Here is a 54,189-nt window from a genome sequence, read left to right as displayed (position 1 = left end):
GTCGGCCGCAGAGAAGCATGTCATCGCCACGACCAGCGCGATCAGGCTGGGCGACGCAAGCAGGACACCGAAAGCCACGATCAGGATTGCCGCACTGGCAAGAACCAGTACGCGTGCGCTGATCGTCTTGGTGAGACGAGTGACGGGTATCAGCAGCACGGACGTCAGCAGTGCGCCGAAGGTGAAGAGCAGGCCCACACCCGACGGGCTCAGCGTGCCCGATGCATGCACGCTCAAGGGCAAGACGGTTTCCACCCAGCTCCCCGACAACTCGAGCAACATGAAGCACAGCAGCAAGCCGCCGAGTCGGCGATCGCGAAGGGCGGGAAGCAAGGCCGAGAAGCCTTCCTCGTCCTCGTCTTCCTCATCGCTGGTACCGATGCCTCGCGTCTCCGGAAGCAGGAAAGCTACGAGTGACGCGGCGACCAGCAGTGCGACAGCCGAGCCGACGAAGACCGTGCTCAACGACCGCAAGACAAGCCATGCGCCAAGCGCGGGCCCTATCGCGCGCCCGATGCCGGAAAGCACGCGGGCCACGGCGAAGTAGTGTCGTGTCTCGTCCTGAGGGACCACGTCACCGATCACGGTGAAGGCCGTCGGATGCAACACGCTCTCGAAGACGCCGATCAGCAGGAGCACCGCCGCCGTTGCAATCACACCGTGGCAGAACGACAGCAGCAGGAAGCCGCCGCCGACACCCAGGGTCGAGGCCAGCAGGACGGGCTTGCGACCGAGGCGATCGGCGATACCGCCGAGTAAGGGTGTGGCAAGCAATTCACCGCCGGCGTAGCAGCCGAACAGGACGCCGATCCAGGCCGTAGGCACGCCGGCGTCTTTCTGCGCCCAAAGGGCAAAGAAAGGCAGCATCACGCCGTCGCCGATACTGATGAAAAGGAAGAGGAGGGCGGCGAGGGACGCCGGTTTTCTGAGAAGGGTAAGCAGGTTCACGTTTTCAACTCCACGCAGCGACCAGCCACCACGAGGGCAACTGGACAGGATGCGCGTTGGTTGACGTAAACGCTTACGGCCGCCGGAGGTGGCGACGGCGCGAGGTTAGCAGCGCCGCCGGCCTGTGCCAAGGGGTATCACGCGTGGAAAGGCACCCAGAACGTCTTCACGGTCACGTTGAGCATGCCCGACTTCACCGACGGATCGTCCGTGGCGATCCTGACCGCTTCGTCGAAATCCGCAGCCTTGAAGATGGTCATGCCACCGTCCTCCAGGACGCCGTTGAGGCCGCCAGTCTTCTCCATGAAGGGGCCGCTGAGGACCGTCTGGCCTTTCTCCTGCATCTGATCCATGTAACCCACATGGACCATGAACTCGGGTTGTTCGTTGTACTTCACGCCAGGCACCCAGGTCGGGCCGGGGGTCTGGAAGGCTACGTAATAGTGTGGGCCGTTTTCGTCGATCATTTTCAGGTGCTCCGGGATAAGAAAATTAAGGGAATGGATGACTGCATGCGGGGCTATGAGCGTTTGCGTAGTCGCTGTTTCCGTACGCAACTTCTAGTGCTCGGCTGATCGTGGAAACGTCAGGGCACTTGCATAGTGTCTCCAGTTGGAGACACTATGCACATCTACACACTGGTTGAAACGAGCGATTTTTCAGGCTGGGTCCGAAGTCTTAAAGATCATGTTGCGAGGGCGAAGATTCTCGTGCGCACGAAACGACTTGCCGAAGGAAACATGGGTGATGCGAAGCACTTCGACGGTATCTCGGAGATGCGAATCAACCATGGTCCGGGCTACCGCGTTTACTTCGCTAGAGATGGGAGCACGATATTTCTTCTCCTAACTGGCGGTAGTAAATCAACGCAGCCAAAGGACATCGCGAAGGCAAGGAAGCTGTTGGCGGCCAGGACGCGCTCGTAGTGCAATCAAGGAACACCATGTCAACCAAATTTTCGTCATTCGACGTCGCCAACTATCTCGACAGCGACGAAATCATTGCCGCCTATCTGAACGAGGTCCTGGCCGAAGACGATCACGACTTGCTTCTGTCGGCCCTCGACGACATCGCGCGGGCCCGTGGCATGACCGAGGTGGCCGATGCTGCTGGCGTCACGCGACCCGGCCTCTACAAGGCACTCAAGCCGGGTGCCAAGACTGGATTTGTCACTGTCAGGAAACTCGTGAATGCGTTGGGTCTGCGAATCATGTTCGTGCCTAATGCACCGGAGATTTCGCCAAGAGCCGCCGAGACAAAGCCTCGCAAGCCGGATCGCGTTCGTGCTGCGGCGGCGGTTGCTAAGCCGAGACGTGTGGTGCGGCGAGCAAAAGAAATCTGACGAGGGCTCAGTGCGTCAGATCTGTTTTACACCGCCATCGACGACGAGTTCAGCGCCGTTGACGTAGCTGCTGTCATCGCTGGCGAGGTACAGCGCGGCCTTGGCCATGTCTTCCGGCGTACCGAGGCGGCCAGACGGCACGGTGCTGGTCAGCGCGGCTTCCTGGAACTCGACCGGAACGAGACGATCGAGTGCTGGCGTGGAGGTATGACCCGGCGAAAGCACGTTGATGCGGATGCCGCGGTCCTTCAGGTCGACGATGGCCGAGCGGACGAACGCACGGAGTGCACCCTTCGTCGCGCCATAGACCGAGAAATTCGGGATGCCCGAGAAACCGGCGATGGAGCCCGTGATGATGACCGACGCGCCGCGAGACAATAGCGGAAGCGCCTTCTGCAGACCGAAAATGATCGCGCGGACATTGGTGTTGAACGTGGCCTCGTAATGCTCTTCGGTGATTTCGCCAACAGGCACGAACTCGGCGAACGCCGCATTGAGCATCAGTACGTCGATCTTGCCGGCCTCTGCTTCGACCTGCGCGTAAAGCGTGTCGAGGTCGGCGAGCTTAGTCACATCCGTCCGGACGGCAGTGGCGGCTGAACCGATGGCGGCGGCCGACTTATCCAGCTCCGCCTGGCGGCGGCCGGTGATGAACACCTTGGCACCTTCGTCGGCAAACTGCTTTGCCGCGGCAAAGCCGATGCCGCTGTTTGCCCCGGTGATGACGGCGACCTTTCCACTGAGTTTCGACATGTTCGGCTCCTGGCTGCTTCTTGGTAGGGATGGTGTGCGCAGCGTTGCTGCGACCCCCAAGAAACTGCGGACGATCCTTGCGTCCACCAGTGCAGCCGAACGCATATGATTTATTCCAGGCGTGCTTGCCTGGTGGCGGGTTCACCGCCGGGTGACGCTGTCTCAACATCCCGTGGTTGATCGTCGTGGTTCTTGATGGGATGGAGCGGCCTAATGAAATCACCCAAGCGCGGGGATACGGTGCAATGGGACACCTCCCAAGGCACGACGACGGGTAAGGTCGAGCGCAAGCTCACCACGCCGGCCAAGATCAAGGGGCATGCCGTGGCGGCCTCGAAAGACAACCCCGAGTATCTGGTATTAAGCGACAAGACGGGGGCGCACGCTGCCCACAAGGCCGAGGCTCTCACGAAGACGCGCGGAAAATAGCGTTACGCGAGTCGTCAGCCGGTCGTCCATTCCGCGCGCAGGCGACGGGCTTGCTCCTGGATGGTAGAGATCTGTTCCGCTGAAAGGCGCTCGAGCGAGCGCCACTGCAAGGCCGCACGTGGGTGATTCCAGAACCGGGCGCGATGACGCTCGAGGAAATCCCAGTACAGCGTCGTAAACGGGCAGGCGTCGTCGCCCACGGCTTCGCCAGGCTTGTACCGACATCCCGCGCAGTAGTTGCTCATGCGGTCGATGTAGCGTCCCGAGGCCGCATAGGGTTTCGACACCATGCGGCCGCCATCGGCGAACTGACTCATGCCGAGGGTGTTGGGTGCTTCGACCCATTCGACGGCATCGACATAGATCGCCAGGTACCACTCGTGGATCAGCGTCGGTTTCACCCCGAGCAGCAGGGCGAAGTTGCCGGTCACCATCAATCGCTGGATATGGTGCGCGTAGCCAGTCCGAAGGGTCTGGCCGATCACCTCCTTCATGCAGTTCATGTCGGTGTTGCCCGTCCAGTAGAAGTTGGGCAGCGGGCCATCGGCACGAAGCGCGTTCGAACCAAGAAGCCGCTCGGGCGAGAGCCAGTAAACACCGCGCACGAATTCACGCCAACCCAGAATCTGGCGGACGAAACCCTCGACAGACGACAAGCTGACCTTGGCTTCCCTGAAGCGCTCCAGCGCGCCTTCAATGACTTCCATTGGCGACAGAAGTCGCAGGTTAAGAGAGGTCGACAGGCGCGCATGGTAGAGCCACGTTTCCCCGATCCACATGGCATCCTGCCAGTGGCCAAATGCGGGTAGGCGGTTGTCGAGAAAATCGAGGAGGGCGTCTTTCGCTTGCTCGCGCGTGACCGGCCAGTCGAAAGCATCCAGCTCGCCGGGATGATCGGGAAACGTGGATGCGATATCAGCGATGGCCGATTGCGTGATGGTATCCGGCGTGAAAGAGAGAGGGCGCGGGACCCAGCCCGGACCTTGCCGGCCGAAGCTGCCCCGGTTGTCCGCATCGTAGTTCCACTTGCCGCCGACGGGTTTGCCGTCGTCATCGAGCAGGATGGCGTGCCTCTGCCGCATCCAGCGATAAAACAGCTCCATGCGAAGCTGCATTTTGCCTTTGGCCCACTGGCCGAAATCCTCGGTGGATACGAGGAAGTGCCGGTCCGGCCGTTCGACATACTCCACGCCACAGGCTTTCGCGGCGGCCTTGATGCCTTCGCGCAAGCGGTGCTCGCCGGGACGGACGATGATCAGGCGGCGCGGCTTGAGTTCACGGAGTTGCGTTGCGAGAAGGTCGACCAGGTCGTCGGGGCCCGCATCCGCGAGCCGGGTATACGTCAGCGGCACCTCGTCGGCATCGAGCCCAGCCGCGAAATGGCGCATCGCAGCCAGGAAGAGCGCACTGCGGGCCTTGTGCGACCACACATGCTCGGACTCACCTTTTCGCTCGGCCATCCACACCCGGTCCGTTGTGGCATCGAAGTCGTCGAAGGCGGACGAATCCCGGTTGAGCTGGTCGCCGAGGACGACAACGAGGTGGCGCATGGCAGGTGGTCCGTCGGGGGCAGGGCGCCACTGCAACAGTTGCTGCGTCAACCTGGAGCGAAGCGGATCGCCGTTGACGTACGATGCGATCCTGGCGCCAGGAATCTCAACCGAGGGGACACCATGACGTTTCATCCGAAAGCGCTTTCGCGGTTCTCGACGTACGTGCTGCTGTGTCTGACCATCGGTTCCGTGCAGGCTGCCCCGCTCGATACCGCGCTGCTTGCGAAGCCGGCGGCAACGGCGAAGGCATCGATGGAAACCATGCAGATCCCCAGCCACGGATCGTCGATGAATGCCCTGGTCTACGTGGCGGCGGGCGCTGGTCCGCATCCGGCCGTGATCCTGCTGCACGGCTTTCCAGGTAATGAGCGCAACCTGGATCTGGCGCAGGACATGCGTCGGGCAGGGTGGGACGTCCTGTTCTTCAACTACCGTGGTTCGTGGGGCACGCCGGGGGATTTCTCCTTCGCGCACAGCATCGAGGATGTCGCTTCGGCCATCGCCTATCTGCGCCAACCTGAAAACGCCAAGCGGCTGCGGTTGGACCCGTCGCGCATCGTGCTGGTAGGTCACAGCATGGGCGGCTTCATGGCCGTGCAGGCCGCTGCCGCCGATCCCGCCATCAAGGGCGTCGGCATGATCTCGGCCGCGGATCTGGCCGGCCGGTTCGTCGAGATGCAGGCACAAGGGACAAAGGACGACGCGGTAACGAAGATGGGCGCGGCACTGGGCGAGGAGGGCATGGCGCCGCTTGCCGGCTGCACGCCCGATGGCCTGGCCAGGGAACTCGCCGACCACGCGAGCGGCTGGGCATTCGGCTCCATGGTCGCTGCGCTCAAGGATCGGCCGGTCTTCGTGATCACCTCGAACGACGGACTGGCCCCTGCCGATAACGCCTTCGCCTCGGCGCTGCGCCAGGCAGGCGACAAGCAGGTGACGACCCTCCATCTGCCCACCGATCACGCCTATTCCGATCAGCGGCAGGCGCTTTCGCGCGCCGTGCTGAAGTGGCTCGCCACGTTCAAGTAGTCGGGAAGACTCAGTACCGGACGTCGAGGGTGTCGCACAGCCGCAGCATCGCCCTGCCGATGCCGCGCTTCGGCTGGCTCTCGTCGGAGGGCAACATGACGACGACCATGAGGGCCGCCTTTTCGACCTCTTCGAGTCCCATCTCGGAGGCCTGACTGCGCAGGAGGTAAGCCCGGAAACGGGCCTCCTCCATGTCGCCTTCGATCATCGCCCGACCGATCGCCGACGCATCCTTGGCAAGGCGGTCGCGGGTCAGGGTGATGTCTCGGTCGATGGTGGCCATGGATCGAGAGTAGGCCGCTCGCTGCATGGAGGGCATCCATCGTGCGGCGTATATCGAAGGCCTATCCGCATATACTTGCGTACTTGCAACTAATGCACATAAGCGTACTATTGCGCCCATGCATAAGCTACCTCCAGGCACTCATCCGCTAGCCGCCGAGCTCATGGGCGTGCTGATGCCCCTCATCAAAGACAGTCAGTCCGGCGTCGCCGCGGTCATGGCGGGCTTCGACCTCACGTTTTCCCAGCTGCGCATGCTGTGGATCCTCGATCACGCCGGCTCGGACCTTGCGGTCAACGAGCTGGCCGAGCAGGTCTCGCTGTCGCTCCCCGCGGCCGGCCGCGCCGTCGACGGCATGGTCCGCATCGGTCTGCTGACGCGGCGGGAAGACGAGGTCGATCGCCGGATCAAGCGCATCGGCCTTGCCGAGCCGGGCCGCGAGACCCTCGAGAAGATCGGTCGGGCCCGTGGGCAGTCGGCCGACCGCTTCGTCGAAGCGCTGACCAAGGACGAGCAGGCCGCGCTTGCTGGCGCCCTGGCCACTCTCGGTGCACTCACCCGCAAACATTTCGCCGCCCCCACCGGCGCCTCTTGCTCGCCTCCGGAAAAATCCGCATGAACGCCCCCACCCAAACCGATGCGCCACCGGCGCTCGATCGCCGGTTGCTGAGCATCGCTTCCGTCGTCGTGCTCGGCAGCTTCATGTCGATCCTCGACACCACCATCGTCAACGTCGCCATTCGCGAGTTGTCGCACTCGTTCGGCACATCGCTGTCGGTCACGCAGTGGATCTCCACCGGTTACATGCTCGCTCTCGCCACGGTGATTCCGTTGACGGGATGGGCGGCCGATCGCTTCGGCACCAAGCGCCTGTACATCGGTTCGATCGCGTTGTTCGTACTCGGCTCCGCGTTGTGCGGGCTGGCCTGGTCGGCGACGTCGCTGATCGTCTTTCGTGTGCTGCAGGGCTTTGGCGGCGGCATGATCATGCCTGCGGGCATGACGATCCTTTCCCACGCCGCAGGGCGAGAACGGATGGGTCGCGTCATGGGACTGGTCGGCATCCCGATGCTGGTCGCGCCGATCGTCGGTCCCATCCTGGGCGGCTGGTTCGTCGACGATCTTTCCTGGCGCTGGATCTTTTTCGTCAACCTGCCGATCGGCGTGATCGCCTTGTACGCGGCATCGCGTTTCCTCGATCGCGATGAGCCCAAGCCGCACCATTCGCTGGACTGGCGCGGCTTGCTGATGCTCTCGCCGGGTCTGGCGATCTTCGTCTACGGCCTGGCGGAGACGGCTGCGGGCGGTGGTTTCACCCGGCCGGATGCCGTCGGTGGCGTGCTGCTGGGCCTGGCCCTGGTCGTTGGCTTTATCTGGCATGCACGCCGTAAAGAAGGCGCCCTGATCGACGTGCGTCTGTTCGGTACGCGTATCGTCGGTGCCGCGGCGTCCACATCGTTCTTCTTCGGCACGGCGTTCTTCGGTACCGCGCTGTTGTTGCCGCTGTACTTCCAGCTGGTGCGTAGTGAGTCCGCGCTGCACGCCGGCTTGTTGATGGCCGCCCAGGGCATTGGCGCTATGATTTCCATGCCGATCGCCGCACGACTCACCGACAAGACCGGCCCGGGCCGCATCGTGCTCGTCGGTCTGAGCATGACGGGGCTGGGCCTGCTCGGCCTTACCCAGATCCAGAGCGACACACCGATGTGGATGGTCGAAGGCATGTTGTTCCTGCTGGGTATCGGCATGGGCTCGACCATGATGCCGTCGATGACGGCCGCGCTGAGCAGCCTGCAGCGTCACGAGATCGCTCGCGTCACCAGCGGCATGAACGTGGTGCAGCGCGTCGGTGGTTCGGTGGGCACGGCGCTGCTGGCCGTGGTGCTGTCGCACCAGATCGCCAGCGTGATGCCGTCCACCGGCGTGCAGGAATCCGGCCTGGCCGGTGCCCGTGCGATGAGTCCCGCGGCGCACGCGGCGATCCTGCCCGCGCTGGGTCGGGCCTTCGGGCACACCTTCGTCTGGGCACTCGGCGTGGTCGTGCTGGGTTTGATCGCGGCGACCTTCCTGCCGCGCAAGCGGGCGGTGCACAACACCGAGCAGGCCGCCGCGGCGACCCTGGTGGACTAGATCGGTTCGGTCTTGGTGCATTGAAAGACCGCGTTTTTGGTTCTTTTCGATGCACCGGACCGGGCGCACCATGACGGCTCCTCCAAGGAGCCATCATGATGAGCAAGATCCTTTTTTCAGCCCTGCTGGCCGTCGCTGCCCTGTCTTCCGTGCCGGCGACCCACGCCCACACGGCAGGCGACTCGGTCAAGCCCAACTTCTCGCACGCCATTCCCAACATCCCGGGCAAGTCCCTGGTGGCGGTCGAGGTGTCGTATCCCCCGGGTGGCGCGTCGCAACCGCACACGCATGCGAAGTCCGCCTTCATCTACGCCTATGTCGTATCGGGCTCGATCGAGAGCCAGGTGAATGACCAGCCCGCCCACGTCTACACGGCGGGGCAGGCCTTCTACGAAGAGCCCGGCGCGCACCATCGGATCAGCCGCAACGCGAGCAAGACCGAACCGGCCAAGCTGCTCGCCGTGTTCGTCGTCGATACCGCCGATACCGCGTTGACTACGCCGCAGGACGCGGGTGAGGGCAGGTAATCATGGGCACGACCATACCGAAATGGACGTCCAAAAGAGTTGGGCGGATACCGCGGTGAACATCTGCAGCGTCATCCTGCATTCGCCGTTGGCGCACTGACGAGGAAGGACAAACGACACGCATATTCGGCAGGGTCCCCCCCTTTGTGGCCGGGTGCCCACTCAGGGGGAGTGATTTCAATCGTGTTCATGGCATCCTTCGCGGCATCCAGACCACCCGCCAGGGGAATCAGTGAACGGAAGCGCCGCGCGATGGAATGCATGGGGGCAGTATTTTGCGGTGGCCGCCGCTTACGCCGCCTGTTATGAGGTCACTCGTCATGTGTCCTTTTCCCACTGGACCCTGACGGCCGGGCTCCGGCTGGCCTGCCTTCTTTTCCTGCCCACCCGCTATTGGCCAGCGCTCGCCGTGGGCGAGACCCTTCCCCTGATCGAAAGCGCGCTGCTTTGCATGCCGAAGCTCGGCGGGGCATGGGCCGTCTCGGCGTCCATACCGATGATTGTTCTTTTCATGGGCTTCGTAAAACCCCTCCTGCAACGGTGGCCGTTGCGCGGCGACGACGGTCGCGTGCGGATGAGCGTCATCCTCGCGGCGACGCTCGCCTGCGCGGTCATCTCCGCCGTGTCGACATCGGTCACGCTCGCCACCGCGCTTCTGGCTTCGCCAGAGGCCTGGCCGGGCATCTCGGTAACGGCTTATTTCTGGGCGTATCTGCTCGGCGCCTACCTCGGTGCACTGACCTTCGCGCCCGCCGTCCTCGCGCTGTACGAGCGCTCGGAAGCTCTCGCGCAAGTGACCTGGGCGGCCGTATGGCGCAGTGGGCTCATCCGTGACACGGTGTCCTGGGCGGCTCCGACCCTGGTCGTGCTGTCCTGGCTGGCGCTTGTCACCACGAACGACACCGTCCGTCAGATGGCCCGCCTGACCATGATGCTGCCTGTCCTCGGCCTCGCCTTGAGGCACGGGTGGCATGGCAGTGCGTTCGGTGGAATGGGCGCGAGCGTGGCCCTTGCCGCCAGCGGTACGGTCTTGCTGGACCCTGCGATGATCCAGTGCCAGGTGGTCCTGGCACTGTTCCTTTCCTCGATGTTGCTCGTAGGGGCGCGTGCACCCGTTATCGCGGCGTGCGTTCCCACGGTGCAACGCAACTCGTAGAAGGGCTGTTACTCAAGGGCCCTTGACGCTGCATTCCGCCGGATTGTTGCAATCACCTATGGCCATGAGCCGCATGGTGCCATCCGGTTGGGGAGCGGCGGCGACCTTCACCGCGCCGTCCGAATAGACCTGCTCACTGTTCGCCTGGGTTGCGGCATTCCAGACGCCTTCGTTCGGCGTGGCCCAGCGACTGGCATCGACGCCGACGGGCAAGCCGATGATCTCGCTACCGCTATAGGCGATGGCACCGCGCACGGTTCCGGATGCATCGTTGACCTGCACGAAGCGCAGGCCCGGACGCTCGAAAACGTAGACGTGGTAATGCGGGCTCGCACTGACATCGGTAGCGTTCGGCCAGGACTGGCCGAGCCCGGTACCGGTGCCGGTCGATGCCTGGGCCATCGCGGTACCACCGCAGGACACGGCAAGCAGCGCGGCGATCGAAAGAGTGGTGCGAATGACTGGATACATGGACAGCTCCGTGAGTTTGGACGAAGACCCCGACACACCTGGTGGTCGTCGCCGATTATGTCATCGGGCAAAAGAAACCCCTTGAATAACCAAGGGGTTTTTTCGGCACGGAGCATGTCATTGCGTTGTCGTGGTGTGCTCTTGTTACCCCCTGCTGCCGCTGATGCCGTGATGCACATTGAAGAGGTTCATCGGGTCATAGCGTCGTTTTGCGGAGGACAGCCTGCCGACGTTGTCACCCCAGAAGGCATGCTCCCAATCGGCGAGGAAGTAATCACTTTCGGAGACATACGAGCCGAGCTTCGTGCCTAATCCGCGCAGCGCCGCGGTGGCACGCTCGACGGCGTCGGCTTCCCTGCGCGCCTTATCGGCATCGACGTTCGCTCCCGGCATGCCGGGAAACGCGGGGCCGCCTCCCGCAGCGATGATGACCAGTGCAAAGGCGTCGGCGGCCTGCGGGTTGGTCGCGGTATCGCGCGAGCGCACGCGTACGTCGTCGGCTGCGCCGAACAGGCCCTTGTTGAAATGCAGTCCGACTTCGTGATGCTGCGAGGCATCGAACAAGGCTTTCGCGAGGCGTTCCTGTTGACCGGCGGCGAGCAAACTACCGGGCAACCACAACGACTGATACGCGTGGATCGTCCAGCCAGCTTGTTCGCGATCCCCGGCCCAGACCATATGCGACGGCGGCGCGTCTTTGCGATCGTCGTTCGCAATGAACTGGGGCGCCTTCTCGCGAAAGAACGCCGCATCCCAGAAGTGTCGCGCCGGTAGTGCCACTGCGCTGATCGGTTGGACGATCACGTATTCCGGATGCTGCGCAAGCCAGTCCTTGAACGGCGCCCACGTCGCCTCGGCTTCGTCCCTGGACAGACCCTGGAACACCATCGAGATACCCAGCGCGTTCCCGTCCAGCAAGGTCATCTGTTCGCCCCAGTGCGGATTGCACAAGGCGTCGGCATAGAGGCGCATGGCCTGGGCGATCAGTGCCTGGAAGCTCGCATCATCGGGGGCCTTGATGCGACCGTGCATGCCGCCAAACACATCGGGCAGGTCGAAGGTGCGCAGCGTCACGCGCGTGATGACGCCGAAGCTGCCGCCGCCACCGCCCTTCAGTGACCAGAAGAGATCGGGATTCGTGCAGGCATTGGCGATCAGTAGCTTGCCATCGGCCGTGACGACTTCGGCTTCGAGCAGGTTGCTCGCGGCCGTGCCGAACGCTTTGGAGAAACTCCCGAAGCCACCGCTCTGGATCAGCCCGGCCACGCCGACGGTGGTGCAACCGCCGCCCTGTACGTAGCGACCTGCCTTGGTGGTGACAGCGTCGTACGCATCGATCCACATGCAGCCGGCGCCCATGCTGACGGCGTGCTGCGGGGTCTGCTTGCCGTTGCAGCCCTGGCCGATGAAGGCGTCGTGGAGCTGGATCTGCCGGAGCCGGCGCGTCCAGACGAGCAGGGAGCCCGCCGCGTTGGAGGTGCCCTGGTAACTGTGGCCGCCGCCTTTCACCACGAGGCGAAGGCGCTGGTCGCGTGCGAAATTAACGGCGGCAACGACATCCGCCGTGGACTCGGCCGCGACGGCGTAGACGCTGGGCTGCGACGTCCAGGCACCAAACCAGCCGCTGGTCTGGGTGAGCGACGGCTCGTCGCCCAGGTAGAACGGGTTGCCGAGGTGGGCGAGGGCTTCCTTGGTCGCTGCCGCAGGGGCATCGGGCGCGAAGGGCGAATGGACCTTGATGAGGCGACTACCGACTTGCTTGCGCAGGCGCTCCCAATGATCGGCGTCCGGCCAGGTGGCATCGATGGCGCGCGGGGTGGCGATCGCGCCACCCTGTGAGGGCGACGACCAGGCGAGGGCGGACCGGTTGAAAGCGAGGGCGTACGGTAGGAGTGGCAGGACCAGGCCAGCCTTGAGCAGGGTGCGTCGACGCATGAGCTTCTTCCTTCGTAGGCCAGTGGCGATACGTTAGGCGCTCGGGCGGCGGTGTGTCAGGTGGGAAGGGATGAGATGGGGCGGTTTAGGGACGAGTGGAGGGAGGGGAGGGACAAACCTGCTACCGGTGCGCGAGGTGAGCGCGTCGTCACTCTTCGCACACCGTGGGCGGCCGGTTTCATCACACACCAAGGCGAACGATGGTGTTCTCTACAGGAGAAACGTGATGAGCCAGCAAGATCGCACCACCCAGCACTCCGCCAACGGCGTTGGCGGCTCGAACAATCCGGCCGCGAATCCGGGTCAGGACAAGCCGGCGAAACGCGAAAGTGACCAGGTCGGTCAACAGCGTCCGGAAGACGTTACCCGCGGGGGTGCCGATCAGAAGGGCCAGCAAGATCCCGACAAGGGCGGTCAGCGGTAAGCGTCAGCCCCGGATGTGTGCTTCCACAGTCCGGGACGCCAGCGCGATGGCATCGAGAAGCTCTCTTGCTCCGAAAGGCTTGGCCAGTCGCACTGCGCGGCTAGGAATGCCTTCGACGTCCTCAAAGGGGCGGGAGGAGATAACCACGAGGGCGATATCTTCCCGGGACGCCAGCTCGGCGAGAATCGGGGCCTGCTGGTCGCCTCGGCCGGACGGCAGCGTGGCGTGGCAGACCGCGACCCGGATCGTGGGGACCGAATCCAGCGTGGTCAGCGCCGTTTCGAAATGGCCGGAAACCGCCACCGAGTACCCCCGTGCCGACAAGACCTCGGCGGCCATCTCGGCCAGTTCGCGGTGTGGGTCGAGAATGAGGACGGTCGGCTCAGGCATGGCGCAGTATGCACGCCTGCGATGGGGTGCGGCGGAATATTTTTTCCAGCGGGCCATGCCTACGGAATGGCGCTGGCATGGGCTGCGAGACACCTTTTACCCCTGTCGGCTGAAGGAAAAAGAGTGACTGCGGGGCATATTCCCAAGGCGATGCCCGAGGGGTAATTCGGGGCCCGGCGGTGCGGAATGCGTCGTATAGTGGGAATTCCTGCGCGACAGACCGAAACTGCAACGTCGCGATGGCAGGATGGACCCCTGCCTCAGTCGGATCGTCCCGATGACTACCGATGCAAGCACCGCCGTTGTGCCCTATGCACGCGTCGACGAACTGGGCAGCTGCCTTGTCCATGGGCTGGCGGTGGGGCTCAGCATCGCCGGGCTCGTCGTGCTTGTCATGAAAGCCACCTCGTATGGTGGGCCGGTCGCGGTATTCGCCAGCGTGCTCTACGGCGCAACGCTAATCTTCCTGTTCTCCGCCTCGACGCTCTATCACGCCTTTCAGTATCGCAGCGCGCACGCGCTCCTGCGGACGCTGGATCACCTGGGCATCTACTGGCTGATCGCCGGCACCTATACGCCCTTCGCGCTCATCGCTGTACCGGGAGTGTGGGGCGTCAGCCTGTTCGGCGTGATCTGGCTACTGGCCATTGCCGGCAGCGTGCTGGAGCTCGGCATCCTGCAGCGGTATCACCACGCGGCGGTGTTCATGTATGTCGCGATGGGGTGGGGCGCGATTGCCGCGTTCCAGCCCCTGGCAGCGCACGTGCCCAAGGCTGGGCTCATGTTGCTGGTAGCCGGCGGTGTGGCGTACACCGCCGGCGTGCCGTTCTACCTCGCGAAGCGTTTGCCGTTTCACCACTCGCTATGGCATCTGTTCGTGCTGGCGGGGAGCGTGCTGCACTACTTCGCCGTCTTTCTTTACGTGTTGCCCAGGCCTGCGTAGACCAGCCTGACGAAGTCCTGGATACGTGCCATGTGTCCCCGCAGTAGAATCATGCCGCGTGCCCCGGACGTCCAGGACCGACGTATGATCCGGATCATAAGCAATCGCTATCGTTGAGACGCCATGCTGCTGCGACACATTCGCTACTTCCTTGCGGTCGCGGAGCACCAGAACTTCACGCGTGCGGCCGAGGCGTTGCACGTGTCGCAACCTACCTTGTCGCAGCAGATGAAGCAGCTGGAAGACACCTTGGGTGCGCAGCTCCTCGACCGGACAGGGCGGACCATCCGGCTGACCGACGCTGGCGAAGCCTATGCGCAGTACGCGCGCCGCGCCCTGCAGGATCTCGATGCCGGCAAACGAGCCATTCACGACGCGCAGGACCTGACGCGTGGCGAACTTCGGCTGGCCATGACGCCGACGTTCACCGCCTATCTGATCGGTCCCTTGGTAGCCTGCTTCAACGCGACCTACCCGGGGATCAACCTCCGCGTGACGGAAATGAATCAGGACCAGATCGAGGCCTTGCTGGCGCAGGACGAGCTCGATATCGGCATCGGGTTCATGGACGCGCGCTCGACGGAGATCGAGAGCCAGGCGTGGTTCGTCGAGACGCTTGCGCTCGTTGTGGGCAAAGGGCATCCCTATGCCACGCGGCAGGAGCCGCTATCGCTTCGTGAGTTCGCGAGTGAGCCGCGCGTTCTGTTGAATGGGGACTTCGCTACGCGAATCCATATCGATCGCCATTGCCAGCAGCAGGGGATCAAGCCGCCTATCGCGATCGAAGCCAATTCGGTCAGCGGGATTATCGAGATCGTCCAGCATAGTGATCGTCTTGCGACGGTGCTGCCGGAAGCAGTCGCCCAGCATCACCCAGGGCTTTGCCCGGTGCAGTTGGTCGATGCGATGCCCGAGCGGACGGTGGCGCTCCTTCAACGCAAGGATGCATATCGGACGGCGGCGTGTCGTGCGTTTGTCGCGTTGGCCACGTCGTGGACGACAGGCAACTTCAAGTTGATTTGATACGGTCTTTCCGTTGCCTGCGCTGTTGCTGTCGAAGCCTCGCAGGCAACCATCGCTCTATGCGGTGAGAAGCGCAGAGCGAGGGTGCGGCACGAGTGGCTTCAGTATGCACGGGGGCTTACCCGGTTGTTGGCTGACTTGATTCATGAGGCTGAGGTGGTTGATTGCCAGCGGTTGGCGCAAGGGTTGGAAGCGATGGGTGCTAAGTAACTTCACTGATTACGTTTCCGGGGTTCTTCGGATGCGCCGGCCGGAATGCCAGTCCAGGCTGTTGTTCTCGTGGAACAGAGCGCATGACGATGGCCAGTCGCAAGCCCAACATCCTTTTCATCATGGCCGACGATATCGGCTGGTTCAACGTCAGCTGCAATAACAACGGCATCATGGGTTATCGCACCCCTAATATCGATCGCATCGCGAAAGAGGGTGCCAACTTCACCGATTTCTACGGTCAGCAAAGCTGCACCGCAGGCCGCGCGGCCTTCATTACCGGGCAGTCACCGATACGTACCGGGCTGACCAAGGTCGGCATGCCGGGTGCGACGCTGGGACTGAGCGCCGAGGATCCCAGTGTCGGTGAGTTCATGAAGCACTTCGGCTATGCCACCGGTCAATTCGGCAAGAACCATCTGGGTGATCGCAACGAACACCTGCCTACCGTGCATGGCTTCGACGAGTTCTTCGGCAACCTGTATCACCTCAATGCCGAGGAAGAGCCGGAGTATCCGAACTATCCCAAGGATCCGGCTTTCCGGAAGCAGTTCGGACCTCGCGGCGTCATGCGGTCGAAAGCGACGGACAAGGACGACAGTACGGAAGATCCGCAGTTCGGCAGGGTGGGCAAGCAGACCATCGAGAACACCGGTCCGCTGAACCGCAAACGCATGGAAACCGTCGACGAAGAGTTCCTCGACGCGGCGTTGGATTTCATCGACCGCAAGAGCAAGTCCGACGAGCCGTGGTTCTGCTATTTCAATCCGACACGCATGCACGTCTTTACCCATCTCAAGCCCGAGTCGGTCGGCAAGACAGGTCTCGGCGTATATCCCGATGGGATGGTCGAACTCGATGGCTACGTCGGCCAGTTGCTGGATCGACTCGACGAGCTCGGCATAGCGGACAACACGATCGTGGTGTTCACCACGGACAATGGCGCCGAGGTTTGCACGTGGCCCGATGGCGGGACCACGCCGTTCCGCGGCGAGAAGGACAGTAATTGGGAGGGCGGATGGCGCGTGCCCTGCGTGATGCGCTGGCCGGGTGTGATCGAGCCAGGTCGAGTGATTAACGATATCGCGTCACTTCAGGATTTCATTCCCACGTTCGCGGCCGCGAATGCGGAGACCGAACTGGTCGAGAAAGTGAAGAAGGGATTCGAGATGGGTGGCCGGTCGTACAAGGTGCACCTGGACGGCTTCAATTTACTGCCGTTTCTCTCGGGCAAGGAGAAAGCCTCGCCCCGCGAGGGCTTTATCTACTGGAGCGACGACGGAGAGTGCATGGCCGTGCGTATGGGGCGCTGGAAAGTGGTCTTCGCCGAGCAGCGTGCCGAGGGACTGCAGAGTTGGCGTGAGCCGCTGTCCGAAATGCGTATACCGAAATTCTTTGACCTGCGGGCCGATCCGTTCGAGCGGGGCGAGGAGAGCTTCAAGTACAACGACTGGTTTCTTGAGCAGAATTTCCTGCTTTACGCTGCGCCACCGCTTTTGGCCAAGTGGTTGCAGAGTTTCAGGGAGTTTCCGCCGCGTGCCAAGGCGGCGTCGTTTAGTATCGATAGGGTGATGGAGGCTATGGTGCCGAAGAGCTGAAGGGTCGGCTCGAAGCGGCGAGGCGGTCGTGGAAAGGAACGTCGTCAGGATGTGTTCGCAAGGACCTGCCGATGCGACAGGCCCGTCACCGGTGGGCTGCGAGGCTAGCGTCTCCCAGCCGCCGCCAGGAACGACCCATGGACGCCATCGCACTGCTCAAGCAAGACCACACTCTCGTCAAAGACCTTCTCGAACAGCTGGCCGATTCGACCAGCCGCGCCGTCAAGAAGCGCGGCGAGCTCCTGCAGCAGATCCACGTCAATCTCAAGGCCCATACGACGATTGAAGAAGAGATCTTCTATCCGGCGTTCAAGGAAGCGGGCAAGAAAGAAGAAGAGAAGATGTATTACGAGGCGCTTGAGGAGCACCGCGCCGCAGAGGATCTCGTGCTGCCCGACCTGATGAAGACGGACCCGGCAACGGAGCAGTTCTCAGGGCGCGCCAAGGTGTTGAAGGAGCTCATCGAGCATCACATCGAGGAAGAAGAGCAGGAGATGTTCAAGGACGCCAAGAAGCTTCTGAGTAAGGAGGAACTGAACGAACTCGGCGCCCGCATGGAAACCCGGAAGGCAGAGCTTCTGGCCGAGTTCAAAGCGGCCGCCTGACCTTTACCTCGCCGTGAGTGGGTTTACTTGATGACAGCGACGTCGGGATCGCGTTAGGCACTGTCTGATCTTCCCTCATATCACCGGCGCCCGTGCGGCGCCGGTGGTGTGTCATGCGAGCAACTCAGGGAGTGAGCACGACCTTGCGGCAGTCCTCTTCCTTCTTGTCGAAGATCTCGTAGCCGCGCGCCGCATCAGCGAGCTTCATGCGATGTGAAATGATGATGTCCGGCTGCAGTTTGCCGTCCTCAATGAAGTTGAGGAGCTCGGGCAGGTACTTCTGTACGTGCGTCTGTCCCATCGCCAGGGTGAGGCCCTTGTCGAACGCATCGCCGATCAGGAAGGCGTGGATGAAGCCGGCATAGACGCCGGGGATGCTGACCACGCCGCCGCGGCGCGTGGCGGTAATGCATTGACGAACGACTTCGCCTGAACTTGTCTCGAGTTTCAGGGCACTCAGGACGGTCTCGGTGGTGCTTCCCTTCGCCTCGAAGCCGACGGCGTCGATGCTGGCGTCAACGCCTCGGCCTGCCGTTTGTTCGAGGATGAACTCGGACGGGTCGGTGGCGCTGAAGTCGACAGGAATGACATCAAACGCGGCGACGGCAAAATCAAGACGATAACGTTCCTCATCGACCATGAAGATACGTTCTGCGCCGAGCATGCGTGCGCAAGCGGCCGCCATCAGGCCGACTGGTCCTGCGCCGAAGATGGCGACGGTGGAGCCGCGCTCGATCTTCGCGTTCAGCACCGCCTGATAACCCGTCGGCAGGATGTCCGAGAGGAACAGAACGCGTTCGTCGGCAAGGCTGCCAGGAATCTTGAACGGGCCGACATTGGCCTTGGGTACGCGGACGAACTCCGCCTGACCGCCGGGAACGCCACCGTAGAGATGCGAGTAGCCGAAGAGTGCCGCGGGTGGCGTCATCTTGGGGCGCTTCCGCAGGCTGGCACCCTGGTCCGGATTCGTGGTCTCGCACGCGGCGAACTGATCGTTCTCGCAGAAGAAGCACTTGCCGCACGCGATGACAAAGGGGATGACGACACGATCGCCAACGGCCACGTTGGTCACTTCGGAGCCGGCGTCTTCCACAATGCCCATGAATTCGTGGCCGAAGATATCCCCGTGCTGGGTCTCTGGAATCTTGCCGTGATACAGGTGCAGATCCGAGCCGCAGATGGCCGTGGCAGTGACGCGGAGGATGACGTCGTCACCCGCGAGGATCGTCGGATCGGGCATGGTCTCGACGCGGACGTCTTTGGAGCCGTGATAGGTCAGTGCCTTCATTCGTGCTGCCTCCGGGGTAAAGCAGCATCGTGGTCCCTACTTGTTGAAAGGCAGGTGGGCGATGAGTCCCCAAGGTTGACGATCGCCTTCACAGAGCTCGTCAGGTTTCTCGCTAGGCGCCGAGGAAAGCCATTGCGCCCAAGCCGCCGAACATCAACAGCGCCGTGAATCCGACGATGACTCGGTTAAGCAGAGGACTGGGTTGCCCCTGCATGATCTTGTTGTCGCCCGTGACCAGGAGCAGGGCGACCAGCAGGAAGGGCGCAAGCATGCCGTTGACGACGGCCGACCAGACAAGCACCTTGACCGGATCGAGGTGAAAAAGGTCCAGCAGCGCACCGCCGACCGTGGCGACGATGAATACGGCATAGAACGACACCGCTCGCTTGAACCGCTTGTCGAGGCCAGAAACCCAGTCGAAGGTCTCGGCAAAGGCGTATGCCGCCGAACCCGCCAGCGTCGGAATGGCCAACAGTCCCGCACCGACCAGCCCGCCGGTGAAAAGCAGGAAGGCGTAATCGCCAGCCAGCGGTTGCAGCGCGCTCGCGGCATCCTTTGTCGACTGCACGTCCTTGCCATGGGCGTGCAAGGTGAAGGCGGCCGTGAGGATGATGAAGAACATCACCAGATTCGAGAAGAACGTACCTGTCCAGACATCGAGCTTGCGGTCACCCAGCTCACGCCTGGTCGCGTTGCGTCGCCACGCCAGGAGGCGCCGGCCCTTGGCCTTGTCTTCTTCCACTTCCTGGCTCGCCTGCCAGAAGAACAGGAAGGGGCTGATCGTGGTGCCGAAGAGCGCCACCAGGGAACTCCATCCCTCCTTGCCGTGGGGAAGCGAGGGAAGGAAGGTATCGTGGGCAACCTGGCCCCAATGGGGTTTCGCCAGAAAGGCCGTCACGATGTAAGCCAGGAGGACCATGGCGAGCCATTTCAGGACGCTGGCCAGCTGTTGATAGCGCAGGCGGATGGCCAGCAGGCAGATGCCGATCCCATAGACCCACACCCACAGCAGGCGCGGACCGGCGTGCAGCATTTCCATGGCATCGCCCATCCCGGCGAGATCGGCCGCGATGTTCAGCAGGTTAGCGGCGAGGAGGGCGACGGCCCCGATGCCGACGAGCCAGCGCGGAAACTTCTCCCGCAACGCCCCGCCCAGGCCTTTGCCGGTGACCATGCCGACCCGGGCACACATCATCTGGACGACCGCCATCAGCGGCCAGGTGAGAAGGGCGGTCCACAAGAACTGAGTGCCGAACTTCGCGCCCACCACCGAAAACGTGGCGACGCCGGAGGGATCATCGTCCGCGGCCCCTGCGGTCAGGCCAGGGCCGAGTGCGCCGAGAAACCTTCTCAGGCCCTTGGGCTTGGGAGGCGTGTCTTCATTCGGCTTAGGCATCGGCGTTCCCGACCTGCTCATGGCGGCGCCTCAGGTAGATCACTTGGCCCGTTACGCCAGCGACCAGGAGGGCGGCGTTGCTGGCGATGAAAACAGGATTCTTCACCAGCACGCTGTACACGAGATACAGCAGGGACGCTGCCATCTGACCGATGAAAAGCCACTTGGAAACCCCTTCCACGGTGGGTGCATGCGCCTGCCTCCAGATTTGTCGGCCGATGGTCGACAGCAGGACAAGCGAGGCGAGCCAACCCAGAGGTTCGGGACTCAGGAGATGCGATGCGAGATCCATGGTTGCCCCCGGGTGAGGTTCTCTTTTATCAGCACGAATGTGCCCGCTGCATCACAGAAGCCCGAGGATCGCGTGAGGTACGGCGCAGGCGCATGCGAGGATGTGTCGGCAGCAGGGGTCTCGTTAGCGCGGGACGACACGGGTGAGGCCTCGCGAACGGTGTAGTGGCTCATGTGTCGTTCGCGTTGGGCCTTGCGGTTAGCGCGGCAGTCCAGGCGGAAGTTCCGCCTGTCAGCGACGCGCAACTGGCGACTGACGCAACGCTGATCGCAAGTGGCCGCGTAACGGCGGTCTCCGAACGCGATGACTCCACGTATCCACGCGGGAAGAAGGAAGGGGCTCTGGTGACCGCTCACTACACGGTGACGATGGACGTGAGTAGCGTCGAGAAAGGAAGTCTGTCGGCGGAGGATCGCTCGCTTCAGTTCACGGGCTACTCGAATACCCACGTCCCGGCACATTGGGTGGGTGGGACCAATACCATGCGCCTTGAGGTTCGGCCGGGTGACGAGATCAAGGTCTATCTCCAGCGAGAGGGCGACCATTGGGTGCTCTTTCATCACCTGGGTTTGTGGCTTAGGCGGTGATGAGTGAGATCTCACCTGAAGTCGGCGCTACTCGCCGGTGTTGTAGAACTTGTCGATGCGAATCGTGCTGGCGACGCCCTTGAACGTGGGCATCGGTTCTATCGTCGAGACTTCAGCTACGTAGTGCCCGTATCGTTTCGCGTAGAAGCCGCATACGGAGATGTGAGATTCATTGTCGACAGTGGCGTAGAGCTCGAGGCGGCACTGGGATGTGTCGCTATGTGGCAAGGGTTGATCGGTATTCCTGGCGACGATGCATGAGCCGGCGTTTCGTATCGACCTCGCCCTGGCGAACGTCGAAGGGGATGGTGATGCTCTTGCCTTCGGTATCGACCGCGAAGGGAAGCGATACGGGAAGCGCAGAAGGCGCGCTGCGGGACTCACTCATGCCGTAGGCTCCCGTTCCGATGGTGGTGGCGCAGACAAATAACAGGCAGAACACGGATCTGGCGCGCATATCTGGCGATCCCTCTCCTTAGAGCTCAGAGCTGATATTCGCACCCCAGAGGAGACGGAGACTCGATGCGGGTCGCAACTCCCGCAAAGAAAAAGCCCCGGCCGTCTCCGGTCGGGGCTCATCTTTATTGGTGGAGATGGCGGGAGTCGAACCCGCGTCCGAAGGCGTTTAATCTCCAGATCTACATGCTTAGCTCACCGTTAGATCTCGTCCGCCAGCAGCACGGTGTGCGAAGCGCACCGACGGACATACCTGATTGATCTAGCGTCAGACCCACAGATGGAGAGTCTTTCGGCGGTCTCATGATAGTGACCCTACACCGACGAGCATGAGCACAAGATCGGTTCGGGGGTAGGGCCTTTTTTAGGGGCCGAACGCTTTAGGCGGCGAGAGCCACCGAAGCGTCATTACCGTAGTAGTTGTCATTGGCAACTATAGTTTTTGCAGCTGGTTTAACGAGGAAAGCTACCCCCTCGGCATGCACCAGTAGATCGCACTACCCCCGTCGAAACCAGAACATCCCCGGGGAAAACGTGGTGAGACTACATCTCTCAGTATATGGCCGGGACAGGCCACTCACAATGGGCGCCGCCCGTCCGTTCAGGTCAGCCCATCTTGTTGTGGGAGCGCATGACCCGCTGTTTGTCGACCGCCCACTCGCGCTCTTTCTCCGCGGTGCGCTTGTCGTGGTCCTGCTTACCCTTGGCCAGGCCGATCTCGCACTTCACCTTGTTGTTTTTCCAGTACATCGCGGTGGGCACCAGGGTGTAGCCCTTGCGCTCGACGGCGCCGATCAGGCGGTCGATTTCCTCGCGATGGAGCAGCAGCTTGCGCGTGCGCCGGTCGTTGGCGATCACGTGGGTGGAGGCGCTGATGAGCGGCGGGATCTGGGCACCGACGAGAAAAACCTCACCGTGCTGGATGATCGCGTAGCAGCCCTCGCCGAAGTTGATCCGGCCCGCGCGCAGGGACTTCAGCTCCCAGCCTTCCAGGGCCATGCCGCACTCGAAGCGCTGGTCGATGTGATATTCGTGGCGCGCGCGCTTGTTCAGCGCAATCGTGCCGCCGCCGTCTTTTTCCGTGTCCTTCGGTTTCGCTTTTGCCATGTCCGCTAAAATCGGTCTATCGGATCCCTGATACAAGGCCGGCGGGTCCGTGAGCCGGCAAATGAGACGAGGTCAAAGCAGTGATTGAAATCCGCCGCAGTGCGATCGTGCCTTTCACGCCCGCGCAGATGTTCGACCTGGTCAACGATGTGGAAGCATACCCAAAGCGCTTCGGCTGGTGTGACGCCGCTGAAGTGCTCGAGCGGGAAGACAACGTGCTGGTGGCACGGCTGGATCTCAAGTTCGCCGGGATCAAGCAGAGCTTCACCACCCGGAACACCACCGACAAGCCCCACAGCCTGGCCATGAAATTCGTGGAAGGCCCGTTCCGCTCGCTGGATGGGGTGTTTACCTTCCAGGCGTTGGGCGATGTCGGCTGCAAGATCGCCCTGGCGCTGGACTTCGACTACGCCGGCCTGGGGGGTGCGGTGCTGAGGATGGGCTTCCAGCAACTGGCCAACCGGATGGTCGATGACTTCTGTGACGAGGCGCGCCGCCAGTATGGCTGAGCTCAGCGTCGAGGTGGCTTACGCAGGACCGGAGGGGCAGGTCGTCCTTGCCCTCGTCGTGCCGTCGGGTACGACGGCCTGGCAGGCGGTCGAGCTGGCTCGAGGCGGTCTGCCGGAAGGGGTGACGCCGGACCCGGTCCGACTGGGCATCTTCGCCAGGAAGGTGGCCGCGGACCGTGTGCTGGAGGAGGGCGACCGGGTGGAACTGTACCGGCCGCTCACGCTCGATCCGATGGAGGCCAGGCGGCGCCGCGCCAAGCGCGGCGCCTGAAGGGCCGTCTTACTTCTTGTCGTCCGACGAGCTGCCGCCGAAGATGCCGCCGTTGTCGTCATCCTTCTTGTCGTTGGCGCTGGTGTTCTTGTCACCCTTGGTGCCGTTGACCGGGTCGTTCTTGTACTTCTTCGAGTCCTTCAGCAGCTGCTGGGCGTCCTGGGCGAAGAAATCGCCTTCGGTACGGACCAGGGTGTCGTTATTGAAGGTCAGCGTGAGCGTACGGGTGGTCATCTTCCCGCCACGATGCGAGAAGGTGGACACATAGTCCCAACGGTCGTTATCGAAGGGCGAGGCCACCGAAGGGGTGCCCAGCAGCACCAGGACCTGGCGCTTGGTCAGACCCGGCTGCAGCTGTTCGACGTTTTTCTTGTCGAGCAGGTTGCCCTGCTGCACGTCGGGGGTATAGATAAGGCTGCAGCCCCCGATGGCGACCGCCATCATGGCTATACCCAGCGTGCGGCGAATGAGCTTTTGCATGCGTAGTAACGTCCGGATCGTGAAGCCTGCGATGATACACTAAGCGCCTGACGGCACCGCGAGGGGGTCTCTAATGGACCAGGAAACAAAAGAACTGCGTAAAGCGGGGCTTAAAGTCACACACCCGCGCATGCGGATCCTGCAGATCTTCGAGGAGGCGGACGAGCGCCACCTTACCGCCGAAGACATCTACAAGCGTCTGCTTGCGCACCAGGAAGACATCGGGCTTGCCACGGTGTATCGGGTACTGACCCAGTTCGAAGCTGCTGGCATCGTCATGAAGCACAACTTCGAGGGCGGGCAGGCCGTTTACGAGCTGGATCGCGGCAAGCATCATGACCACATGATCGATGTGGACAGCGGGAAGGTCATCGAGTTCATCAGCGAGGAGATCGAACGCCTCCAGCATGAAATCGCGGAACGCCACGGGTATGTGATCGAAGATCACAGCCTGGTGCTGTATGTGCGTCCGAAGAAGAAGCGCTGAGGCGGGTTTTCGCGGCTTGGCAGATGAGAAGGGCTCCCGAGAGGGGGCCTTTTTCTTTGGGGGGCTGGCTTCTTGTGGGGACTGAGCTTTTTGTGGGAGCCGGCTGTGCCGGCGATGGGGTTTGCGGTGATCTGGTTATCGCCGCTGAAGCGGCTCCCACAGGGGAGCGGGGTTTTGCGGGTTGGGGCGGCACACATAAAAACGCCGCTGGCGGACTCCTGTCCACCAGCGGCTTGATCCGATGTTTCCATGGTTCGTGAATCGCGAGTTGCTCGCTGGATCCACGTTTCACCACTTCGCATCGGCGAGGCTGACATCCTGTCGCCTCATCAGGTCGATCGTCCCCACGACCGACCTGGGCTCACCGTCTCTCGACGGCGGCTCCCCCACATCGATGACGGAATCGTAACGAACCGTTCACCGACCCGGTATCGGAAAATTTCCTATGTGAGTTCCGATACTTGTGCTGCGTAGCAGCACGCGCAGGTGTAGTCCGATGGGCTCGGGATGGATGCGAAAGATGCCGCCCAGCGCCGTGATGCGATCGCTCATGCCCTGTAGGCCGCGCCCGCCACCGTCTGTACGAATTGGCCTCGGGGTCGCAGGCAAGCCGGTGCCGTCGTCACGGATGTCGAGGATGGCCACCGGACCGCTGTCGCGCAGTCCGATGCGTAGCCGCAATTTCAGTTCTTTCGCACCTGAATGGCGAACCACATTGGTCGCACTTTCCTGCACGACACGATAAATAGCGGTAAGTGTCTCGTCGTCGAGCAGCCGCGGTTCGCCCCGCAGGTCGGTCACGTAGTGAATGCCGGCGGCGGTCAGCATGTCGCGCACGGGGCCTTCGTCCAGCGCCCGGAGCAGCCCGAACTCGTCGAGAACGGAAGGGCGCAGGCTGTCCAGCATCTTATGTAGCGCCCGGCGCATGTGGCCGAGGATGCCGTTGATCGACTGCCCGATGTCGTCCAGGCCCGCGTTGCCCAATCGTTGCTGGGCCAGCTTCAGGTGGGTCTGGATGGCGGTGAGGTTCTGGCCCAGCTCGTCGTGCAGCTCGGCGGCCATGTGCTTGCGCAGGTCTTCTTCGGCCTGAAGGTTGCCGCGCGCGGCATCGCGCAACTGGCGCGCGAGCTGGTCGAGGCGCTGGTTGGCGGCGGCCAGGTGGGTGTTCTGCTGGGCGACACGCTCGCTGCTTCGACGCAGGGCGTCGGTGGCGGCGCCGAGCATGAGAGTGCCGGTACCCGCCACGGCGAGGAACAGGTGGGCGGCGGCCGTCGGCGCGCCCCGGCCGATCATGTCTTCGGTCACATTGAGGCCGACGCTGGTAATGAGCATGGCCAGGCCGGCACCGCGCCAGCCATGCCGGAAGGCGAAGAACAGCACGGGTGCCAACGAGAGCACGCGGGCGAACTGCGGCTGGGGCGAGTACTCGGCGAGGGTCACCAGGATGGCCAGGGACGGCAGCATGACCAGCAGGCCGTCGAGGAGCAGCTCGGCGAGGGCGGACTGGGTCGGCCTTTCGCGGAACATGAGGATCATCACCGGCACGACCAGCAGGACACCCAGGTAGTTGCCGAGCAGGTCGCTACCGAAGGTGGTGCCGAGCATTTCCACCGGAGCGGCGGGATGCAGCGAGGCCATCATCGCGGCGTTGCCGGCCGTGGCGACCGTGGCCGTGACCATGGCCGACAGCAGAAGACGGGCGACGTCTTCCGGGGTGTTCAGGCTGGCGTGCAGATGGGCGCGGCGCAGCAGCCAGAGACAGGCGGCGACCATCAGCGGCTCGGGTGCGTCGCCCAGCACGAAGCCCGCACCGCCGATCGGCAGGCCGCTACGCCACTCGCAGAAGGCGCTGGCGAGGATCTCGGCACCGAGGATCCAGAACCAGTTGCGCGTCCTCATCAGAAGGAGGGCGCCGAAGCGCAGGCCGAAAGGCAGCACCCAATACGGTTGTTCCGTCGGCCAAAGGAGGATCCAGGCCGCCGCATAGAGGAGGGCGAACAGGGGGCCGGCGAACCGGGAGAGGGCGTTTACTCGCATCCCCCGAATGTTACACGCCGAACCTCATGTAACGTTGCACACTTCCACCCATACGCACGCGTCGGGCGAGCCTGTTACATTCTGTCCATGCCAAGAATCGTCCTTGTAGATGACCACGCCATCGTTCGTGAGGGTTTCAAACGCCTGATCGAGCTGGAACCTGACCTCGACGTCGTCGCCGAGGCCAAGAACGCCGATGAGGCGGTGGACGCCGTGACCCAGCATCGCCCCGACCTGGTGGCGGTGGACCTGTCCTTGCCCGACGGTAGCGGCCTGCCCCTGATCGAGCATCTGGCGAGCATCTCCCCGGACATGAAGATCGTGGTACTGAGCATGCACGACGGCGAACCCTACGTGTCCGAGGCGCTACGCCGCGGTGCGCGTGGCTACGTGACCAAGGGCGTGGCACCCGAGGAGCTCGTCGTTGCCGTGCGCGCTGTGTTGAGCGGCGAGCAGTACCTGAGCTCGGATCTGCGTGAGCGTCGCTCGGGCCGGTCCTCGGTGGACCTCGATCCCTTCAATCGGCTGACGGCGCGCGAGCGCGAGGTTTTCCTGTTGCTGGCGGCCGGACGGGCACCGAAGCAGGTGGCCGCCGAGTTGGGCATCGGGCAGAAGACGATCTATATCCACCGCGCTGCGGTCATGAACAAGCTCAATGCGGGGTCGGAACTCGACCTTTACCGGATGGCGCAGGAGCGGGGGCTCATTCGCGCCTAACCCTGCGCCCGGTCGAGCATCTTCTTGGCGTGGGCGCGGGTTTCCTTGGTGATTTCCACGCCGCCGAGCATGCGCGAGAGCTCGTCGCGGCGGCCAGCGGCGTCGAGGGTGTGGATACGCGTGCGGGTGGCTTCGCCGTCGCTTTCCTTGGCGACCTGAAGGTGTGCGTGGCCTTGCGCGGCGACCTGGGGCAGGTGGGTGACGCACATCACCTGGACGCGTTCGCCGAGGGCGCGCAGTTTCTGGCCGACCACTTCGGCGACCGCGCCGCCGATGCCGGTGTCCACTTCGTCGAAGATCATGCAGCCGATGTTGTCGTTGCCCAGCGTGGCCACTTCGATAGCCAGGCTGATGCGGGCGAGTTCGCCGCCTGAGGCCACCTTGCGTAGCGGGCGCGGCGGCTGGCCGGGATTGGCGCTGACCAGCAGTTCGCAGCGTTCGCGGCCCTGCGGATCGGGCTCGTTGCCTTCGACGCGCTCGAGCGAGACCTCCAGACGACCGCCGGCCATGCCGAGCTCGCCCATCAGGGCGGCGACCGACGTGCCCAGACGGCCAGCGGCCGCGGCACGTGCGGCGGATAGCGACGCGGCGGCTTCGTCATAGGTCTTGTGCAGACGATCGCGCTCGCGGCCGAGGCGATCCAGGGCATCGCCGGCGCCTTCGAGTTCGGCCAGGCGCTCGCGGATCTCCTCGGCCTTTACCGTCAGTTCCTCGATCGGCAGCCGGTAACGGCGCGAGAGGTCGTGCAGGTGGGTGAGCTGGGTGTCGACTTCGGCGAGGCGCTCGGGGTCGAGTTCCACGTCCTGCGCGTAGCGACCGAGGCCGTCCACGGCTTCGCCTACCTGGATCTGTGCGCTGTCGAGCAATTCGAGGGTCGGTACCAGCGAGGCGTCCAGTTCGGCCAGGCGCGACAGTTCGGCGTGCGCGCGGAGCAGGGCGCGACCCACGGCGAACTCGCTCTCGCCGTCGAGGATCTCGACCACGCCGTTGGCGCCTTCGGCCAGCCGTCCGGCGTTGGCCAGGCGGCGATGCTGGGCTTCGAGTTCTTCCAGCGCCGCGGGCGACAGGGCCCAGCGGTCCAGTTCTTCCAGTTCGTGGGCAAGCAGTTCGATCTGGCGCTCGCGATCGTCGCCGCCGGACAGGCTGCGGATGCGCGCGACGGCGTCACGCCAGGACTTCGCGGTGTCGCGGACGCTGGCCTGCAGCACCTCGTTGCCGGCGTAGGCGTCGAGCAGGGCCATCTGGTGCTGGCGCGAGAGCAGGGCCTGATGTTCGTGCTGGCCGTGGATCTCCACGATGAGCGCGGCCAGGGCGGACATCTGCGCGAGGCTGGCGGGGCGGCCGTTGATCCAGCCGCGCGAGCTGCCTTCGACGCGGATCACCCGGCGCAGCTGGCAGGTCTCGCCGTCGTCGAGTTCCTCCTGCCGGAGCCACGCGGTCGCTTCGGGCAGGCCGGTGAGGTCGAATTCCGCGGCCAGCTCGGCGCGGTCGCTGCCGGAGCGGACCATGCCGCTGTCGGCGCGGGCGCCGGCCAGGAGCATCAAGGCGTCCACGAGCAGGGATTTGCCCGCGCCGGTCTCGCCGCTGACCACGGTGAGCCCGGGCCCGAAGGCAATCTCGGCTTCTTCGACAACGGCAAATTGGCGGACGTAGAGCGAGGTGAGCATGGCGACCGATGGCGGCGGATGGAATCGCGCCGATTGTAGCGGGAGGCGCGTCGCAGAAGCCGAGACTTGCAACAAGGGCGTCGAGACCTTATTGATAGCCGGACGAACCAACCCCTCCGGCCCGCCCACGCGCATGAATCCGTTTTCCGGTCACGACATCGATGCACGCGCGCGCCGGCTGCTGCGTACCCTGATTTCTCAGTATCTGTCCGATGGGGAGCCGGTCGGCTCACGCACGCTGGCGAAGTCCTCGGGCCTGGAAGTCAGCCCGGCGACTATCCGGAACATCATGGCCGACCTCGAAGAGGCCGGACTGGTCTCCTCGCCGCATACCTCGGCGGGTCGTATCCCGACGCCGCGCGGCCTGCGCCTGTTCGTCGACAGCCTGCTCGAGCTCAAGCCCCTGCCGCGCGACGACATGGCCCGCCTGCAGGGCGGCCTGCCGCCGCATCAGACGACGACACGCGACCTGCTCGGCAACGTCTCGCACCTGCTTTCGGCGATGACCCACTTCGCCGGCGTGGTCACCGTGCCGCGCCAGGGCGATTTCCCGCTGCGGCACATCGATTTCGTCAATCTGCCCGACGCGCGGGTGCTGGTGATCCTGGTCTTCTCGGATAACCAGGTGCAGAACCGCGTGGTCCAGCTCGTCCGTCCGCTGGAGTCGGCGGAGCTGGAGCAGGCGGCCAACTATCTCAACGCCCAGTTCGCCGGCTTCCGCCTGGCGGACATCCGCGCCCATCTGGCCACCGAGCTGCGCGAAGCGGGCGGGGAACTCAATCGCCTGCTCACCGGTGTGGTCGAACTGGCCACCGCCTCGTTCAGCGCCGATGAGGACGCCGACGACGTGCTGGTCAGCGGCCAGACCAACCTGATGGGTTATTCGGAGCTGGCCGACATCGAGCGGCTCCGCGACCTTTTCGACGCCTTCCAGCAGAAGCGCGACCTGCTTCAGCTGATGGAAATGTGCGTCAAAGCCCCTGGCGTACGCCTGTTCATCGGCGAGGAGTCCGGTTTTTCGGCCCTCGACGGCTGCAGCATCGTCACCGCCACCTACGGCACGAAGGGCCGCATGCTCGGCGCGATCGGAGTTATTGGACCGACGCGTATGGCATATGAGCGAGTGATCCCCGTGGTACAAGCCACCGCCGGACTGCTCAGCGACGCCTTGAATCGCGCCGCGGCGACCTCATAAACCGCCACGGGAGGCGGGTTTAGTATTTCCCGCGAATGTTCGACCCTTCCACGGAGGGGTCGGTACGCTGACATTTGGAGTAAACATGCAAAACAACGATCCCCACGCGCCGGATCCGGCGCAGGACGGCGCGGCCGACAGCGCCATCCAGGCTGAGCTCGACGCCCTCGGCGTCCAGCTGGCCACGATGGAAGCCGAGCTGGCGCAGGCCCGCGAGACGGTGCTGCGCGAAAAGGCGGAGATCGAGAACCAGCGTCGTCGCATGCAGCGCGATGTCGATCAGGCTCGCCGCTTTGCCAACGAGAAGTTGCTCGCCGAATTGCTGCCGGTCTACGACGGCATCGCCCTGGGCCTGACCAACGAGGCGGCGGATGCGAAGACGCTCCGCGAAGGCCTGCAGATGTCGCTCGATCAGCTGAAGAAGGTCACCGAGGCCAATGGACTGACCATGGTCGACCCGCTTCACCAGCCGTTCAATCCGGAGCATCACCAGGCGATCAGCTCGGTCGAGTCGAACGAGCATGCGCCCAATACCGTCGTCGCCGTGGTCCAGAAGGGCTTCGTGCTGAACGACCGTCTGCTGCGTCCGGCGCTCGTCGCCGTGGTGCGCGACCACTGAACAGCGTTACCAAAGATATTGAATCGATGGGGGTTACCCCCATTTTCCTTAGCAGTCGCGGCCGCGGGGGCCGCATGAAATTCGGAGCAACGTAACTATGGGCAAGATCATCGGTATCGACCTCGGTACGACCAACTCCTGCGTCGCAGTGATGGAAGGTTCGACCGCACGTGTCATCGAGAATGCAGAGGGCGATCGCACCACGCCGTCCATCGTGGCTTTCACCAAGGACAACGAAGTCCTCGTGGGCGCGCCGGCCAAGCGCCAGAGCGTGACCAACCCTTACAACACCTTCTACGCGGTGAAGCGCCTCATCGGTCGCAAGTTCACCGACGCCGAAGTGCAGAAAGACCTCAAGCTGGTTCCCTACGGCATCGTTGCGCACGATAACGGCGACGCCTGGGTGCAGACCGCCGACGGCAAGAAGATGGCACCGCAGGAAGTCTCCTCGAAGGTGCTGATGAAGATGAAGAAGACCGCCGAGGACTTCCTCGGTGAAGCGGTCACCGAGGCGGTCATCACGGTCCCGGCTTACTTCAACGACAGCCAGCGCCAGGCCACCAAGGACGCGGGCAAGATCGCCGGTCTCGACGTCAAGCGCATCATCAACGAGCCGACCGCTGCCGCGCTGGCTTACGGTCTGGACAAGGCTGCCACGGGTGACCGCAAGATCGCCGTGTACGATCTGGGCGGCGGCACGTTCGACGTGTCGATCATCGAGATCGCCAACGTCGACGGCGAGAAGCAGTTCGAAGTGCTGTCCACCAACGGCAACACCTTCCTCGGTGGTGAGGACTTCGACAACCGCGTCATCGACTATCTCGTCGAAGAGTTCAAGAAAGAGCAGGGCATCGACCTGCGCAAGGACCAGCTCGCGCTGCAGCGCCTGAAGGACGCCGCCGAGCGCGCGAAGATCGAGCTGTCCTCGGCGCACCAGACCGACGTGAACCTGCCGTACGTCACCGCCGATGCCTCGGGTCCGAAGCACCTGAACATCAAGCTGACCCGTGCCAAGCTCGAGTCGCTGGTGGAAGACCTGGTCAAGGGCACGATCGATCCGTGCCGCACGGCGCTGAACGATGCCGGCCTGAAGATCTCGGACATCCACGAGGTGATCCTCGTCGGTGGCCAGACCCGCATGCCCAAGGTCCAGGAAGCCGTGAAGGACTTCTTCGGCCGCGAGCCGCGCAAGGACGTCAACCCGGATGAAGCCGTCGCCGTCGGCGCCGCGATCCAGGGTGGCGTGCTGGGCGGTACCGTCAAGGACGTCCTGCTGCTCGACGTCACCCCGCTGTCGCTCGGCATCGAGACGATGGGCGGCGTGATGACCAAGCTGATCGAGAAGAACACCACGGTGCCGACCAAGGCCTCGCAGACCTTCTCCACGGCCGACGACAACCAGACCGCCGTGACCGTGCACGTGCTGCAGGGCGAGCGCGAGCGTGCCAATGCGAACAAGTCGCTGGGCAAGTTCGACCTCTCCGGCATCCGTTCGGCACCGCGCGGCCAGCCGCAGATCGAAGTGACCTTCGACATCGACGCCAACGGCATCCTGCACGTGTCGGCGAAGGACAAGGACACCGGCAAGGAACAGAAGATCGAGATCAAGGCCGGTTCGGGCCTCTCGGACGAAGAAGTCGCGCGCATGGTGGCGGACGCGGAAGCGAACCGCGAGGAAGACAAGAAGTTCCACGAGCTCGTGCAGGTGCGTAACCGTGGCGACCAGCTCGTCCACGCCACGCGCAGCCAGCTCAAGGAGCATGGCGGCAAGATTCCGGCCGAGCAGCTGGCCGGTATCGACAGCGCGGTCTCCGAGCTGGAGAAGGCCCTGGGTGGTGAAGACAAGGACGTGATCGAGTCGAAGATCACCAACCTCGAGCAGGTCGCCCAGGCGCTCTCCGCCGCGGCACAGTCCGGTGGTTCGCAGGACACCGCGCAGCAGTCGGCTCCGGGCGGCGGTTCGGCGCAGCCGGACGACGTGGTCGACGCCGAGTTCACCGAAGTCAAGGACGAGAAGAAGTAAGTCGTCTTCTTCGGTAAGTAACGACGCGCTGCGGGCTTCATGCCCGCAGCGCGGTATCGATAGTCCAGGGAAAGCACACGTGTAATGGCCAAGCGCGACTACTACGAAATTCTCGGTGTGGAACGCACCGTGACCGAGGGTGACCTCAAGAAGACGTTTCGTCGCGTTGCGATGAAGTATCACCCTGACCGCAATCCGGACGACCCGGAAGCGATCGACAAATTCAAGGAAGCCAAAGAGGCTTACGAAGTGCTGGCCGACGCGCAGAAGCGCGCGATGTACGACCAGCACGGACACGCCGCCTTCGAGGGCGGTGGGTTCGGTCGTGGCGGTGGCGCCGGTTTCGGCGACGTCGGCGATATCTTCGGCGACATCTTTGGTGACATTTTCGGCGGCGGTGGCGGGCGCCAGCGCGCCCGTCGTGGCGCCGACCTGCGCTACATGATGGATCTGGATCTCGAGGAAGCCGTGTTCGGCGTCGAGAAGAAGATCGAAGTACCGACCCAGGTCAATTGCCACCATTGCAACGGCTCCGGTTCGGAAGACGGCAAGGTGTCCAAGTGCAGCACCTGCGCCGGTCACGGCCGCGTTCGCATGCAGAACGGCATCTTCTCCATCCAGCAGGCCTGCCCGACCTGCCATGGCTCCGGCCAGAAGATCGACAAGCCCTGCAAGAAGTGCCACGGCGAAGGTCGCCTCGAGGAAGAGCGCACGCTGTCGGTGCGGATTCCGGCGGGCGTCGACAATGGCGACCGCATCCGCCTCACGGGGCAGGGCGAGGCCGGTCCTGCCGGTTCGCCGTCGGGCGATCTGTACGTGGAAGTGCGGGTGCGCGAGCACGCCATCTTCCAGCGCGACGGCAGCGATCTCTACTGCGAAGTGCCGATTCGTTTCGCCCAGGCCGCGCTCGGTACCGAACTCATGGTGCCCACGCTCGAAGGCGAGATCCCGGTCAACGTGCCACCGGAAACACAGACGGGCCACCAGTTCCGCATGCGCGGCCGTGGTGTGAAGTCGGTCCGCGGTGGCGGCACCGGCGACCTCATCTGCACCGTGGTGGTCGAAACGCCGGTACGCCTGACCAAGGAACAGCGCGAACTGCTGACGCAGCTCGAAGCCACGTTCGTCGGCGAAGGCGCCGCCAAGCACACGCCGCGCTCGACGACGTTCATCGACGGCGTCAAAGACTTCTGGTCCCGCGTCACTTCGTAAGAAGCGACTGCGTTGTGGTAACTGCATTGTGTGGGAGCCGCTTCAGCGGCGATGCTTTTGCTCGTAGGAAGAGCATCGCCGCTGAAGCGGCTCCCACAAAAAGCGGCTCCCACATCGAGCGGCCATGAACTAGGATTGCCTTCCCGCATTGCGAAGGCTCCCCCATGACCCGTCCCGCCCGTCTCGCCATCAGCGGCGCCTCCGGCCGCATGGGCACCGCGCTGCTCGGCCTCGTGCGTGAGGACGAACGCTTCGAACTCGTACGCGCGATCGTTTCGTCCGGCTCGCCGCGTCTGGGCAAGGCGGCCTTCGGCGATGTCTCGGCCTTGCGCTTCACCGACTGGACCGACGCCGGCGATATCGATGTCGTCATCGACTTCAGCGGCCCGGACGGTCTCGGCGCCGCGCTCGATTATTGCGAAGCGTCGGGCGCCTCACTCGTCACCGGCACGACCGGCCTCGAGCCCGCGTTGGAAGATCGCCTGACCAAGGCCGTCGAGCGGATCGCTGTGCTGCGCGCCGCCAACTTCAGCCTCGGCGTCGCCGTGCTCACGCGCCTGCTGCGCGAAGCCGCCGCCGCGCTGCCGGGCTGGGACCTCGATATCGTCGAAGCGCATCACGGCCGCAAGGAAGACGCGCCATCCGGTACAGCGCTGGCGCTTGGCCACGCCGCTGCGGAAGGTCGGGGCGCCACGCTGGAGGAACTGGCGGTGTATGCCCGCGAAGGTCGCCCCGGTGCGCGCAAGAACGGCACGATCGGCTTCGCCGTGGTCCGCGGTGGCGACATCGTCGGCGAGCACCAGGCCTTGCTGATGGGGCAGGGCGAGCGGATCGAGCTGGCCCACCGGGCGACGGACCGGTCGATCTTCGCCCGCGGCGCGCTCGAGGCCGCCAACTGGATCGCCGGCCGCGCCCCCGGCACCTGGTCCATCGAGGACGTCATCGCCAGCAAGATGTAGGCAGCGTTGTGGGAGCCCACCCATACCTCGAACGCGTGTTAACATTCGCGCCGAAGTCATTGGGGAGTAGCCATCCTCTACCCCGAGGAGTTCGCGTCAACATACTTGGTGGCCTCGTGCCCCATGGCGCGAACGGCACAGCGCCCGGAGAGTGCGCTGCCCGCCCGGCGAGACCTTTGGCCAGCGACATGCTTACCCGGGCCGGGCGAGCGGTGTGGCTGTGCCATCGGTATATCTCGCTCGCCCGGCCCTAGATAAAACATGCTGCTGACATGCTTTTTGTTCCTGGTTTCGGCCGGGGCTATCTATTTCGCCTGCGAGTACTTCGTCAACGGCGTCGAATGGTTCGGGCGCAAGCTCAATCTCGGCGCCACGGCTACCGGTACGGTGCTTGCCGCTTTCGGCACGGCACTGCCGGAAAGCGCGGTGACCTTCGTCGCCGTCATGTTCGGCAAGACCCCGGCAGCCCGGGATATCGGTGTCGGTGCGGCCCTGGGTGGCCCGCTGGTGCTCGCCACGATCGCCTATGCGGTCGTCGGTTTTGCTTTATATGCAGGCCGCAAGCGACTGAAAAGGCCGGACTTGCGTGTGCGCGTGGACAATAAGCGACTGGCGCGCGACCAGTCCTGGTTCCTCGCCATCTTCGTGGTGAAGGTGGGCCTCGGCCTGGTCGCCTTTGCGTGGAAGCCGTGGCTGGGTGTGCTCTTCCTGCTGGCTTATGTGGCCTACGTCTGGCGCGAAATGCGCGACGACACCAGCGCGCCCGAGGGGGAAGATGAGCTCGAACCGCTCACCTTCCGTCCGCATGACGCCAATCCCTCGATGAACTGGGTGATGCTGCAGACCGGTCTGGCGCTGGTCGTCATCGCCATCGCCTCGCGCACCTTCGTCTGGCAGCTCGAGGCGCTCGGCGACTTCTTCCATCTGTCGCCGCATATCGTCGCCCTGGTCCTGAGCCCGGTCGCCACCGAGCTGCCGGAGACGGTGAATGCGCTGATCTGGGTGCGGCAGGGCAAGGAGCGGCTGGCCCTGGCGAACATCTCGGGCGCCATGATGATCCAGGCGACGATTCCGAGTTCGCTGGCGCTGTTTGCCACCCCGTGGCTGTTCGATACGCCGCTGATCGTAGCCGGCGGCGTCACCATGGTCGCCGTGGTAGCGCTGTGGGCGATGTTCCGTCGTGGGTCGGTCGAGGCGCGCTGGCTGATGCCGATCGGCGGGCTGTACGGGGTGTTTGCGCTGTTCGTCGGCTGGTGGTTCGGCGCTCACTGAGCCGCCAAGCTCTATGTGGGAGCCGCTTCAGCGGCGATTGGGTGCTTGCCGCAATCTGGCCCGCTGCCGCGGGATCGCCGATGAATCGGCTCCCACATCGCCGATGAATCGGCTCCCACACAAATCGGCTCCCACACTCCCACAGGGTGTCAGTCGCGGTGGCTGGCGCTGCGGTCGCGGCCGGCGCCGTGCTGGCGGTCGAGCTTGCCGAAGATCTTCTTGAACACCCGGGAGAACTTGCCCCGCTTGGTCTTGCGGGCCTTTTCTTCCTCGGAGGTCAGCCAGGCGACCTGGATGACCCGGCGCTCGCCCTCGTAGGGCAGGTGGCCGTGGAAGGAGTTCTCGGCGCGGCGGAACACGGCGAACTCGCCGTAGAGCGGCTTGAGCTCCGGCGCCACCGTGTTGTCGATGTCGTCGATGGAGGCCAGGAAGCGCAGGCAGCCGTCGCTGGTGTCCGGCCACATCGGGTTGAGGTAGATCAGCGCGGTGGCGATCTTCGACTTGCTATCGGTGTGGATGGTGCCGTGGCGGCGGTTGAGCAGCCGGCACAGGGTGACCAGGGTGGGGTAGTCCGCCAGGCCGGGAATGCCCAGATGGCGCCCGATGGCCGAGGAAAACGCCCGCGAGGTCATCTGTTCGACCAGTTCGTTCACCGACGGGCCGCAGTCGCTGGCGTCGTAGGGGAAGAATCCCGCGCTGGTGTACTGGGGAAAGTCCCGTTCCAGCTCGTTGCGCGATTCGTCCGGTAGCTGGCCGTGGGCGATCATGAACGAAAACGGTTCATGCCGGATGTCGGTGTCGGGACGCTCCAGTCGGGCAGGGTCGAGCAGCATGCGGGCGGATCTCGGCTAGGTACCTCGGGCGGTATTGTATCGTGTCATGCCCGGTTGCCAGCGATTTTTCCTGCAAGGCTGTTCATGGTTTTCCGATGGACAAGAAGCCCCTTCACGCCTATCATTCATACCCGCCCAGCGATCCCTTATCCCCAAGGCCCACGAGCCGCTTCTAGCAGGCTTGCGGGCTTTGCTGCACCTGAAAGGCGGCCCATCATGCGTACTCCTGCTCTGCTTGCTCTTGAAGACGGCAGCATTTTTCACGGCCACGCGGTCGGTGCACGAGGCGAAACGATTGGCGAGGTGGTGTTCAACACCGCCATGACCGGTTATCAGGAAATCCTGACCGACCCGTCCTACTCCCGCCAGATCGTCACCCTGACGTACCCTCATATCGGCAACACCGGCACCAACGACGTCGACGTCGAGGCCGACCGCGTTCATGCGGCGGGCCTGATCGTCCGCGACGTGCCCCGGCTTGCCAGCAACTGGCGCAGCACCGAGCCGCTGCCGCAGTACCTCGAGCGCCACAACGTGGTCGCCATCGCCGGTATCGACACGCGCCGCCTCACGCGCATCCTTCGCGAGAAGGGCGCGCTCAACGGCTGCATCGTCGCCGGTGACGCCATCGACGTCGACGCCGCGGTCGCCAAGGCGAAGTCCTTCCCGGGCCTCAACGGCATGGACCTGGCGAAGGTGGTCAGCACCACCAAGACCTACCAGTGGAACGAGGGCACCTACGACCTCGACAAGCAGGCCTTCTTCAACGCGCCGAAGAAATTCCGCGTGGTGGCCTACGACTACGGCGTGAAGCAGAACATCCTGCGCCTGCTCGCCCACCGCGGCGTCGACATCACCGTGGTCCCGGCGCAGACGCCGGCCTCGGAAGTGCTCGCCATGAATCCGGACGGCATCTTCCTGGCTAACGGCCCGGGTGATCCGGCCGCTTGCGACTACGCGATCGAAGCCACGAAGCAGATCCTCGAAACGAAGATCCCGCTGTTCGGCATCTGCCTGGGTCATCAGATCCTCGCCCTGGCGATCGGCGCGAAGACGCTGAAGATGAAGTTTGGTCACCACGGCGCGAACCACCCGGTGAAGGATCTCGACACCGGCCGCGTGCTGATCAGCTCGCAGAACCACGGCTTCGCGGTGGACGCGGAAACCCTTCCGGCCAACGTGCGCGTGACGCACACCTCGTTGTTCGATGGCTCCCTGCAGGGCTTCGCACTGACCGATCGCCCGGCGTTCTGCTTCCAGGGTCATCCGGAAGCCAGCCCGGGTCCCGAAGACGTCGGTTACCTGTTCGACACGTTCATCGCCTCGATGGAAGAGCACAAGGCCAAGCGCGCGTCCTGACGCGCCGCTAGCCACCCACTCAACCATCCGCTTCGATTCGCGAGAGAAACCATGCCCAAGCGCACAGACATCAAGACCATCCTCGTCATCGGTGCCGGCCCGATCGTCATCGGCCAGGCCTGCGAGTTCGATTACTCCGGCGCCCAGGCCTGCAAGGCGCTGAAGGAAGAGGGTTACCGCGTCGTCCTGGTCAATTCGAACCCGGCGACGATCATGACCGATCCGGAGACGGCCCATGCCGTCTACATCGAGCCGATCAACTGGCAGACTGTCGAACGCATCATCGCCAAGGAGCGCCCGGATGCGGTGCTGCCGACGATGGGCGGCCAGACCGGCCTCAACTGCGCGCTCGACCTCGCCGACAACGGCGTGCTCGAGAAGTACAACGTCGAGCTGATCGGCGCGTCGCGCGAAGCCATCCGCATGGCCGAAGACCGCAACCTGTTCCGTCACGCCATGGCCGACATCGGCCTGGACTGCCCGAAGGCGGAAGTGGCGCGCTCGATGGAGCAGGCGCTGGAAATCCAGACCACCGTCGGCTTCCCGACCATCATCCGTCCCAGCTTCACGCTCGGCGGTTCGGGTGGCGGCATCGCGTACAACAAGGAAGAGTTCATCGAGATCGTCGGCCGCGGCCTCGAGCTCTCGCCCGTGCACGAAGTGCTGGTCGAGGAGTCGGTGCTGGGCTGGAAGGAATTCGAGATGGAAGTGGTTCGCGACAAGGCGGACAACTGCATCATCGTCTGCTCGATCGAGAACTTCGATCCGATGGGCGTGCACACCGGCGACTCGATCACCGTCGCGCCGGCGCAGACGCTGACCGACAAGGAATACCAGCGCCTGCGTAACGCCTCCATCGCGGTGCTGCGCAAGATCGGCGTCGACACCGGCGGCTCCAACGTGCAGTTCGGCATCAATGCCGAAGACGGTCGCGTCGTCGTCATCGAAATGAACCCGCGCGTGTCGCGTTCGTCGGCACTGGCTTCCAAGGCCACCGGCTTCCCGATCGCCAAGGTCGCCGCCAAGCTCGCCGTCGGCTACACGCTGGACGAACTGCGCAACGACATCACCGGTGGTCTGACGCCGGCGTCGTTCGAGCCGTCGATCGACTACGTCGTCACCAAGATCCCGCGCTTCGCCTTCGAGAAGTTCCCGGCTGCCGACGCCCGCCTGACCACCCAGATGAAGTCGGTGGGCGAGGTGATGGCGATGGGCCGCACCTTCCACGAGTCGCTGCAGAAAGCCCTGCGCGGCCTGGAAATCGGCAAGACCGGTCTCAATCCGACCGGCCTGGACATCGGTAGCGAGGAAGGCTTCCTGACGCTCAAGCGCGAACTGCGCGAGCCGCGTCCGGATCGGGTCTTCCACGTCGCCGACGCTTTCCGTGCCGGCCTCTCGCTGGAAGAAGTGCACGACCTCACGCGTATCGATCCGTGGTTCCTCGCCGCGTTCGAAGACATCGTGATGACCGAAGGCGAGATGCAGCGCCAGGGTCTCACCGCGCTCAACGCCGATCGCATTCGCGAACTCAAGCGCATGGGCTTCTCCGACGCGCGCATGGCCGAACTGGTCGGCACGGACGAGAACGCGCTGCGTCACCTTCGTCATACGCTGGGCGTGCGCCCGGTGTACAAGCGCGTCGACTCCTGCGCCGCCGAGTTCGCTACCACCACCGCGTACATGTATTCCACGTACGAGGAAGAGTGCGAAGCCGAGCCGACCAACCGCGACAAGATCATCGTCCTCGGCGGTGGCCCGAACCGCATCGGCCAGGGTATCGAGTTCGACTACTGCTGCGTGCACGCCGCGCTCGCCCTGCGCGAGGATGGTTTCGAGACCATCATGGTCAACTGCAACCCGGAAACCGTCTCGACCGATTACGACACCTCCGACCGCCTGTACTTCGAGCCGCTGACGCTCGAAGACGTGCTTGAGATCGTCGATCTGGAGAAGCCGAAGGGCGTCATCGTGCAGTACGGCGGCCAGACCCCGCTGAAGCTGGCGCGTGCGCTCGAAGCCGCCGGCGTGCCGGTGATCGGCACCAACGCCGAGTCGATCGACCTGGCCGAAGACCGTGAGCGCTTCCAGCACCTGATCACCAAGCTCGACCTCAAGCAGCCGCCGAACCGCACCGCGCGCAACGCGGACGAAGCACTGGCCCTGGCCCGCGAGATCGGCTACCCGCTGGTCGTGCGTCCGAGCTACGTGCTCGGTGGCCGCGCCATGGAAATCGTCTACGCCGATGCCGACCTCTCGCGCTACATCCGCGATGCCGTGCAGGTCTCCAACGATTCGCCGGTGCTGCTCGACCGCTTCCTCGACCACGCTGTGGAAGTGGACGTGGACATCGTCGCCGATGCCGACGGCAACGTGCTGGTCGGCGGCATCATGGAGCACATCGAAGAGGCCGGCGTGCACTCGGGCGACTCCTCGTGCTCGCTGCCTCCGTACTCGCTCTCGCAGGAAGTGCAGGACGAAATGCGCCGCCAGGTCACCCTGCTGGCGCGTGAGCTGAAGGTCATCGGCCTGATGAATACCCAGTTCGCCATCCAGGGCGACGACGTCTTCATTCTCGAAGTGAATCCGCGCGCTTCGCGTACGGTGCCCTTCGTCTGCAAGGCCACGGGCATGTCGCTGGCGAAGATCGCCGCGCGCGCCATGGCCGGCCGCACGCTGGTCGAGCAGGGCACGACGAAGGAAATCATCCCGTCGTACTACTCGGTGAAGGAAGCGATTTTCCCGTTCCTGAAGTTCCAGAACGTCGACCCGATCCTCGGCCCCGAGATGAAGTCCACCGGCGAAGTGATGGGCGTGGGCCGCACCTTCGGTGCCGCCTTCGCACGTGGCCACGAGGCCGCGGGTATCAAGGCACCGCCCAAGGGCAAGGTGTTCATGTCCGTGCGCGATGCCGACAAGGACCGCCTGCTGCCGATCGCCAGGGACGTCGCCGATCGTGGCTACGTCGTGGTCGCGACCTCGGGTACGGCGAAGTTCCTGCAGGACAACGGCGTGCCGTGCGAGCGCATCAACAAAGTGCTCGAAGGCCGTCCGCACATCGTTGACCTGATCAAGAACGGCGAAGTGGTCTATATCGTCAACACGACGGAAGGCAAGCAGGCCATTTCCGATTCGTTCTCGATCCGTCGTGAAGCGCTGCAGCAGCGCGTCACGTATTCCACGACGGTCGCAGGCGCGCGTGCCCTGGTGCACTCGCTCGACTTCCACGCCAACGGCGAAGTGAACAGCCTGCAGGACCTGCACAAGGAGTTGAATGTATGAGCAGCCGTCCTCCGATGACCCAGAAGGGCGCCGATCGCCTGCGTGGGGAGCTGGAACACATGAAGGGCCCGAAGCGCCAGGCGATTATCGCCGCGGTCGCCGAGGCGCGCGCGCACGGTGACCTCAAAGAGAACGCCGAGTACCACGCTGCCCGCGAGGAACACGGCTTCAACGAGGGTCGGATCGCGGAGCTGGAAGCCGCGCTGTCGAACTCGGAGATCATCGACACCGAGCGCCTGAACGTCGCCAGTGGCCGCATCGTGTTCGGCGCCATCGTCGACCTGATCGACGTGGACACCGATACCGCGGTGACCTACCAGATCGTCGGCGACGTCGAGGCCGACATCAAGAAAGGCCTGATCGCCGTCTCCTCACCGATCGCCCGCGCCCTCATCGGCAAGAGCGAGGGCGACGAGTTCGACTTCACCGCGCCGAACGGCGTGAAGACGTACTCGATCGAAAAGGTTCGCTACGTCTGATCGGTAGCAGCTAAGCGACGAGAAAAACGCCCCTCACGGGGCGTTTTTTTTGCCTTCTCTTGTAGGAGCCGATTCATCGGCGATCCCGCGGCAGCGGGCCAGGTTATCTGTAGGAGCCGATGCATCGGCGATCCCGCGGCAGCGGGCCAGGTTGTCTGTAGGAGCCGATTCATCGGCGATCCCGCGGCAGCGGGCCAGGTTATCGCGAGCACCCAATCGCCGCTGAAGCGGCTCCCACAGGGAGCATCGCCGATGAATCGGCTCCTACCGAGCGATTGCTTGCAGGATCCGTTCGAGCTTGTCGGGATTGCGCTGGACGTGGATCTGCGTGATGTGGTCGCCGTCGATCACGTAGGTCTGCACGGATTCGAGGGCGCCGTTGAGGTAGCGCAGCAGCGACGTCTCGCCATTGATCGTGGCGACCTGCAGGCGCAGGCCGTACTTGTAGCGCAGGTTCGCCGCATAGAAGAGCTGGGCGATGCGCTGGCCGCCGAGCATCGGCTTCGGGAAGCTGATGACCTTGCCGCCGCCGTCGCCCATCAGTACGGCGTCGGTGGCCAGCATCGAGCGGATGGCGGAGAAATCGCCGGCGGACAGGGCGCTGGCGAACCGGTGCATGAGCCGGCGGTGAGCGTCCGGCGTGACCGACTGACGGGGGCGTTCGTCGCGAATCTGGTCCTTGGCGCGGTGGACGAGCTGACGGCAGGCCGCCTCCGTCTTGCCCAGGGTATGCGCGATCTCCGGATAGTCGGCGTCCAGTACCTCACGCAGGAGGAAGGCAGCACGCGCTTCCGGGGTGAGGCGTTCCAGCAGGAGGAGAAAGGCGACCGATACGTCGCTGGAGAGCTCCTGCAGGGACTCGGGAGAGGCGGCCTCCTCGGTCAGGACCGGCTCGGGCAGCCAGATGCCCGTGTAGTGCTCCCGGCGCGCCTTGGCCGCCCGCAGGCGATCGATCGCGCGCCGGGTGGTCGTGGTGACCAGCCAGGCCTCGGCGTTGTCGATCGCGGCCTGGTTGGCGTCGTTCCAGGTGATCCAGACATCCTGCACGACATCCTCGGACTCGGAAACCGAGCCGAGCATGCGATAGGCGATGCCGTGCAGGCGCGGGCGGAGCGCGGTGAAGGTGGCAGTTGCGTCGTTCATGGACACTAAGACGTAGCTCCCCTGGTCTGTGTGACAAGGGTACGTCAGCGGAACGACGCCGACTTGGCGAACCTGTCTTAATTGACGGGCGTAAGCACCGGCGCGTTCTGGTTCTTCAGCAGGAACACCACGAACTTCGCCGGCTTGGTCTTGCTGGCGTTGCGGCCCACCGTATGGATGTCGTTCGGGCCCTCGTAGAAGGTGTCGCCCGGCTTGAGCACCTGTTCCTTCTGGCCTTTCACGCCCATGATGATCGATCCCTCGAGCACATAGACGATGGCGTGCGCGTCATGGCGATGCACGGGATCGACCGCGCCAGGCGGGTAATCGACGGTGATGGTGAGGATCTCCTTGCCCGGGAAGTCGGGCAGGGCCTTGGTCATGTTTTCGCTGACCTTGGCCAGGGGAGCCCCGGCGTCGCCATGGGTGGCGTCACCGTGCGTGGCAGCATCATGGGCGGCAGCGTTACCGGAGATCAACAGCACGAGCAGGGCGAGCGTCTTAACGTGTTTCATCGGAGGTTCCTCGCGGGCAGGAAGGGCGAGGCGGCGTACGCCTCGCCCGAAAAGCAGGATTCAGGAGAGGTTGGCCTTCTCGAGGCCGTACGCCTTGTCGGCACTGCCCGGCTCGATGTGGAAGGCGATATTGACGCGGTTCCAGGCATTGATGGCCATGACTGAGAATGTCAGGTCTGAGATTTCCTTCTCGGAGAGCTGCGTGCGTACGCGCTCGTAGAGGTCATCGGCGACGCCCTGCGCGGGGATCTGCGTGAGCACTTCGGCCCAGGCGAGGCAGGCACGTTCGCGTGGCGAGAACAGGTTCGACTCGCGCCAGATGGCGACGTGGTGCAGGCGCAAGGCGCGCTCGCCATGGATCGTCGCGTGCTTGACGTGCATGTCCACACAGAAGGCGCAGCCATTGAGCTGCGAGACGCGGAGCTGGACGAGATCGCGGATAGAATCTTCAATCGACGAGTGATTCAGGGTCATCGTGAACTCGAGGAACTTGCGGAACGGTTCCGGGGACAGCTTCTGATAGTCGACGCGCATCTGATGGCCTTGTTAGCGATGGGAAGGATGGGTGCGAGGGAAAGGTTAGGCGCGCCCGATCGATGCCGGTAGATCCGGATACGGGACCACGGTGTTGCGTCGCGAACACCAATGTGGGAGCCGATTTATCGGCGAATGGGTGCTTGCGGCATCCCGGCCCGCTGCCGCGGATTCGCCGATGAATCGGCTCCCACAATCGCCGATGAATCGGCTCCCACAAAAATCTATCTACCGTTGTCACAACGTCCTTGCCTGCCACGTCTGTTGGATATGGACGAACGAAACGACTCATTCGACGTGGTGTGGCCCGGACTGTTGGCCTTGCTGGATGACTTGCCTACGGATGCACGTGTCGCCTTCCTGCTCAGCCAGGTATTCGACATGCGCTTGGATGACGTGGCAGCGCTGTTGCGCAGCGACGCTGCCCATTGCCGGGAGCTTGTCGAGCGAGCGCGCGAGCAGATCCATGCTGTCCGCCACGAGAAGAAAGAACGCGGAGGAGCGCTATGACTATCAATCGCCCAGAAACCGCCGTTGCCGAACCGGCAGACGCGCTGGCCTCGAGTTTTTCCGCAAGTTACGCCGGTGTTATCGCCTTCATCGCCGTCGTGAACGAAGGCAGCTTCGCCAGGGCGGCGGACCGTCTCGGCATCGGTCGATCGGCGGTCAGCCGCAGCGTGCAGAAGCTGGAAGGACAGGTCGGTGCGCGGCTGTTCATTCGCACCACGCGCAGCAATGCCTTGACGCGCGAGGGCGAAATCTTCTTCGAGAACTGCAAGCCAGGCGTCGAACGCATCACGAGGGCGCTGGCCGACATGCAGGACCTCCGCGAGGGACCGCCCCGCGGCCAGCTGCGAATCAGCTCGGCGGTCGGCTTCGGTCGCAAGGTGGTGGCACCCCTGCTCAACGGCTTTCGTGACCTCTATCCGGAGATCGCGGTGGACCTTCTTCTCGACGATCACACCGCCGACTTCACGACGGACCAGATCGATGTGTCGTTCCGCAACGGGCGCCTGGAAGACAGTCAGGTGATCGCGCGGCAGTTGATTCCCATGCAGATGGTCGTCTGCGCCTCGCCGGCTTATGTGGCCGTCCACGGCTTGCCGCGTAGCACGGCCGAACTGGTCGACCACCAATGTCTCAACTTCCGGCTGGCATCGGGTCGTATCCACGAGTGGGAGTTCAAGGTCGACGGCCGCCTGCAGAAGGTGATGCCCAAGGCCATGCTCACCTTCAACGACACCGACCTCTTGCTGGAGGCCGCGCTCGACGGTCGTGGCGTGGTCCAGCTCGCCGGCTACCAGGTATGCGAACACCTGCGAACCGGGCGTCTGCTGTCATGCCTTCCGCAATACACGCCGGACGACCGGGGTCACTACATCTGTTACCTCAGCCGGCAACAGCTGCCGACGCGCATCCGGGTCTTCATCGATTACATGATCGCCCGGGTACGTGCGCTGGACCTGCAATGCGTCAGCAGTCTTTCCGTCGCGGCGGTGCTCGGCAACCTGCTCGCAGGCGCCATCTGACGATTGGTGCCTCACGGGCAACACCGTAGTCCTGCTCAAGGTTCTACCGGCAGCCCTGCCGCGCGCCTACTGTTTCCCCACTCCCGCCTGATCCTCTCCGGACCGCGGCGCCCCCTCGTTCGACCAGGAGACACCTCATGAAAATTCTCGTCATCGGCGGCTCAGGCCTCATCGGCAGCAAGGTCGTCACGCGGCTGCGCGCACTGGGTCACGAAGCGATCTCGGCGTCGCCCTCATCGGGCGTCAACACCATGACCGGCGAAGGGCTGGATGCGGCGGTCGCCGGTGTCGACACCGTGCTCGACCTTTCCAACTCGCCGTCGTTCGCGGACAAGGATGTGCTCGAGTTCTTCGAGACGACGGGGCGCAACATCGCGGCGGCGGAAGTGAAAGCGGGCGTCAAGCACCATGTCGCGCTCTCGGTGGTCGGCACCGATCGTCTGCCGGACAGCGGTTATCTGCGCGCCAAGGTCGCTCAGGAAGCGCTGATCCGTGAATCCGGCGTGCCGTACACGATCGTCCGCTCCACGCAGTTCTTCGAGTTCCTCAACGGCATCGTCCAGGCCAGCGCCAAGGGCGAGTCCGTGCACCTGTCCACCGGCAACATGCAGCCGATCGCGTCGGAGGACGTCGCCGACGCCATGACGGCGGCGACGCTTGCTGCGCCGGTCAACGGCATCATCGAAATCGGTGGTCCGGACAAGATCCGCATGGCCGATCTCGTGCAGCGCTTCCTCACCGCGATCGAGGATCCGCGCCAGACGATTGCCGATGCGAAGGCGCTGTATTTCGGCACCGTGCTGGAACCCGACTCGCTGGTTCCCGGCCCGGGCGCCAAGCTCGGCAAGATCGACTTCGATACCTGGTTCAAGCAGTCCGATTTCGCCAAGGCCTGACCGTGACGCGCATCCTCCGATGAAGCCGACACGTCCTCCGACGTCCTTTCTCGACCGGTACACCGGGGCCGATTTCGCACCGCTGTACACCGCGACGGTGCACGTGACGGGCGGGGAGGCGGCGCATGGCCGGGCATCGGGCATCGCCCGTTCCGCGGACGGCACGCTCGATCTGCAGCTGCGCATGCCCGCCCAGATGGGCGGCCCCGGTGGCGGCACGAATCCCGAGGAGCTGTTCGCCGCGGGATTCGCAGCGTGCTTCCACGGTGCACTGAGCCTGCTGGCGGCGCGTGCGGGCGTGTCGATGGCCGATGCGCAGGTCACGGCATCGGTGACCTTCGGTCGCGACCCCATGGATGGCCTGTTCACCCTTGTTGCAGGTGTTCGCATCGCGCTCCCCGGTGTCGACCGTGCGGTCGCCGAGGCGCTGGTGCGCAACACCGAACGCATCTGTCCTTACGCCAAGATGGCCCGTCAGGGCATCGAATGTATCGTTTCCCTAGAGTTATGAACGAAAGTCGTCTTCCCCCTGGGCGCGCGAGCGCCTGCAACATTTCATCGACACGCATATCGGACGCCGCCTCGCCATCGCCGAACTGGCATCCTCGATCGGTTACAGCGAGTCGTATTTCTTCCGCACGTTCAAGGCGACCTTCGGCAGCACGCCGCACGCCTATGTCCTGATGCGTCGCCTCGAACTGGCGTGCGAGCTGATGCTGGCCACCGACGATGCCCTCAGTGACATTGCCGTTCGCTGCGGGCTGGCCGACCAGGCCCACTTCACCCGCCGCTTCCGTCGTGCCTTCGATTCGCCGCCGGGCGAGTGGCGCCGCCGGGAACGACTAAGACCAACGTAGGGTGGCGCCAGCCGAAAACCTGCCTAAGATGCGATCCGGGTAGTACCACTCATCGGCAGGGGATAAAACGCATGGCAGGGAACGAGACGGCCGGCTTGCTGGCACGGGAACGTACGATTGCGGGACCGGGGTTCAATCGCTGGCTGGTACCACCCGCGGCCCTCGCCATCCATCTGTGCATCGGCATGGCTTACGGCTTCTCGGTCTTCTGGATCCCGATGACCAAGCTGGTCCCGGGCGCCGATGCCGCGGTCTGCGCCAGCCAGGGCTTCCTCGACCAGCTCACGACGACGACCTGTAACTGGACCGTTCCTTCGGTCAACCACATCTTCGAAACCTTCATCGCCATGCTCGGTCTGGCCGCGGCGCTATGGGGTGGCTGGCTGGAGCATGCCGGCCCGCGCAAGGCCGGCTTCATCGCTGCCAGCTGTTGGGGCGGTGGCCTCGTGCTCGGCGGTATCGGCGTTTCGATCCACCAGCTGTGGCTGGTCTACCTCGGCTGCGGATTGTTGGGCGGCGTGGGGCAGGGGCTGGGTTACATCACGCCGGTGTCGACCTTGATCAAGTGGTTTCCGGACCGCCGCGGCCTGGCTACCGGCTTCGCCATCATGGGTTACGGCGGCGGCGCGATGATCGGCGCGCCGATCGCGGTGAAGCTCATGGATGTGTTCAAGAACGGCGAGATCGCCGGCGTGTCGACCACGCTCATCGTCATGGGCGTGATCTACTTCGTGGCGATGTCGCTGGGGGCGTTTGGCTTCCGCGTCACACCTAATGGCTGGAAGCCCGTGGGCTATCAGCCAGCGGCTGCCGGGGCGTCGCACAAGCGGCCGATGATCAGCCACGGTCACGTGCATCTGAACCGGGCCTGGAAGACGCCGCAGTTCTGGTTGATCTGGGGCGTGCTGTGCATGAACGTGACCGCGGGTATCGGCGTGTTGTCGATGGCCAGTCCGATGTTGCAGGACGTGTTCGGTGCCGGCCTGCTCGGTGTCGACCCGGGGACGGCACTCACCGCTGCGCAGAAAACTGCGATCGCCGCGGCCGCGGCCGGCCTGGTCGGTCTGATCAGCCTGTTCAACTCGGTCGGTCGCCTGGCCTGGGCCTCGGCGTCGGATTATCTCGGTCGCAAAGTCACTTACATCATCTTCTTCGTCCTCGGCATCATCCTGTACTGCCTGCTGCCGACGCTCGGTCACCTCGGCGCGGCGGCGCTCTTCGTCATTACGGTTTGCGTGATCCTGTCGATGTACGGCGGTGGCTTTGCCACGGTGCCGGCCTATCTGGCGGATATGTTCGGCACGCAGATGGTCGGCGCGATCCATGGCCGCCTGCTCACCGCCTGGTCGGTGGCCGGCGTGATCGGCCCGGTCCTGATCGCCGGCATCCGGGAGGCGCAGCTAGGCGCCGGCGTGGCCAAGAACCTCGTCTACGACCGCACCCTGTACATCCTCGCCGGCCTGCTGCTGATCGGCCTGATCTGCAACCTGCTGGTCCGCCCGGTCGACCCGAAGCACCACATGACCGAGGAGGAGTTGAAGCGCGAGCGCGCACTCCAGCACGAGGTCCAGGCCACGGACGCGAGTGTCGCTGCGGCAGCAAGGGGGCCGTTCGGCGCGGTCGGTGTGGTGGCCTGGCTGGCGGTGGGTATCCCGTTCCTGATCGGGGTGTGGATCGCCTTGCAGAAAGCGGCGGCGCTGCTCTAGGGCGCGTCTTTTGCTTAGCCGGAAAGAAGCGTTTCACCGGCTCACGGGGGACTTCAACCGGGGCCGCCGTCCCGCTATGCTCCCCCGGGAGCGGCCTCAAGGGGAGGTTTCGCCAGAGGGAGCCAGGGCTAGCTACCCTGTGCTCAAGGGGTGAGTGAAATGGGTAACGTCATCGAATTTCTGGCTCGTGTTGGGGAAGACGCGTCGCTGCGCCATGCATCCGACGAGGCGCTTGGAGAGTTCATGAGCGAGGCCGGCATGGTCGAGGCTGTGACGGCACTTCATGCTCAGGCGGAACAGAACACCTACTTCGTCGGCCAGATGCCCGGCTATCACCGTGAAGCGGAATAACCGGAACACGACCACGCACGCGTTGCATGCAGGGAACGTTCAATGACAAGTGTGGCAGGAGCATCGAAGGGATCCCTCGTGTGCGTCGGTGTCGGCATGACGCTCGGTTCGCACCTCACGCCTATTTCGAAAAGCGAGATTGAGCGCGCGGACGTCGTGTTCGCCGGGGTGTCCGACGCCCTGGTCGAAATGTGGCTGCGCGAAATGCATGCCGACGTACGCAGCCTCCAGCCGTACTACGCCGAGGGGAAATCACGTCGTCGGACGTACGAGCAGATGGTCGATGCGATCCTCGCCGAGGTGCGTGCCGGCAAGCGTGTCTGCGGTGTTTTTTACGGGCATCCGGGCATCTTCGCGCTGGCGCCGCATCGCTCCATCGAGATCGCGCGCGCCGAGGGCTATGACGCACGTATGGAGCCCGGCGTCTCGTCGGAGGACTGCCTCTATGCGGACCTGGGCATCGACCCGGGCTCGCTTGGCTGCCAGCACTTCGAGGCCACGCAATTCCTGCTGCACAAGCGGAACGTCGATCCGTCGGCGTGGCTGTTCCTCTGGCAGGTCGGCCAGGTAGGCGACCTGTCGCTGGGTAAGGTGGGAACGGGAGCGCCGTATCGCCAGATCCTCGTCGATGTCCTTTCCCGGGATTATCCCCTCGACCATCCGGTCATTATCTACAGCGTGCCGACCCTGCCGATCGAGGCGCCGTCCATTCGGCGCATCCGCCTGGCCGATCTTCCGGCGACGCATGTCACGACGTCCGACACCGTAGCCCTGGCGCCGTCCCGCGCCATGGTTCCGGACGAAGAAATCCGTCGTCGCCTGGAATCGCTGATGCGATCCGAGGCGGCCTGAAGCCATCCCATGACAGGAGAGAGTGCATGTCGCAGTTGATCGAGTTTCTCGGAAAAGTAGGTAGCGATGCGAACCTGCGTTACGGCGGGCGCGATGCCTTGTTGCAGGCGATGGATGCCGAGGGCCTGGACCTCGCCTTGCGCGAGCCGGTGGCCGCGGGCGACGTCAAGGCAATGAAGCTTACGTTGCAGGGTAACGCTGCGATGACGGACGAGTTCCGGGCTGTCCAGATGGTCACCGCCTTCCACGGTGCGCTGATGATCTCGGACTTCCAGGCCTCCCAGATACTCACGGACTTCCAGGCCACCCAGATGGGTACGGAGTTCCAGCCTCGCTGAGGCTGTCGCCCTGACGGTTGTTCTGAAGGGGCGGGCCGGTCGGCCCGTCTCTTTGGCCGATTCCCTTTGGCCGGCTTACATGACAAGGCGGTCTGGCGTTATGATCGCCGCGCGAGCGACCTCGTGGGGAGGCGACGCCGTCAAAGCCGGCAAGTCCGGTGCTCAGGGGATGAGATATGGGGAACGTTGTAGAGTTTCTGGCCCGCGTCGGACAGGATGCCGCCTTACGCCACGCATCGGCCGAGCAGATGGCCGCCGAGCTGGAAGCCGCCGGCCTTGCGCCGGAACTGAGCGCTGAGATTCATGCCGGCAACGCCGGTGGCCTTCGTTTCCTCCTGGGGCAGGGCGTGTATTTCGCGTCGCTGATGCCCGATGGTCCGGAAAGGGACAACGAAGAAGAAGACGATCGTCAGGACGACGACGAGGACGAGGACGGCGACGAAAAGCTCTCCCTGTCTTCCGAGTCGCACACGCGTCTCTGACGCGATGAGGCGGGCATCCCGCCCATTGCGATGGCTGCTGGCGATCGGCTTCACGGTCGCCAGCGGACTTGCCATGTCCGCCACGCCGCCGGCCGACCGACGGGCGACGACGACGGCCGACTCCATCGAGACGGCTGACACGATCAAGCTCACCGACTTTCCGCGCTTCAGCGGGATACTGTCGACGATCGATGTGAACGATGCTTCCCTTTCGGATTATTCGCGTTGGAAGCTTCGCTTCCTTCTCGGGTGGCGTGCGGTTTACCTTGGTAACTACGAAAGCGCGCGGAACCTGCTTGAGGACGTTGCGGAGAATGCGCCGAACGACCTGTTGAAATTTCGTGCCCTGGGTACGTTGGTCAATCTCTTGGGAGAGGGCCATCGCTACCAGGCAGCGTTCATTCGCCTGAATCAGTTGCAGGACATGATGCCGTCGATTCGGGACGCGCGCGCGCGCTTCCAGGCATTGGGCGAAGCATCCCAGTTGCTCAGCTCGGCCGGCCAGTATGACCAGGCCGAGGCTTACGCGAGGATGATGATCGCCGAACCGCCGCCGGGACAGACGATTTGCCAGGGCGCGCAACATTTGCTGCGCGTACAGCGTGACGCGAAGAAAATCGGTCCTCTCGATCCTCTTTTCGACGGGGCGATCGACGCGTGCATGGCAAGCGGGGACAACCTGTTCGGACAGATCATGCGCGGTGACGTCGCGTGGTTTTACCTGGCGCAGGGCCGACCGGAAGATGCTGTCGCATTTCTGACAAAGTATGGCGATGCCATGCGTCGCCTCGACTACAGCACGCTTTCGTCGGAGATAGATGGGACGCTTGCCCAGGCGTATTTCCGCATGGGCAAGATGGCGGAAGCGCGAATCTATGCGAAGTCAGCGATAGCCCGCTCTGCGAAAGGCGAGTACACCGAGGCCCTGACGGAAGCGTACGACGTGCTTTATCGCGTCGAGAAGCAGGCAGGAAACGTCGCGGATTCACTGGCCTACCATGAGCAGTACATGGCCGCGGACAAGGCTTATCTGACCGATGTCAGTGCGCGTGGCCTGGCCTTCCAAATGGTCGACCAGCAGGTGACCGCGAGGAGGGCCGAAGTCCAGGCGCTCAACAAGCAGAACGAAATTCTCCGTCTGCATGGCGCCCTCGACCGCAAGGATGTCGAAACCGGTCGCCTCTACATCGTCATTCTTGCGGCCAGCCTTGCCGCCATCGTCTGGCTGGTGTTGTGGCTGCGTCGTTCGCAGATGCGCTTCATGAAGCTCGCGCGGCGTGATGGACTGACGGGCATCTGCAATCGCGAACACTTCGTCGATCAGGCCGATCGCGTGCTTGCCTACGGCGCCCGTTCCGATCGCGGGCTCTGCCTGATCCTGTTTGATCTGGATCACTTCAAAAACGTCAACGATAGCTATGGCCATGCCGTGGGCGACGAAGTGCTCAAGCGTGCCGTCGACGTCTGTCACCGGGCTTTGCATGCCTGCGATGTTTTCGGCCGGCTCGGCGGCGAGGAATTCGCGATCCTGTTGCCCGATTGCAGTCCGGCCCAGGCGCGTGCGCGTGCGGAGCAGCTGCGTTTGTCCATCTCGGCGACGGCTGCTACGCAGGCGCGCCCCGAACTGGCGGTCACCGCGAGCTTCGGCGTTTCGTCCACGCTGCAGTGTGGTTTCGAACTGCATCGCCTGCTCGTGGTGGCGGATGCCGCGCTTTACCGCGCGAAGCGGGCAGGGCGCAATTGCGTCTTCATGGGCGACACCGGAGATATTCCGGATTCGCCGTATTTGACCGAAGCGCGCGGATAGTGCGGAGGCCCGCGGATAATCCGCTCGTTGTGGGAGCCGATTCATCGGCGATCCCGCGGCAGCGGGCAAGGTTTCCGCTAGCACCCTATCGCCGCTGAAGCGGCTCCCACATTGACATCAGGCATAAAAAAAGGCCGCTTTCGCGGCCTTCTTTTTTACCCGTCGCAGCTAGCTATTAGCGCTGACGAGCCTTGAAACGGGGGTTGCTCTTGCAGATCACGAACACTTTGCCGCGACGGCGAACGACTTTGCAGTCACGGTGACGCGACTTCGCGGACTTCAAAGAGGAAAGCACCTTCACGGCTAGCTCCTGAAACTTTAAGGACAAGGAAAAACGGAATTGTAGCGATCCGGTCGCTGTTACGCAAGCGCAGGGAAAGATTGACCTTTCAGGCAAGGCCAAGCGCGGTACGTGCCTCGCGCACCGTGCGCAGGAAGCTCTCCAGCACGGGGGACGTATTGTCCACGCGACTGGCTACCGCGAGCAAGAGGAAGGCTTCCGGATCGTCGACAGGCACGAAGGCCACGCCGTCCAGATGCACGGCCTGCAACGACCCCGGCACTAATGCCAGGCCGAGGCCGGCGGCGACCAGGGGCAGGAGGGAAGGGATCTGCTGGGCTTCCTGGCGCACGTTGGGGCGGAACCTGGCCTTGTTCGCCAGCAGCATCAAGCGGTCGATCAGGGTGGCTGCGTGGGCCCGGGGCGGGGCCACGAAGCGCTCGTGGGCCAGTTCCTCCATGCGCAGCGACTCGCGTTGGGCGAAGCGGTGGCCGGCAGGCAGGGCGATGACCAGGGGTTCGTGGTCGATCACCTCGACATTGAGCTGGCGGGCATTGGCCACGCCTTCGGGGTGGGCCCGGAGCAGGCCCACGTCGATCTGTCCGCTGAGGATGGCGTCGTACTGG

The 54,189-nt window shown here is 63.8% G+C and carries 61 protein-coding genes, 1 other RNA gene and 1 riboswitch (2 of these 63 running past the window's edge); of the genes, 38 read left to right on the top strand and 24 right to left on the bottom strand.

All coding sequences use genetic code 11. The annotated features are described in order from the left end of the window. Positions 1-948: the 5' portion of an MFS transporter gene (locus BJI69_RS21005; protein ID WP_071925055.1), read on the bottom strand. The gene continues 282 nt to the left of window position 1, outside the view; 948 of the gene's 1,230 nt are visible here — the first part of the coding sequence; its start codon is at positions 946-948; its stop codon lies beyond the left edge, outside the window. A gap of 137 nt (positions 949-1,085) precedes the next feature. Beyond that, a complete protein-coding gene (locus tag BJI69_RS21000; RefSeq protein ID WP_046965852.1) occupies positions 1,086-1,415 on the bottom strand; it encodes a YciI family protein in 330 nt (109 codons plus the stop codon). A gap of 156 nt (positions 1,416-1,571) precedes the next feature. Between BJI69_RS21000 and BJI69_RS20995 the strand changes: the two genes are divergently transcribed. Together BJI69_RS20995 and BJI69_RS20990 are read left to right on the top strand one after the other, a co-directional pair. Beyond that, a complete protein-coding gene (locus BJI69_RS20995) occupies positions 1,572-1,874 on the top strand; it encodes a type II toxin-antitoxin system RelE/ParE family toxin (RefSeq protein WP_211258444.1) in 303 nt (100 codons plus the stop codon). A gap of 17 nt (positions 1,875-1,891) precedes the next feature. Beyond that, the gene (locus BJI69_RS20990; protein ID WP_071925054.1) at positions 1,892-2,290 is read left to right on the top strand and encodes an addiction module antidote protein; all 399 of its coding nucleotides are present in this window, start codon (positions 1,892-1,894) and stop codon (positions 2,288-2,290) included. A gap of 15 nt (positions 2,291-2,305) precedes the next feature. Here BJI69_RS20990 and BJI69_RS20985 read toward each other — a convergent pair whose 3' ends face one another. Further along, on the bottom strand, positions 2,306-3,043 hold the full coding sequence (locus tag BJI69_RS20985) for an SDR family NAD(P)-dependent oxidoreductase (RefSeq protein WP_046965853.1): 738 nt from the start codon (positions 3,041-3,043) through the stop codon (positions 2,306-2,308). A 213-nt stretch (positions 3,044-3,256) separates the two neighbouring features. On the opposite strand from BJI69_RS20985, the gene BJI69_RS20980 reads away from it, so the two are divergent. Further along, entirely contained in the window at positions 3,257-3,472 is a 216-nt protein-coding gene (locus tag BJI69_RS20980) for a hypervirulence associated TUDOR domain-containing protein (RefSeq protein ID WP_211258445.1), read from the top strand. A gap of 14 nt (positions 3,473-3,486) precedes the next feature. Here the strand turns inward: BJI69_RS20980 and BJI69_RS20975 are convergent, their stop codons facing one another. Next, the gene (locus BJI69_RS20975) at positions 3,487-5,022 is read right to left on the bottom strand and encodes a cryptochrome/photolyase family protein (RefSeq protein WP_046965855.1); all 1,536 of its coding nucleotides are present in this window, start codon (positions 5,020-5,022) and stop codon (positions 3,487-3,489) included. A 123-nt stretch (positions 5,023-5,145) separates the two neighbouring features. Here BJI69_RS20975 and BJI69_RS20970 point away from each other — a divergent pair, with 123 nt between their 5' ends. Beyond that, complete coding sequence (locus tag BJI69_RS20970; protein ID WP_078023393.1) at positions 5,146-6,054, top strand: alpha/beta hydrolase family protein; 909 nt, start codon at positions 5,146-5,148, stop codon at positions 6,052-6,054. A 10-nt stretch (positions 6,055-6,064) separates the two neighbouring features. Here BJI69_RS20970 and BJI69_RS20965 read toward each other — a convergent pair whose 3' ends face one another. After that, entirely contained in the window at positions 6,065-6,337 is a 273-nt protein-coding gene (locus tag BJI69_RS20965; protein WP_046965856.1) for a hypothetical protein, read from the bottom strand. A gap of 118 nt (positions 6,338-6,455) precedes the next feature. On the opposite strand from BJI69_RS20965, the gene BJI69_RS20960 reads away from it, so the two are divergent. The 4 genes from BJI69_RS20960 to BJI69_RS20945 all read left to right on the top strand — a co-directional run bounded on the left by BJI69_RS20960 (position 6,456) and on the right by BJI69_RS20945 (position 10,150). Continuing rightward, entirely contained in the window at positions 6,456-6,956 is a 501-nt protein-coding gene (locus BJI69_RS20960) for a MarR family winged helix-turn-helix transcriptional regulator (protein ID WP_162200961.1), read from the top strand. Further along, on the top strand, positions 6,953-8,467 hold the full coding sequence (locus BJI69_RS20955) for a DHA2 family efflux MFS transporter permease subunit (protein WP_046965857.1): 1,515 nt from the start codon (positions 6,953-6,955) through the stop codon (positions 8,465-8,467). The genes BJI69_RS20960 and BJI69_RS20955 overlap by 4 nt, the downstream gene beginning before the upstream one ends. A gap of 98 nt (positions 8,468-8,565) precedes the next feature. Then, positions 8,566-8,994, top strand: a complete 429-nt coding sequence (locus BJI69_RS20950) for a cupin domain-containing protein (RefSeq protein WP_244465185.1) — start codon at positions 8,566-8,568, stop codon at positions 8,992-8,994. Between the two features lie 232 nt (positions 8,995-9,226). Beyond that, positions 9,227-10,150, top strand: coding sequence for an MASE1 domain-containing protein (locus tag BJI69_RS20945; protein WP_078023391.1), 924 nt, complete (start codon positions 9,227-9,229; stop codon positions 10,148-10,150). Positions 10,151-10,162: 12 nt separating this feature from the next. Here the strand turns inward: BJI69_RS20945 and BJI69_RS20940 are convergent, their stop codons facing one another. Beyond that, positions 10,163-10,621, bottom strand: coding sequence for a hypothetical protein (locus tag BJI69_RS20940; protein ID WP_052766996.1), 459 nt, complete (start codon positions 10,619-10,621; stop codon positions 10,163-10,165). A 144-nt stretch (positions 10,622-10,765) separates the two neighbouring features. Continuing rightward, entirely contained in the window at positions 10,766-12,556 is a 1,791-nt protein-coding gene (locus BJI69_RS20935) for an FAD-binding oxidoreductase (protein ID WP_046965860.1), read from the bottom strand. 226 nt (positions 12,557-12,782) lie between these two features. Between BJI69_RS20935 and BJI69_RS20930 the strand changes: the two genes are divergently transcribed. Further along, positions 12,783-12,980: a hypothetical protein gene (locus BJI69_RS20930; protein WP_046965861.1), complete on the top strand. Its 198-nt coding sequence runs from the start codon at positions 12,783-12,785 to the stop codon at positions 12,978-12,980. Positions 12,981-12,983: 3 nt separating this feature from the next. Here the strand turns inward: BJI69_RS20930 and BJI69_RS20925 are convergent, their stop codons facing one another. Then, complete coding sequence (locus BJI69_RS20925) at positions 12,984-13,370, bottom strand: response regulator transcription factor (protein ID WP_046965862.1); 387 nt, start codon at positions 13,368-13,370, stop codon at positions 12,984-12,986. Between the two features lie 277 nt (positions 13,371-13,647). Between BJI69_RS20925 and trhA the strand changes: the two genes are divergently transcribed. The 4 genes from trhA (at position 13,648) to BJI69_RS20905 (ending at position 17,749) form a co-directional block, all read left to right on the top strand. After that, positions 13,648-14,313 (top strand): PAQR family membrane homeostasis protein TrhA, encoded by a 666-nt coding sequence (trhA, locus tag BJI69_RS20920; protein ID WP_046965863.1) that lies wholly within the window; start codon positions 13,648-13,650, stop codon positions 14,311-14,313. A gap of 123 nt (positions 14,314-14,436) precedes the next feature. Then, on the top strand, positions 14,437-15,336 hold the full coding sequence (gene cynR / locus BJI69_RS20915; protein WP_046965864.1) for a transcriptional regulator CynR: 900 nt from the start codon (positions 14,437-14,439) through the stop codon (positions 15,334-15,336). Positions 15,337-15,629: 293 nt separating this feature from the next. After that, positions 15,630-17,144, top strand: coding sequence for an arylsulfatase (locus BJI69_RS20910; RefSeq protein ID WP_211258446.1), 1,515 nt, complete (start codon positions 15,630-15,632; stop codon positions 17,142-17,144). A gap of 137 nt (positions 17,145-17,281) precedes the next feature. Continuing rightward, complete coding sequence (locus BJI69_RS20905) at positions 17,282-17,749, top strand: PA2171 family ribosome-binding persister protein (RefSeq protein ID WP_046965865.1); 468 nt, start codon at positions 17,282-17,284, stop codon at positions 17,747-17,749. A gap of 124 nt (positions 17,750-17,873) precedes the next feature. Here BJI69_RS20905 and BJI69_RS20900 read toward each other — a convergent pair whose 3' ends face one another. From BJI69_RS20900 to BJI69_RS20890, 3 genes are all read right to left on the bottom strand, one after another. After that, on the bottom strand, positions 17,874-19,037 hold the full coding sequence (locus tag BJI69_RS20900) for a zinc-dependent alcohol dehydrogenase (RefSeq protein WP_046965866.1): 1,164 nt from the start codon (positions 19,035-19,037) through the stop codon (positions 17,874-17,876). A 112-nt stretch (positions 19,038-19,149) separates the two neighbouring features. Beyond that, positions 19,150-20,433, bottom strand: coding sequence for an Nramp family divalent metal transporter (locus BJI69_RS20895; protein ID WP_046965867.1), 1,284 nt, complete (start codon positions 20,431-20,433; stop codon positions 19,150-19,152). Continuing rightward, on the bottom strand, positions 20,426-20,725 hold the full coding sequence (locus tag BJI69_RS20890; protein WP_046965868.1) for a hypothetical protein: 300 nt from the start codon (positions 20,723-20,725) through the stop codon (positions 20,426-20,428). Before BJI69_RS20890 ends, BJI69_RS20895 begins: the two co-directional genes overlap by 8 nt. A gap of 344 nt (positions 20,726-21,069) precedes the next feature. On the opposite strand from BJI69_RS20890, the gene BJI69_RS22445 reads away from it, so the two are divergent. Further along, a complete protein-coding gene (locus BJI69_RS22445; RefSeq protein WP_125903152.1) occupies positions 21,070-21,312 on the top strand; it encodes a hypothetical protein in 243 nt (80 codons plus the stop codon). Positions 21,313-21,339: 27 nt separating this feature from the next. On the opposite strand, the gene BJI69_RS22690 is transcribed toward BJI69_RS22445, so the two are convergent. The 4 genes from BJI69_RS22690 to smpB all read right to left on the bottom strand — a co-directional run bounded on the left by BJI69_RS22690 (position 21,340) and on the right by smpB (position 22,875). Continuing rightward, on the bottom strand, positions 21,340-21,540 hold the full coding sequence (locus tag BJI69_RS22690) for a hypothetical protein (RefSeq protein WP_046965870.1): 201 nt from the start codon (positions 21,538-21,540) through the stop codon (positions 21,340-21,342). Then, entirely contained in the window at positions 21,530-21,700 is a 171-nt protein-coding gene (locus BJI69_RS22570; RefSeq protein WP_154670756.1) for a hypothetical protein, read from the bottom strand. Before BJI69_RS22570 ends, BJI69_RS22690 begins: the two co-directional genes overlap by 11 nt. A 197-nt stretch (positions 21,701-21,897) precedes the next feature. Then, positions 21,898-22,293, bottom strand: a transfer-messenger RNA (tmRNA) gene (ssrA, locus tag BJI69_RS20870). A gap of 81 nt (positions 22,294-22,374) precedes the next feature. Continuing rightward, entirely contained in the window at positions 22,375-22,875 is a 501-nt protein-coding gene (smpB, locus tag BJI69_RS20865) for an SsrA-binding protein SmpB (protein ID WP_046965872.1), read from the bottom strand. A gap of 80 nt (positions 22,876-22,955) precedes the next feature. On the opposite strand from smpB, the gene BJI69_RS20860 reads away from it, so the two are divergent. Together BJI69_RS20860 and BJI69_RS20855 are read left to right on the top strand one after the other, a co-directional pair. Then, positions 22,956-23,384, top strand: a complete 429-nt coding sequence (locus BJI69_RS20860; RefSeq protein ID WP_046965873.1) for a type II toxin-antitoxin system RatA family toxin — start codon at positions 22,956-22,958, stop codon at positions 23,382-23,384. Beyond that, on the top strand, positions 23,347-23,655 hold the full coding sequence (locus BJI69_RS20855; RefSeq protein ID WP_244890701.1) for an RnfH family protein: 309 nt from the start codon (positions 23,347-23,349) through the stop codon (positions 23,653-23,655). Before BJI69_RS20860 ends, BJI69_RS20855 begins: the two co-directional genes overlap by 38 nt. Positions 23,656-23,664: 9 nt before the next feature. Here the strand turns inward: BJI69_RS20855 and BJI69_RS20850 are convergent, their stop codons facing one another. Then, complete coding sequence (locus BJI69_RS20850; RefSeq protein ID WP_046965875.1) at positions 23,665-24,135, bottom strand: outer membrane protein assembly factor BamE; 471 nt, start codon at positions 24,133-24,135, stop codon at positions 23,665-23,667. 73 nt (positions 24,136-24,208) lie between these two features. Between BJI69_RS20850 and fur the strand changes: the two genes are divergently transcribed. Continuing rightward, positions 24,209-24,622, top strand: a complete 414-nt coding sequence (gene fur, locus BJI69_RS20845; RefSeq protein ID WP_046965876.1) for a ferric iron uptake transcriptional regulator — start codon at positions 24,209-24,211, stop codon at positions 24,620-24,622. A gap of 417 nt (positions 24,623-25,039) precedes the next feature. Here fur and BJI69_RS20840 read toward each other — a convergent pair whose 3' ends face one another. Further along, positions 25,040-26,659, bottom strand: coding sequence for an MASE1 domain-containing sensor histidine kinase (locus BJI69_RS20840; RefSeq protein ID WP_046966298.1), 1,620 nt, complete (start codon positions 26,657-26,659; stop codon positions 25,040-25,042). Between the two features lie 87 nt (positions 26,660-26,746). On the opposite strand from BJI69_RS20840, the gene BJI69_RS20835 reads away from it, so the two are divergent. Continuing rightward, positions 26,747-27,376 carry a response regulator transcription factor gene (locus BJI69_RS20835; protein WP_046966299.1) on the top strand — a complete coding sequence of 210 codons (630 nt, stop codon included), beginning with the start codon at positions 26,747-26,749 and terminating at the stop codon, positions 27,374-27,376. Here the strand turns inward: BJI69_RS20835 and recN are convergent. Next, complete coding sequence (gene recN / locus BJI69_RS20830; RefSeq protein WP_046966327.1) at positions 27,373-29,043, bottom strand: DNA repair protein RecN; 1,671 nt, start codon at positions 29,041-29,043, stop codon at positions 27,373-27,375. The genes BJI69_RS20835 and recN overlap by 4 nt on opposite strands. Before the next feature lie 133 nt (positions 29,044-29,176). Here recN and hrcA point away from each other — a divergent pair, with 133 nt between their 5' ends. The 6 genes from hrcA (at position 29,177) to BJI69_RS20800 (ending at position 36,323) form a co-directional block, all read left to right on the top strand. After that, complete coding sequence (hrcA, locus tag BJI69_RS20825; protein WP_046966300.1) at positions 29,177-30,238, top strand: heat-inducible transcriptional repressor HrcA; 1,062 nt, start codon at positions 29,177-29,179, stop codon at positions 30,236-30,238. Positions 30,239-30,323: 85 nt separating this feature from the next. Then, positions 30,324-30,857 (top strand): nucleotide exchange factor GrpE, encoded by a 534-nt coding sequence (gene grpE, locus BJI69_RS20820; protein ID WP_046966301.1) that lies wholly within the window; start codon positions 30,324-30,326, stop codon positions 30,855-30,857. Between the two features lie 97 nt (positions 30,858-30,954). Beyond that, a complete protein-coding gene (gene dnaK / locus BJI69_RS20815) occupies positions 30,955-32,880 on the top strand; it encodes a molecular chaperone DnaK (RefSeq protein WP_046966302.1) in 1,926 nt (641 codons plus the stop codon). Positions 32,881-32,964: 84 nt separating this feature from the next. After that, on the top strand, positions 32,965-34,092 hold the full coding sequence (gene dnaJ / locus BJI69_RS20810; RefSeq protein ID WP_046966303.1) for a molecular chaperone DnaJ: 1,128 nt from the start codon (positions 32,965-32,967) through the stop codon (positions 34,090-34,092). A 164-nt stretch (positions 34,093-34,256) separates the two neighbouring features. Next, positions 34,257-35,051, top strand: a complete 795-nt coding sequence (gene dapB, locus BJI69_RS20805) for a 4-hydroxy-tetrahydrodipicolinate reductase (RefSeq protein ID WP_046966304.1) — start codon at positions 34,257-34,259, stop codon at positions 35,049-35,051. Between the two features lie 49 nt (positions 35,052-35,100). Next, a riboswitch (yybP-ykoY riboswitch) is annotated at positions 35,101-35,293 on the top strand. A 19-nt stretch (positions 35,294-35,312) separates the two neighbouring features. Further along, positions 35,313-36,323 carry a sodium:calcium antiporter gene (locus BJI69_RS20800; RefSeq protein ID WP_046966305.1) on the top strand — a complete coding sequence of 337 codons (1,011 nt, stop codon included), beginning with the start codon at positions 35,313-35,315 and terminating at the stop codon, positions 36,321-36,323. 149 nt (positions 36,324-36,472) lie between these two features. On the opposite strand, the gene BJI69_RS20795 is transcribed toward BJI69_RS20800, so the two are convergent. Further along, complete coding sequence (locus BJI69_RS20795; RefSeq protein WP_046966306.1) at positions 36,473-37,156, bottom strand: 2OG-Fe(II) oxygenase family protein; 684 nt, start codon at positions 37,154-37,156, stop codon at positions 36,473-36,475. Positions 37,157-37,372: 216 nt separating this feature from the next. Here BJI69_RS20795 and carA point away from each other — a divergent pair, with 216 nt between their 5' ends. From carA to greA, 3 genes are read left to right on the top strand one after another with little or no spacing between them, the layout of a single operon-like run. Beyond that, entirely contained in the window at positions 37,373-38,515 is a 1,143-nt protein-coding gene (carA, locus tag BJI69_RS20790; RefSeq protein WP_046966307.1) for a glutamine-hydrolyzing carbamoyl-phosphate synthase small subunit, read from the top strand. Positions 38,516-38,566: 51 nt separating this feature from the next. Then, positions 38,567-41,794, top strand: coding sequence for a carbamoyl-phosphate synthase large subunit (carB, locus tag BJI69_RS20785; RefSeq protein WP_046966308.1), 3,228 nt, complete (start codon positions 38,567-38,569; stop codon positions 41,792-41,794). After that, the gene (greA, locus tag BJI69_RS20780; protein WP_046966309.1) at positions 41,791-42,273 is read left to right on the top strand and encodes a transcription elongation factor GreA; all 483 of its coding nucleotides are present in this window, start codon (positions 41,791-41,793) and stop codon (positions 42,271-42,273) included. The genes carB and greA overlap by 4 nt, the downstream gene beginning before the upstream one ends. Positions 42,274-42,537: 264 nt before the next feature. On the opposite strand, the gene BJI69_RS20775 is transcribed toward greA, so the two are convergent. The 3 genes from BJI69_RS20775 to BJI69_RS20765 form a co-directional block, all read right to left on the bottom strand. Then, positions 42,538-43,416, bottom strand: a complete 879-nt coding sequence (locus BJI69_RS20775; RefSeq protein WP_046966310.1) for an RNA polymerase sigma-70 factor — start codon at positions 43,414-43,416, stop codon at positions 42,538-42,540. Positions 43,417-43,493: 77 nt separating this feature from the next. Further along, positions 43,494-43,931, bottom strand: a complete 438-nt coding sequence (locus tag BJI69_RS20770; RefSeq protein WP_046966311.1) for a cupin domain-containing protein — start codon at positions 43,929-43,931, stop codon at positions 43,494-43,496. Positions 43,932-43,991: 60 nt separating this feature from the next. Next, positions 43,992-44,465, bottom strand: a complete 474-nt coding sequence (locus BJI69_RS20765) for a carboxymuconolactone decarboxylase family protein (RefSeq protein WP_046966312.1) — start codon at positions 44,463-44,465, stop codon at positions 43,992-43,994. A 270-nt stretch (positions 44,466-44,735) separates the two neighbouring features. Here BJI69_RS20765 and BJI69_RS20760 point away from each other — a divergent pair, with 270 nt between their 5' ends. The 11 genes from BJI69_RS20760 to BJI69_RS20710 all read left to right on the top strand — a co-directional run bounded on the left by BJI69_RS20760 (position 44,736) and on the right by BJI69_RS20710 (position 53,283). Further along, complete coding sequence (locus tag BJI69_RS20760) at positions 44,736-44,975, top strand: sigma factor-like helix-turn-helix DNA-binding protein (RefSeq protein WP_046966313.1); 240 nt, start codon at positions 44,736-44,738, stop codon at positions 44,973-44,975. Next, positions 44,972-45,994: a LysR family transcriptional regulator gene (locus BJI69_RS20755; protein WP_046966314.1), complete on the top strand. Its 1,023-nt coding sequence runs from the start codon at positions 44,972-44,974 to the stop codon at positions 45,992-45,994. Before BJI69_RS20760 ends, BJI69_RS20755 begins: the two co-directional genes overlap by 4 nt. Positions 45,995-46,131: 137 nt before the next feature. After that, positions 46,132-46,890, top strand: coding sequence for an SDR family oxidoreductase (locus tag BJI69_RS20750; protein WP_046966315.1), 759 nt, complete (start codon positions 46,132-46,134; stop codon positions 46,888-46,890). 19 nt (positions 46,891-46,909) lie between these two features. Then, a complete protein-coding gene (locus BJI69_RS20745; protein ID WP_046966316.1) occupies positions 46,910-47,401 on the top strand; it encodes an Ohr family peroxiredoxin in 492 nt (163 codons plus the stop codon). Positions 47,402-47,435: 34 nt separating this feature from the next. Then, complete coding sequence (locus BJI69_RS20740; RefSeq protein ID WP_078023390.1) at positions 47,436-47,747, top strand: helix-turn-helix domain-containing protein; 312 nt, start codon at positions 47,436-47,438, stop codon at positions 47,745-47,747. A 71-nt stretch (positions 47,748-47,818) separates the two neighbouring features. Further along, a complete protein-coding gene (locus tag BJI69_RS20735) occupies positions 47,819-49,453 on the top strand; it encodes an OFA family MFS transporter (protein WP_046966317.1) in 1,635 nt (544 codons plus the stop codon). 159 nt (positions 49,454-49,612) lie between these two features. Next, positions 49,613-49,804, top strand: coding sequence for a hypothetical protein (locus tag BJI69_RS20730; RefSeq protein WP_046966318.1), 192 nt, complete (start codon positions 49,613-49,615; stop codon positions 49,802-49,804). Positions 49,805-49,900: 96 nt separating this feature from the next. Beyond that, positions 49,901-50,656: an SAM-dependent methyltransferase gene (locus BJI69_RS20725; RefSeq protein ID WP_244465201.1), complete on the top strand. Its 756-nt coding sequence runs from the start codon at positions 49,901-49,903 to the stop codon at positions 50,654-50,656. A 26-nt stretch (positions 50,657-50,682) separates the two neighbouring features. Next, positions 50,683-50,994, top strand: coding sequence for a hypothetical protein (locus tag BJI69_RS20720; protein WP_046966320.1), 312 nt, complete (start codon positions 50,683-50,685; stop codon positions 50,992-50,994). 176 nt (positions 50,995-51,170) lie between these two features. Further along, positions 51,171-51,476 (top strand): hypothetical protein, encoded by a 306-nt coding sequence (locus BJI69_RS22440; protein ID WP_046966321.1) that lies wholly within the window; start codon positions 51,171-51,173, stop codon positions 51,474-51,476. A 73-nt stretch (positions 51,477-51,549) separates the two neighbouring features. Then, a complete protein-coding gene (locus BJI69_RS20710; RefSeq protein ID WP_046966329.1) occupies positions 51,550-53,283 on the top strand; it encodes a tetratricopeptide repeat-containing diguanylate cyclase in 1,734 nt (577 codons plus the stop codon). A gap of 175 nt (positions 53,284-53,458) precedes the next feature. On the opposite strand, the gene ykgO is transcribed toward BJI69_RS20710, so the two are convergent. Together ykgO and BJI69_RS20700 are read right to left on the bottom strand one after the other, a co-directional pair. Beyond that, a complete protein-coding gene (gene ykgO / locus BJI69_RS20705) occupies positions 53,459-53,584 on the bottom strand; it encodes a type B 50S ribosomal protein L36 (protein WP_029213509.1) in 126 nt (41 codons plus the stop codon). A gap of 88 nt (positions 53,585-53,672) precedes the next feature. After that, positions 53,673-54,189, bottom strand: the 3' portion of a protein-coding gene (locus tag BJI69_RS20700) for a LysR substrate-binding domain-containing protein (RefSeq protein WP_046966322.1). Its footprint extends 398 nt past the window's final position; the window shows 517 of its 915 coding nt (coding positions 399-915); the start codon falls outside the window, past its right edge; its stop codon occupies positions 53,673-53,675.

Source organism: Luteibacter rhizovicinus DSM 16549, assembly GCF_001887595.1.
GTDB lineage: Bacteria > Pseudomonadota > Gammaproteobacteria > Xanthomonadales > Rhodanobacteraceae > Luteibacter > Luteibacter rhizovicinus.
Note: the sequence above shows the minus strand (reverse complement) of the source record. Positions and strands in the feature narration are given on the sequence as shown.

Coding starts and splice junctions, on each gene's coding strand:
- BJI69_RS21000 (WP_046965852.1), bottom strand. CDS start 1,415: ATGATCGACGAAAACGGCCCACACTATTACGTAGCCTTCCAGACCCCC.
- BJI69_RS20995 (WP_211258444.1), top strand. CDS start 1,572: ATGCACATCTACACACTGGTTGAAACGAGCGATTTTTCAGGCTGGGTC.
- BJI69_RS20990 (WP_071925054.1), top strand. CDS start 1,892: ATGTCAACCAAATTTTCGTCATTCGACGTCGCCAACTATCTCGACAGC.
- BJI69_RS20985 (WP_046965853.1), bottom strand. CDS start 3,043: ATGTCGAAACTCAGTGGAAAGGTCGCCGTCATCACCGGGGCAAACAGC.
- BJI69_RS20980 (WP_211258445.1), top strand. CDS start 3,257: ATGAAATCACCCAAGCGCGGGGATACGGTGCAATGGGACACCTCCCAA.
- BJI69_RS20975 (WP_046965855.1), bottom strand. CDS start 5,022: ATGCGCCACCTCGTTGTCGTCCTCGGCGACCAGCTCAACCGGGATTCG.
- BJI69_RS20970 (WP_078023393.1), top strand. CDS start 5,146: ATGACGTTTCATCCGAAAGCGCTTTCGCGGTTCTCGACGTACGTGCTG.
- BJI69_RS20965 (WP_046965856.1), bottom strand. CDS start 6,337: ATGGCCACCATCGACCGAGACATCACCCTGACCCGCGACCGCCTTGCC.
- BJI69_RS20960 (WP_162200961.1), top strand. CDS start 6,456: ATGCATAAGCTACCTCCAGGCACTCATCCGCTAGCCGCCGAGCTCATG.
- BJI69_RS20955 (WP_046965857.1), top strand. CDS start 6,953: ATGAACGCCCCCACCCAAACCGATGCGCCACCGGCGCTCGATCGCCGG.
- BJI69_RS20950 (WP_244465185.1), top strand. CDS start 8,566: ATGAGCAAGATCCTTTTTTCAGCCCTGCTGGCCGTCGCTGCCCTGTCT.
- BJI69_RS20940 (WP_052766996.1), bottom strand. CDS start 10,621: ATGTATCCAGTCATTCGCACCACTCTTTCGATCGCCGCGCTGCTTGCC.
- BJI69_RS20935 (WP_046965860.1), bottom strand. CDS start 12,556: ATGCGTCGACGCACCCTGCTCAAGGCTGGCCTGGTCCTGCCACTCCTA.
- BJI69_RS20930 (WP_046965861.1), top strand. CDS start 12,783: ATGAGCCAGCAAGATCGCACCACCCAGCACTCCGCCAACGGCGTTGGC.
- BJI69_RS20925 (WP_046965862.1), bottom strand. CDS start 13,370: ATGCCTGAGCCGACCGTCCTCATTCTCGACCCACACCGCGAACTGGCC.
- trhA (WP_046965863.1), top strand. CDS start 13,648: ATGACTACCGATGCAAGCACCGCCGTTGTGCCCTATGCACGCGTCGAC.
- cynR (WP_046965864.1), top strand. CDS start 14,437: ATGCTGCTGCGACACATTCGCTACTTCCTTGCGGTCGCGGAGCACCAG.
- BJI69_RS20910 (WP_211258446.1), top strand. CDS start 15,630: ATGACGATGGCCAGTCGCAAGCCCAACATCCTTTTCATCATGGCCGAC.
- BJI69_RS20905 (WP_046965865.1), top strand. CDS start 17,282: ATGGACGCCATCGCACTGCTCAAGCAAGACCACACTCTCGTCAAAGAC.
- BJI69_RS20900 (WP_046965866.1), bottom strand. CDS start 19,037: ATGAAGGCACTGACCTATCACGGCTCCAAAGACGTCCGCGTCGAGACC.
- BJI69_RS20895 (WP_046965867.1), bottom strand. CDS start 20,433: ATGCCTAAGCCGAATGAAGACACGCCTCCCAAGCCCAAGGGCCTGAGA.
- BJI69_RS20890 (WP_046965868.1), bottom strand. CDS start 20,725: ATGGATCTCGCATCGCATCTCCTGAGTCCCGAACCTCTGGGTTGGCTC.
- BJI69_RS22570 (WP_154670756.1), bottom strand. CDS start 21,700: ATGAGTGAGTCCCGCAGCGCGCCTTCTGCGCTTCCCGTATCGCTTCCC.
- smpB (WP_046965872.1), bottom strand. CDS start 22,875: ATGGCAAAAGCGAAACCGAAGGACACGGAAAAAGACGGCGGCGGCACG.
- BJI69_RS20855 (WP_244890701.1), top strand. CDS start 23,347: ATGACTTCTGTGACGAGGCGCGCCGCCAGTATGGCTGAGCTCAGCGTC.
- BJI69_RS20850 (WP_046965875.1), bottom strand. CDS start 24,135: ATGCAAAAGCTCATTCGCCGCACGCTGGGTATAGCCATGATGGCGGTC.
- fur (WP_046965876.1), top strand. CDS start 24,209: ATGGACCAGGAAACAAAAGAACTGCGTAAAGCGGGGCTTAAAGTCACA.
- BJI69_RS20840 (WP_046966298.1), bottom strand. CDS start 26,659: ATGCGAGTAAACGCCCTCTCCCGGTTCGCCGGCCCCCTGTTCGCCCTC.
- BJI69_RS20835 (WP_046966299.1), top strand. CDS start 26,747: ATGCCAAGAATCGTCCTTGTAGATGACCACGCCATCGTTCGTGAGGGT.
- recN (WP_046966327.1), bottom strand. CDS start 29,043: ATGCTCACCTCGCTCTACGTCCGCCAATTTGCCGTTGTCGAAGAAGCC.
- hrcA (WP_046966300.1), top strand. CDS start 29,177: ATGAATCCGTTTTCCGGTCACGACATCGATGCACGCGCGCGCCGGCTG.
- grpE (WP_046966301.1), top strand. CDS start 30,324: ATGCAAAACAACGATCCCCACGCGCCGGATCCGGCGCAGGACGGCGCG.
- dnaK (WP_046966302.1), top strand. CDS start 30,955: ATGGGCAAGATCATCGGTATCGACCTCGGTACGACCAACTCCTGCGTC.
- dnaJ (WP_046966303.1), top strand. CDS start 32,965: ATGGCCAAGCGCGACTACTACGAAATTCTCGGTGTGGAACGCACCGTG.
- dapB (WP_046966304.1), top strand. CDS start 34,257: ATGACCCGTCCCGCCCGTCTCGCCATCAGCGGCGCCTCCGGCCGCATG.
- BJI69_RS20800 (WP_046966305.1), top strand. CDS start 35,313: ATGCTGCTGACATGCTTTTTGTTCCTGGTTTCGGCCGGGGCTATCTAT.
- BJI69_RS20795 (WP_046966306.1), bottom strand. CDS start 37,156: ATGCTGCTCGACCCTGCCCGACTGGAGCGTCCCGACACCGACATCCGG.
- carA (WP_046966307.1), top strand. CDS start 37,373: ATGCGTACTCCTGCTCTGCTTGCTCTTGAAGACGGCAGCATTTTTCAC.
- carB (WP_046966308.1), top strand. CDS start 38,567: ATGCCCAAGCGCACAGACATCAAGACCATCCTCGTCATCGGTGCCGGC.
- greA (WP_046966309.1), top strand. CDS start 41,791: ATGAGCAGCCGTCCTCCGATGACCCAGAAGGGCGCCGATCGCCTGCGT.
- BJI69_RS20775 (WP_046966310.1), bottom strand. CDS start 43,416: ATGAACGACGCAACTGCCACCTTCACCGCGCTCCGCCCGCGCCTGCAC.
- BJI69_RS20770 (WP_046966311.1), bottom strand. CDS start 43,931: ATGAAACACGTTAAGACGCTCGCCCTGCTCGTGCTGTTGATCTCCGGT.
- BJI69_RS20765 (WP_046966312.1), bottom strand. CDS start 44,465: ATGCGCGTCGACTATCAGAAGCTGTCCCCGGAACCGTTCCGCAAGTTC.
- BJI69_RS20760 (WP_046966313.1), top strand. CDS start 44,736: ATGGACGAACGAAACGACTCATTCGACGTGGTGTGGCCCGGACTGTTG.
- BJI69_RS20755 (WP_046966314.1), top strand. CDS start 44,972: ATGACTATCAATCGCCCAGAAACCGCCGTTGCCGAACCGGCAGACGCG.
- BJI69_RS20750 (WP_046966315.1), top strand. CDS start 46,132: ATGAAAATTCTCGTCATCGGCGGCTCAGGCCTCATCGGCAGCAAGGTC.
- BJI69_RS20745 (WP_046966316.1), top strand. CDS start 46,910: ATGAAGCCGACACGTCCTCCGACGTCCTTTCTCGACCGGTACACCGGG.
- BJI69_RS20735 (WP_046966317.1), top strand. CDS start 47,819: ATGGCAGGGAACGAGACGGCCGGCTTGCTGGCACGGGAACGTACGATT.
- BJI69_RS20730 (WP_046966318.1), top strand. CDS start 49,613: ATGGGTAACGTCATCGAATTTCTGGCTCGTGTTGGGGAAGACGCGTCG.
- BJI69_RS20725 (WP_244465201.1), top strand. CDS start 49,901: ATGACGCTCGGTTCGCACCTCACGCCTATTTCGAAAAGCGAGATTGAG.
- BJI69_RS20720 (WP_046966320.1), top strand. CDS start 50,683: ATGTCGCAGTTGATCGAGTTTCTCGGAAAAGTAGGTAGCGATGCGAAC.
- BJI69_RS22440 (WP_046966321.1), top strand. CDS start 51,171: ATGGGGAACGTTGTAGAGTTTCTGGCCCGCGTCGGACAGGATGCCGCC.
- BJI69_RS20710 (WP_046966329.1), top strand. CDS start 51,550: ATGTCCGCCACGCCGCCGGCCGACCGACGGGCGACGACGACGGCCGAC.